The 56406-nt window shown below is 63.0% G+C and carries 53 protein-coding genes (2 of these 53 running past the window's edge); 19 read left to right on the top strand and 34 right to left on the bottom strand.

Annotated elements, in window-relative coordinates; translation table 11 throughout:
- The 8 genes from F8G81_RS20040 to map form a co-directional block, all read right to left on the bottom strand.
- Positions 1 to 138, bottom strand: the beginning of a protein-coding gene (locus F8G81_RS20040) for an ABC transporter substrate-binding protein (RefSeq protein WP_267276384.1). The gene continues 1212 nt to the left of window position 1, outside the view; the window shows 138 of its 1350 coding nt (coding positions 1–138); the start codon lies at positions 136 to 138; the stop codon falls past the left edge of the window.
- A 261-nt stretch (positions 139 to 399) separates the two neighbouring features.
- Positions 400 to 4479, bottom strand: a complete 4080-nt coding sequence (locus F8G81_RS20035) for a beta-L-arabinofuranosidase domain-containing protein (RefSeq protein WP_267276383.1) — start codon at positions 4477 to 4479, stop codon at positions 400 to 402.
- Between the two features lie 298 nt (positions 4480 to 4777).
- Positions 4778 to 5077, bottom strand: a complete 300-nt coding sequence (locus F8G81_RS20030; RefSeq protein WP_267276382.1) for a winged helix-turn-helix domain-containing protein — start codon at positions 5075 to 5077, stop codon at positions 4778 to 4780.
- 185 nt (positions 5078 to 5262) lie between these two features.
- Entirely contained in the window at positions 5263 to 6732 is a 1470-nt protein-coding gene (locus F8G81_RS20025; protein ID WP_267276381.1) for an aspartate ammonia-lyase, read from the bottom strand.
- A gap of 195 nt (positions 6733 to 6927) precedes the next feature.
- Complete coding sequence (locus F8G81_RS20020; RefSeq protein WP_267276380.1) at positions 6928 to 7659, bottom strand: FadR/GntR family transcriptional regulator; 732 nt, start codon at positions 7657 to 7659, stop codon at positions 6928 to 6930.
- Between the two features lie 66 nt (positions 7660 to 7725).
- Positions 7726 to 8247, bottom strand: a complete 522-nt coding sequence (locus F8G81_RS20015) for a MarR family winged helix-turn-helix transcriptional regulator (RefSeq protein ID WP_267276379.1) — start codon at positions 8245 to 8247, stop codon at positions 7726 to 7728.
- Positions 8248 to 8407: 160 nt separating this feature from the next.
- The gene (locus tag F8G81_RS20010) at positions 8408 to 9262 is read right to left on the bottom strand and encodes an alpha/beta hydrolase (protein WP_267276378.1); all 855 of its coding nucleotides are present in this window, start codon (positions 9260 to 9262) and stop codon (positions 8408 to 8410) included.
- A gap of 89 nt (positions 9263 to 9351) precedes the next feature.
- On the bottom strand, positions 9352 to 10122 hold the full coding sequence (gene map, locus F8G81_RS20005; RefSeq protein WP_267276377.1) for a type I methionyl aminopeptidase: 771 nt from the start codon (positions 10120 to 10122) through the stop codon (positions 9352 to 9354).
- 52 nt (positions 10123 to 10174) lie between these two features.
- On the opposite strand from map, the gene F8G81_RS20000 reads away from it, so the two are divergent.
- Positions 10175 to 10447 carry a helix-turn-helix domain-containing protein gene (locus F8G81_RS20000; RefSeq protein ID WP_267276376.1) on the top strand — a complete coding sequence of 91 codons (273 nt, stop codon included), beginning with the start codon at positions 10175 to 10177 and terminating at the stop codon, positions 10445 to 10447.
- Between the two features lie 138 nt (positions 10448 to 10585).
- Complete coding sequence (locus F8G81_RS19995) at positions 10586 to 11179, top strand: DUF1992 domain-containing protein (RefSeq protein WP_267279309.1); 594 nt, start codon at positions 10586 to 10588, stop codon at positions 11177 to 11179.
- Here the strand turns inward: F8G81_RS19995 and F8G81_RS19990 are convergent.
- Entirely contained in the window at positions 11176 to 11712 is a 537-nt protein-coding gene (locus F8G81_RS19990) for a GNAT family N-acetyltransferase (protein ID WP_267276375.1), read from the bottom strand. The two genes, F8G81_RS19995 and F8G81_RS19990, sit on opposite strands and share 4 nt — an antisense overlap.
- Before the next feature lie 75 nt (positions 11713 to 11787).
- Between F8G81_RS19990 and F8G81_RS19985 the strand changes: the two genes are divergently transcribed.
- On the top strand, positions 11788 to 13182 hold the full coding sequence (locus F8G81_RS19985; RefSeq protein ID WP_267276374.1) for an alpha-amylase family protein: 1395 nt from the start codon (positions 11788 to 11790) through the stop codon (positions 13180 to 13182).
- Between the two features lie 22 nt (positions 13183 to 13204).
- Here the strand turns inward: F8G81_RS19985 and F8G81_RS19980 are convergent, their stop codons facing one another.
- A complete protein-coding gene (locus tag F8G81_RS19980) occupies positions 13205 to 15388 on the bottom strand; it encodes a transglycosylase domain-containing protein (RefSeq protein WP_267276373.1) in 2184 nt (727 codons plus the stop codon).
- 211 nt (positions 15389 to 15599) lie between these two features.
- Here F8G81_RS19980 and F8G81_RS19975 point away from each other — a divergent pair, with 211 nt between their 5' ends.
- Positions 15600 to 16232 (top strand): PadR family transcriptional regulator, encoded by a 633-nt coding sequence (locus F8G81_RS19975; protein WP_267276372.1) that lies wholly within the window; start codon positions 15600 to 15602, stop codon positions 16230 to 16232.
- Positions 16233 to 16258: 26 nt separating this feature from the next.
- Here the strand turns inward: F8G81_RS19975 and F8G81_RS19970 are convergent, their stop codons facing one another.
- Entirely contained in the window at positions 16259 to 17566 is a 1308-nt protein-coding gene (locus F8G81_RS19970) for an ammonium transporter (RefSeq protein ID WP_267279308.1), read from the bottom strand.
- A gap of 350 nt (positions 17567 to 17916) precedes the next feature.
- Between F8G81_RS19970 and F8G81_RS19965 the strand changes: the two genes are divergently transcribed.
- Positions 17917 to 18747, top strand: a complete 831-nt coding sequence (locus F8G81_RS19965) for an alpha/beta fold hydrolase (RefSeq protein WP_267276371.1) — start codon at positions 17917 to 17919, stop codon at positions 18745 to 18747.
- 146 nt (positions 18748 to 18893) lie between these two features.
- Here F8G81_RS19965 and F8G81_RS19960 read toward each other — a convergent pair whose 3' ends face one another.
- The 3 genes from F8G81_RS19960 to F8G81_RS19950 form a co-directional block, all read right to left on the bottom strand.
- Entirely contained in the window at positions 18894 to 20255 is a 1362-nt protein-coding gene (locus tag F8G81_RS19960) for an aspartate aminotransferase family protein (RefSeq protein WP_267276370.1), read from the bottom strand.
- Positions 20256 to 20303: 48 nt separating this feature from the next.
- The gene (locus F8G81_RS19955) at positions 20304 to 21380 is read right to left on the bottom strand and encodes a phosphotransferase (protein ID WP_267276369.1); all 1077 of its coding nucleotides are present in this window, start codon (positions 21378 to 21380) and stop codon (positions 20304 to 20306) included.
- Between the two features lie 278 nt (positions 21381 to 21658).
- Positions 21659 to 21961, bottom strand: a complete 303-nt coding sequence (locus tag F8G81_RS19950; protein ID WP_267276368.1) for a hypothetical protein — start codon at positions 21959 to 21961, stop codon at positions 21659 to 21661.
- Between the two features lie 229 nt (positions 21962 to 22190).
- Between F8G81_RS19950 and F8G81_RS19945 the strand changes: the two genes are divergently transcribed.
- The 6 genes from F8G81_RS19945 (at position 22191) to F8G81_RS19920 (ending at position 28983) form a co-directional block, all read left to right on the top strand.
- Positions 22191 to 22757 carry a hypothetical protein gene (locus F8G81_RS19945; RefSeq protein ID WP_267276367.1) on the top strand — a complete coding sequence of 189 codons (567 nt, stop codon included), beginning with the start codon at positions 22191 to 22193 and terminating at the stop codon, positions 22755 to 22757.
- Positions 22758 to 22837: 80 nt separating this feature from the next.
- A complete protein-coding gene (locus tag F8G81_RS19940) occupies positions 22838 to 24157 on the top strand; it encodes a ParM/StbA family protein (protein ID WP_267276366.1) in 1320 nt (439 codons plus the stop codon).
- Positions 24158 to 24451: 294 nt separating this feature from the next.
- Positions 24452 to 25123 carry a haloacid dehalogenase type II gene (locus F8G81_RS19935; RefSeq protein WP_267276365.1) on the top strand — a complete coding sequence of 224 codons (672 nt, stop codon included), beginning with the start codon at positions 24452 to 24454 and terminating at the stop codon, positions 25121 to 25123.
- Between the two features lie 27 nt (positions 25124 to 25150).
- Complete coding sequence (locus tag F8G81_RS19930) at positions 25151 to 26428, top strand: NAD(P)/FAD-dependent oxidoreductase (protein ID WP_267276364.1); 1278 nt, start codon at positions 25151 to 25153, stop codon at positions 26426 to 26428.
- A gap of 18 nt (positions 26429 to 26446) precedes the next feature.
- Positions 26447 to 28000 (top strand): aldehyde dehydrogenase family protein, encoded by a 1554-nt coding sequence (locus F8G81_RS19925; RefSeq protein WP_267276363.1) that lies wholly within the window; start codon positions 26447 to 26449, stop codon positions 27998 to 28000.
- Complete coding sequence (locus F8G81_RS19920) at positions 27997 to 28983, top strand: D-2-hydroxyacid dehydrogenase (RefSeq protein WP_267276362.1); 987 nt, start codon at positions 27997 to 27999, stop codon at positions 28981 to 28983. Before F8G81_RS19925 ends, F8G81_RS19920 begins: the two co-directional genes overlap by 4 nt.
- A gap of 72 nt (positions 28984 to 29055) precedes the next feature.
- Here the strand turns inward: F8G81_RS19920 and F8G81_RS19915 are convergent, their stop codons facing one another.
- From F8G81_RS19915 to F8G81_RS19885, 7 genes are read right to left on the bottom strand one after another with little or no spacing between them, the layout of a single operon-like run.
- Positions 29056 to 29730: a GntR family transcriptional regulator gene (locus F8G81_RS19915; RefSeq protein ID WP_267276361.1), complete on the bottom strand. Its 675-nt coding sequence runs from the start codon at positions 29728 to 29730 to the stop codon at positions 29056 to 29058.
- Between the two features lie 44 nt (positions 29731 to 29774).
- The gene (locus F8G81_RS19910) at positions 29775 to 30479 is read right to left on the bottom strand and encodes a GntR family transcriptional regulator (RefSeq protein WP_267279307.1); all 705 of its coding nucleotides are present in this window, start codon (positions 30477 to 30479) and stop codon (positions 29775 to 29777) included.
- Between the two features lie 19 nt (positions 30480 to 30498).
- Positions 30499 to 31953 (bottom strand): NAD-dependent succinate-semialdehyde dehydrogenase, encoded by a 1455-nt coding sequence (locus F8G81_RS19905; RefSeq protein WP_267276360.1) that lies wholly within the window; start codon positions 31951 to 31953, stop codon positions 30499 to 30501.
- 38 nt (positions 31954 to 31991) lie between these two features.
- Entirely contained in the window at positions 31992 to 33125 is a 1134-nt protein-coding gene (gene solA / locus F8G81_RS19900; protein ID WP_267276359.1) for an N-methyl-L-tryptophan oxidase, read from the bottom strand.
- A gap of 3 nt (positions 33126 to 33128) precedes the next feature.
- Positions 33129 to 33896, bottom strand: a complete 768-nt coding sequence (locus F8G81_RS19895) for an amino acid ABC transporter ATP-binding protein (protein WP_267276358.1) — start codon at positions 33894 to 33896, stop codon at positions 33129 to 33131.
- Entirely contained in the window at positions 33893 to 34831 is a 939-nt protein-coding gene (locus F8G81_RS19890) for an amino acid ABC transporter permease (RefSeq protein ID WP_267276357.1), read from the bottom strand. The genes F8G81_RS19895 and F8G81_RS19890 overlap by 4 nt, the downstream gene beginning before the upstream one ends.
- Before the next feature lie 9 nt (positions 34832 to 34840).
- The gene (locus tag F8G81_RS19885) at positions 34841 to 35770 is read right to left on the bottom strand and encodes an ABC transporter substrate-binding protein (RefSeq protein ID WP_267276356.1); all 930 of its coding nucleotides are present in this window, start codon (positions 35768 to 35770) and stop codon (positions 34841 to 34843) included.
- A gap of 316 nt (positions 35771 to 36086) precedes the next feature.
- Between F8G81_RS19885 and F8G81_RS19880 the strand changes: the two genes are divergently transcribed.
- A complete protein-coding gene (locus F8G81_RS19880) occupies positions 36087 to 36485 on the top strand; it encodes a hypothetical protein (protein ID WP_267276355.1) in 399 nt (132 codons plus the stop codon).
- 199 nt (positions 36486 to 36684) lie between these two features.
- Here F8G81_RS19880 and F8G81_RS19875 read toward each other — a convergent pair whose 3' ends face one another.
- The 5 genes from F8G81_RS19875 to F8G81_RS19855 all read right to left on the bottom strand — a co-directional run bounded on the left by F8G81_RS19875 (position 36685) and on the right by F8G81_RS19855 (position 42171).
- On the bottom strand, positions 36685 to 37032 hold the full coding sequence (locus tag F8G81_RS19875; RefSeq protein WP_267276354.1) for a cupin domain-containing protein: 348 nt from the start codon (positions 37030 to 37032) through the stop codon (positions 36685 to 36687).
- Positions 37033 to 37338: 306 nt separating this feature from the next.
- Entirely contained in the window at positions 37339 to 37719 is a 381-nt protein-coding gene (locus F8G81_RS19870) for a universal stress protein (protein WP_267276353.1), read from the bottom strand.
- 43 nt (positions 37720 to 37762) lie between these two features.
- Positions 37763 to 39790 (bottom strand): tripartite tricarboxylate transporter permease, encoded by a 2028-nt coding sequence (locus F8G81_RS19865; RefSeq protein WP_267276352.1) that lies wholly within the window; start codon positions 39788 to 39790, stop codon positions 37763 to 37765.
- 8 nt (positions 39791 to 39798) lie between these two features.
- Positions 39799 to 41007 (bottom strand): Bug family tripartite tricarboxylate transporter substrate binding protein, encoded by a 1209-nt coding sequence (locus F8G81_RS19860; protein WP_267276351.1) that lies wholly within the window; start codon positions 41005 to 41007, stop codon positions 39799 to 39801.
- An 84-nt stretch (positions 41008 to 41091) separates the two neighbouring features.
- Positions 41092 to 42171, bottom strand: coding sequence for a PrpF domain-containing protein (locus F8G81_RS19855; protein ID WP_267276350.1), 1080 nt, complete (start codon positions 42169 to 42171; stop codon positions 41092 to 41094).
- 278 nt (positions 42172 to 42449) lie between these two features.
- On the opposite strand from F8G81_RS19855, the gene F8G81_RS19850 reads away from it, so the two are divergent.
- The 4 genes from F8G81_RS19850 (at position 42450) to F8G81_RS19835 (ending at position 46389) form a co-directional block, all read left to right on the top strand.
- Positions 42450 to 43364 (top strand): LysR family transcriptional regulator, encoded by a 915-nt coding sequence (locus F8G81_RS19850; protein WP_267276349.1) that lies wholly within the window; start codon positions 42450 to 42452, stop codon positions 43362 to 43364.
- Positions 43365 to 43467: 103 nt separating this feature from the next.
- Positions 43468 to 44673, top strand: coding sequence for an MFS transporter (locus tag F8G81_RS19845; RefSeq protein WP_267276348.1), 1206 nt, complete (start codon positions 43468 to 43470; stop codon positions 44671 to 44673).
- 93 nt (positions 44674 to 44766) lie between these two features.
- On the top strand, positions 44767 to 45738 hold the full coding sequence (locus F8G81_RS19840; RefSeq protein WP_267276347.1) for a lipid kinase: 972 nt from the start codon (positions 44767 to 44769) through the stop codon (positions 45736 to 45738).
- A 12-nt stretch (positions 45739 to 45750) separates the two neighbouring features.
- Complete coding sequence (locus tag F8G81_RS19835; RefSeq protein ID WP_267276346.1) at positions 45751 to 46389, top strand: uridine kinase family protein; 639 nt, start codon at positions 45751 to 45753, stop codon at positions 46387 to 46389.
- Between the two features lie 42 nt (positions 46390 to 46431).
- Here the strand turns inward: F8G81_RS19835 and F8G81_RS19830 are convergent, their stop codons facing one another.
- On the bottom strand, positions 46432 to 47847 hold the full coding sequence (locus tag F8G81_RS19830; protein ID WP_267276345.1) for a ferredoxin reductase: 1416 nt from the start codon (positions 47845 to 47847) through the stop codon (positions 46432 to 46434).
- On the bottom strand, positions 47844 to 49145 hold the full coding sequence (locus F8G81_RS19825) for an aromatic ring-hydroxylating oxygenase subunit alpha (RefSeq protein ID WP_267276344.1): 1302 nt from the start codon (positions 49143 to 49145) through the stop codon (positions 47844 to 47846). The genes F8G81_RS19830 and F8G81_RS19825 overlap by 4 nt, the downstream gene beginning before the upstream one ends.
- A gap of 161 nt (positions 49146 to 49306) precedes the next feature.
- On the opposite strand from F8G81_RS19825, the gene F8G81_RS19820 reads away from it, so the two are divergent.
- Positions 49307 to 50239: a LysR family transcriptional regulator gene (locus F8G81_RS19820; protein ID WP_267276343.1), complete on the top strand. Its 933-nt coding sequence runs from the start codon at positions 49307 to 49309 to the stop codon at positions 50237 to 50239.
- Positions 50240 to 50271: 32 nt separating this feature from the next.
- Here F8G81_RS19820 and F8G81_RS19815 read toward each other — a convergent pair whose 3' ends face one another.
- The 4 genes from F8G81_RS19815 to F8G81_RS19800 form a co-directional block, all read right to left on the bottom strand.
- The gene (locus tag F8G81_RS19815; protein ID WP_267276342.1) at positions 50272 to 50784 is read right to left on the bottom strand and encodes a nucleoside deaminase; all 513 of its coding nucleotides are present in this window, start codon (positions 50782 to 50784) and stop codon (positions 50272 to 50274) included.
- A gap of 51 nt (positions 50785 to 50835) precedes the next feature.
- Positions 50836 to 51153, bottom strand: coding sequence for a DUF202 domain-containing protein (locus F8G81_RS19810; protein WP_416377152.1), 318 nt, complete (start codon positions 51151 to 51153; stop codon positions 50836 to 50838).
- A 31-nt stretch (positions 51154 to 51184) separates the two neighbouring features.
- A complete protein-coding gene (locus F8G81_RS19805; protein WP_267276341.1) occupies positions 51185 to 51589 on the bottom strand; it encodes a YidH family protein in 405 nt (134 codons plus the stop codon).
- Between the two features lie 76 nt (positions 51590 to 51665).
- A complete protein-coding gene (locus tag F8G81_RS19800) occupies positions 51666 to 52253 on the bottom strand; it encodes a PadR family transcriptional regulator (RefSeq protein WP_267276340.1) in 588 nt (195 codons plus the stop codon).
- A 116-nt stretch (positions 52254 to 52369) separates the two neighbouring features.
- Between F8G81_RS19800 and F8G81_RS19795 the strand changes: the two genes are divergently transcribed.
- A complete protein-coding gene (locus tag F8G81_RS19795; protein WP_267276339.1) occupies positions 52370 to 53464 on the top strand; it encodes an aromatic ring-hydroxylating dioxygenase subunit alpha in 1095 nt (364 codons plus the stop codon).
- Positions 53465 to 53496: 32 nt separating this feature from the next.
- A complete protein-coding gene (locus F8G81_RS19790; protein WP_267276338.1) occupies positions 53497 to 54654 on the top strand; it encodes a PDR/VanB family oxidoreductase in 1158 nt (385 codons plus the stop codon).
- 31 nt (positions 54655 to 54685) lie between these two features.
- On the opposite strand, the gene F8G81_RS19785 is transcribed toward F8G81_RS19790, so the two are convergent.
- Together F8G81_RS19785 and lhgO are read right to left on the bottom strand one after the other, a co-directional pair.
- The gene (locus F8G81_RS19785) at positions 54686 to 55501 is read right to left on the bottom strand and encodes a carbonic anhydrase (protein WP_267276337.1); all 816 of its coding nucleotides are present in this window, start codon (positions 55499 to 55501) and stop codon (positions 54686 to 54688) included.
- 145 nt (positions 55502 to 55646) lie between these two features.
- A protein-coding gene (lhgO, locus tag F8G81_RS19780; protein ID WP_267276336.1) for an L-2-hydroxyglutarate oxidase crosses the window boundary here: on the bottom strand, positions 55647 to 56406 show its 3' portion. Its footprint extends 476 nt past the window's final position; only the last 760 of its 1236 coding nucleotides appear in the window; its start codon lies beyond the right edge, outside the window; its stop codon occupies positions 55647 to 55649.

Raw genomic sequence — 56406 nt, 5'->3', positions numbered from 1 at the left:
CTTGTCGTCAGTGCCTGCAATGCCGGCATCTGCGGTGCTTGAGGCCGACGGCGTGGGGGCGGCGCCGCCGCATGCCGCCAGGGTGGCCGCCGTCGTCAGGACCGCCACGCCCGTCAGTAAACGCTTCATAACTTTCATGATGCTCCTTGGAGAAAAGGTTTTCCCTGCCGGCACCGTTGCCGCCGACGTCATTGGGGTAGGTAGGAAAACGTTATCCCCAATAATGGGGGATGCATCACGGCGAGTCAATATGCAGGACGGAATGGTGCAGAACCGCCATGAATATTTCCCGGCTCTTCTTCCGTTTCCCGGCGCAAGCCCTGAACGATGGCATCACCTCCAGCAGGGCAGGAGGAACGACGACGGCGTGACCCGCCGTCGTCGTTCCCGGTTCCATGTTTACCCGCAGGTGAGCCCCGGAAAGTCCACATCGGCGGTATGGGAGACCGGCACACCGTCAAGGGTTGCGGTGGCCGCGACGCGGACAGCGCCGGCAGGGATCGAGGCCGCGTTCGTGGTGAACGTTTGGGCTGCCTTCTTGCCGGGCTTCAATGCCTTGACCGACTTCTGGCCGTAGGGGGAAGTGAGCGTCAGCGACATGGGAACCGCCTCGTCATTCCGAACCTCGACCGAGAGGACTGCCTTGCCCTTCACGCATTGGGTGGTGGCTGTGACGGTCAGGGCCAGTGCGGGTTCGGGCTCTGCGCGGACGATGGCAATCTGGTAACTCACCTTCGTGACGTGATCCTGTGCGTATGACGTCAGCACGATGTTCGTTGGTTCCGTGCCGGCATCCAGGGGTATGCTGCGCGGTTTGGTGTCATCGATCAGGATGTCGCCGATGGTGACCAGTCCGCTCGCTGCTGCAGGATCGGTGTCCAGAGCCACAGTCGTGGCGTCCGTCGGCACCGTCAGCGTGTAGGAATGAACACCGGCCGCCAGCGCCGGGCTCAGCACACCGGTGTCGGAGGTGAGTGCCTTGAGCTCAGCGTTGGTGTCGAAGGTGTTGGTCGTCGTTGTGTAGACGCCGTAGACACCGCCCACGAAACTGATGCCGTTGCCCTGGAAACGGACGGTGACCACGGGGATCTTGGCGCCGTTGGCGTCCAGCACGTAGTTGCCGTTCTGGTCCCGCTTGTAACTGTCCTTGGCCGCGATGCCGTCCAGGACAGCCTGCGGGATCTGGTCGTACTGGATGTACCAGCTGGTGGCGCCGTTGGCGTTGGTGATCACCTCGTGCTTGAGCAGGACGTCGTTGAGGTACACATCGAAGGTCCGGCCGTTATCGCCCCCGAAGTAGCGGACGCCGAGGTAGTTCTTGGCCAGTGCCGGGTCAACGATCATGTCGTACTGGAAGTAGGCGTCGGTGGCCCGCTGCCCGTCCCGGTACGGCTGCCCCAGATGGGTGCCTACGCCGGACTTGTTGTACTTGTAGTTCTTGTCCGCTTCGCTGTTGTTGTTATCGAAGGAAGTCAGCGAATCAATGGTGGTCTCGTCGATCCGGAGTTGCTCCTTCTCCCGCCGGATCAGCGCCTGCGCTTCGGCGGAATCGGGCTGGACGAGGGTCATGTAGATGGCGTAGCGGGCGTTGTACAGGCTGTAATACGGCTCGAAAGCCAGGGCGGCCGACGCCGTATCCACGTTCCTGAGGGAGAACCGCATGGTTTCGACACCGTTTGCGTTCACGCCGTTTTCGCTGCGGACGAGGTTGTTTTCAATGCCGGCCTTCCAGGCCACTGCATCCTGGACGACGACGTTCGAATTAACCGTCTTGTCTGCGGTGCTCATCCGGACGAGGACGCCGGCGGTGTAGGCAGCGTCCACGTTGTTCCGGTTCAGCTCGGTGGCAAGCAGCACCGGACCGTACTTGAAGGCCACCCAGTTGGCGTTCTCGGTTTCGTCGTCCACCGTGACCTTGGCGGGCATCGTGTAGGAAATCGCGTCTCCTGCAGCAATCGGGACCACCACGTAGCCTGCCGATGTGAGCGGCGCGATGTCGGTGACAACTCCGTTGATGCTGAGCGTTGGTGCTCCGTTGACCCAGGACGGGATCCGCAGCCTGATACTGGTTCCGTCAGCCACGGCGCCGCCGTCGAGTCCGGCAACCTGCAGCGTGACGGTCTCCTTGTTGGGCACGTCAGCCCTCTGCGTCAGCTTCAGGTTATGGCCTGCCGAGCGGAGGACGGACGAGCGGAACTGGTTCACATACACCGAGCTTGTGTCTTCAAAATAGATCGAGTCCCCGAGCTTGGTGAAGCTTTCGATGCCGGTTCCGTGATCGCACCAGAACTCGTCCTGCTCGTGCCCGAAGACCTTGGCATAACCGGCGGCCATCGGCTGGAAGTAGGTCACCATGCCGGTCTCCGGGTTCTGGACCGGCAGGACGGAGTTGATGAACGCGGACTCGTAGTAGTCGGCGTACTTCACGTCCTTCGTTACCTGGAACAGCGCACGGGAGAGCTTGAGCATGTTGTACTCGTTGCAGCCCTCCGAGGTTGAGTTTTCCCCGTAACCGGTGGTCTGGCCGTTGGTTGCATACTGGTGGAGCGTGTCCGGGGCATGGAAGTGCTCGGACTGGCTGTTGCCGCCGTTGGCGTAGGTGTGGTGGTCATGCACTATGGGCCAGAAGTTTTCGGCCGCTGTGCGGTACATGTTCAGGTTGGACTTCTCGGCATCCGTCAGTGTGGCGTAGAGCCGTGGATTGTCCGTGAAGACGGTGTAGCGCTTGAGGGCGCCGATGAGCTTAGGAATGGTGGTATTCGCGTGGAGCCCGTTGAGGACGTCCTGGCCGGCGGCAAGCTTCTGGAACAGCGTGATTTCATCGAAGTACTCGGCTGCCCGCTTGTGGGCGGGCTTCTCGGTGACGCTGTAGAGCTCGTACAGGGCCTCGTTCATGCCGCCGTACTCGGTGTTCAGCAGTGCGGCGGGGTTGGCCTGGCGTCCGGCCCAGTTGGTGATCCAGGTGCCGAACCCGTCAGCGACGGACAAGGCTGTAGCGGACACGGTGCCCGGGGCGTTGTCATGGGCCTCGAGCAGGCCGGCCACAACCTTGTGCAGGTTGTAGAACGGAACCAGCAGGCCGTCGGCGCCCGACGGCAGGTATGTCACGGGGAAGGGCGAGACGAAGCCCGCATTGGCTGGATCTTTGGCCGCGTACGCGTCCTGGCACCGCTTCAAACCGTCGACGGCGGACGTCAGCTTCGCGAGCAGCGCAGACTTCGTTGTCGGGTCGGTGGTGGTGGAGTACGCCTGCGAGAGGGCTGAGATGTAGTGGCCGAAGAAGTGGCCCTGGAACCGCGTGCCGGTCTCGCGCTCCCAGCCGCCGTAACCGGCCGCCGTCGTCGGTGTAAGCCCTGCCTGCTTGTAGAAGGAGAAGAGGAACTTCTCCGGGTCCAGGCTGAGCAGGTAGCTGATGGTTTTCTGGTTGCCGTTCACCAGGTAGGGGTCCTCGACGGTGACGTCGCTGAGGCCGGCCTCGAGCAGGTAGACCGAGGATTCGAGGCCCTCCGGGAGTACCTGGACGTTGAATGTTTTGGTCACGGGATTGCTTCCTCCATAGGTGCCTGTTGCCGTGAGAGCCACTGTGACGGGTGAGCTGCTTGGCGGTGTGACGGTTGCTGCGCCCCCGCTGATCGCGATGATCGCAGAATTGGATGACTCCCAGCTGATGCTGGTTCCCCTGGAACCCTCCAGCGGGACGGTGAAGTTGGTGCTTGCGGTGGGCGGGACGGTGACTGCATCGAGGTCTGACTGCGCAACGGAGCTAGCGTCAAAGCCGGGGTTGTGTGCCTTGGTGAGGGCCACAACATCGGTAGTGGAAGCGACGCCGTCGTAGACGGTGTAGTCGTCCAGCAGGCCGTTGAGGTGAGCACCGTTGTAGAGGGGCCCGTTGTAGCCGAGGGTCTTGGTGGTGGTGCTCTCGGAGCCGAGGACGCCGGTGGCGGTCCCTGTAACCGGGAATTTCACGATGGCTGACTGGCGGACGCCGTTGCGGTAGATGGCGACGTTCTTGGTCGCCTTGTCGTAGGTGGCCACGATGTGGGTCCACTGGTCGGTGGGAAAGAAGCTGGCGCGGGGTGCGTCAACGGCCACCTTGTAGGGCTGGCCGGTGGAAGGTCCGATGGAGAGGGCCAGCGGAGTGGTGTTGCTTTCGGAGGTCAGGTACCACCCATCCGAGTTATAGGCCTGCTTGTTCCAGGTGAACACCTGCTCGCCGGCCATTGCCGCATTCGGCTTGAACCAGAACGAAACGCTCAGGTTCGAGGGCTGCAGATGCGCGGCAGTGCCGAGGTTCACGGCATTGGAGCCGTTGAAATTGAAAGCCTGCCCGGCCAGGCCGGTGCTATATGCCGCAGTTCCCTTCTGCATGGAAACCGCATTTGCCTTGGGGCCTACATCCGTAAGGTTCCCTTCGAAGGGCAGCTCAAGGACTTTGCTGTCGTCCAATGATGTTTCCGCCGCGGCGGCGGGCAAAGTCATGGAAATTAATCCTCCCACCAGCATGATCACGCTGGTGATCGAGATTGCACGTTGATTCAGGGGCACTCTGGCCTCTCTCCCTTGAGACGGCCCACCTGCCTATTTCTAGCCGACAGTCGCAGTCTTCTGCGCACCCAGGCGGTGGGATAAGAGATGTTAGCGTTAACAATTCTGCCGCACAAGGATGATCCATCCAGCGCCTGCATTCGGCTGGAAATGGCCAACGACGGCGGGATCCCTGCTGGGGGTCCCGCCGTCGTCGGCTGGTTTTTCTACGGCTGGTTTTCTATGAGCGGTGCTAAACGCGGACGCTGGCCGCGGCGGGGGTGAGGGCGTAGAAGGGCGTAAACCCCTCCCGGGTTCCCGGGGAAATGTTGGAACGGACGATCGCCGCCTTCTCAAGCGCTGCGAGGTGGTACCTCACACAATCGCGGGAGCAGACGATGTCGCTGCTGATATCTGCCACCTTGCTGGCGCCGTTGCTGGCAAGGTAGTCGATGATTTGGGATCTGATCGGACGGCGCCGTTCTTCTTTCCTGCGGGCGTCGTCGTTCCGCGTGCGGTGCGCGGTGGCAGGGTTTTGGAGCTCAACGGTCATTTTCCAAGGCCTTTCATGGGGTTGAAGAGGCAAAGCAGTGGCGAGGGTCGCTGTGCCGGTGGTGCCTGGGGTGGCGGACCGGCACAGCGGGCTCTCTTTCTGTCTCATTCAGAGGGGAATTTGGGCACGTCGGTGTGCCCCTCTTCCCGGGTAGGGCAGGGTCTGCGGGTGGTGCTGGGTGGGGACTACTGCTGGTTGGGTTCTTTGGTGAGGTTTGCCAGGCGTTCGGGGCTGAGGAGTTCTTGGAGCTGCGCGTCGGTGAGCAGTCCGTGTTCGAGGACGAGTTCGGCGACGCCTTTGCCGGTGGCGAGTGCTTCCTGGGCGATGGCGGTGGCCGTGGTGTAGCCCAGGTGCGGGTTTAGTGCGGTGACCAGGCCGATGGATTGTTGGACGGTCAGGCGCAGGTGTTCGGTGTTGGCGGTGATGCCTCGGATGCAGCGTGCGGTGAGGGTGGTGCAGGCTGCCTGGAGGTGGGAGATGCTCTTGTGGAGGCTGTGGACGATGATGGGTTCGAAGGCGTTGAGTTGGAGTTGTCCGGCTTCGGCGGCCATGGTGATGGTGACGTCGTTGCCGATCACTTCGTAGGCGACCTGGGAGACTACTTCCGGGATGACGGGGTTGATCTTGCCGGGCATGATGGAGGAGCCGGACTGGACGGCGGGGAGGTTGATTTCGCCGAAGCCGGCGCGCGGGCCGGAGGAGAGCAGGCGCAGGTCGTTGCAGGTTTTGGAGAGTTTCACGGCGACGCGTTTGAGGACGCCGGAGAGGTGCACGAACGCGCCGACGTCCTGGGTGGCTTCGATCAGGTCCGGCGCGGTGACCAGGGGCAGGCCGGTGATTTGGGCGAGGTGGCGGCAGGCGGCTTCGGTGTAGCCGGCGGGGGCGTTCAGGCCGGTGCCGATGGCGGTGGCGCCGAGGTTGATTTCGTGGATGAGCAGGTTTGCTTCGGCGAGCCGGAGCCGGTCTTCGCCGATGGTGATGGCGTAGGTGCCGAATTCCTGGCCCAGGGTCATGGGCACGGCGTCCTGGAGTTGGGTGCGGCCCATTTTGACGACGGTGCGGAATTCCAGGGCTTTGGCGGCGAAGGCTTCTTCGAGTTCTTCGAGTGCGGCGAGGAGTTCCTTGACGGCGAAGATGGTGCCCAGTTTCACGGCGGTGGGGTAGACGTCGTTGGTGGACTGGGAGAGGTTGACGTGGTCGTTGGGGTGCAGGCGGGTGTATTCGCCTTTGGCGTGGCCGAGGATTTGCAGGGCCCGGTTGGCGATGACCTCGTTGGCGTTCATGTTTGAGGAGGTCCCGGCGCCGCCTTGGATGACGTCCACGACGAACTGGTCTGCGTAGTGGCCGTTCATCACGTCGGTGCAGGCCTGTTCGATCGCGGCGGCGCGTTCGGGGTCCAGGAGGCCGAGTTCGAGGTTGGTGCGGGCCGCGGCCTGTTTGACCGCGGCCAGGCCGCGGACCAGGTGCATGTTCGAGGACAGCGGCTGGCCGGTGATGGGGAAATTTTCCACCGCGCGCAGGGTATGCACGCCCCAGTAAGCCTCCGCCGGGACGTCCCGGTCACCAAGCAGATCATGCTCAGAACGCGTAGACGCTGCCTGTCCATTGCTGGCGGCGATAGTGGTTGCGGCTGCGGTGGTGCTCGGGGTACTCATGGGGTCCTTACAGGGCTTCGTTGACGGGTTTGGACGGATTAGTGGTTTGGGGAGAAGAAAAATCAGCAGCTGGCAGCGCGCCCGGCACGCGGAGACGTATGGGTTGTGGCGACGGAAACGGTACGGTTCCGTGCGGAGAAGCGCTCAGTGGAGGTGCCTGGGTTCGTGGTGCGGTGCTGGGATCCGGGTTGATGGTCAGCCTGTGCGGCCAGCGGCGGCCTTTCCGCTTCCAGGGACGATGGTGCCCAGGGCGCACTCCACGCCGTGCAGGTGCATGGTCATGGCCTCCGAGGCGTCCTCGGCCGAACCACGCTCGATCGCATCGAAGATGCGGGCGTGCTCGTCGCCGGACTCCTTCCGGCGGTCGGCCACCAGGTTGAGGGTGTTCGATTGGTTGGCCATTGCCTCGCAGATATCGGACAGGAATGATTCGAAGACGCCGTTGCCACTGGAACGGGCAATGGTCACGTGGAATTCGGTGTTGAGTTGAACCCACTGCTGGAGGTTTTCGGCCTCGGACATTTCCCGGAGAATCTCCCGGAGGGCCTCGAGGTCTTCACTTGTCCGGCGCTGGGCTGCGAGGCCTGCGGCCGGAACTTCCACGTGGGGGCGGGCCTCCACCAGGGCGCTGGCCGAGTATTTACCGAGCTTGAGGTCCTGGGCCACCTTGTCTGCGATGACGAAAGTGCCTTTACCGGTATGCGTGGCGGTCAGGCCGAGGGCAGTGCATGACCTGAGGGCTTCGCGGACCATGGTCCGGCTGACTCCGTACTGCTTGGCCAGCGACGCCTCTGAATCCAGGCGTGTGCCAACGGGAATCTTGCCGCCCTCGATGGCGCCGCGAAGGGATGCGAATACAGCTTCAGCGGCACCCACTCGCACCACTCGATCTTGTCCAGCTGTCCAGCTGTCCAACAGGTCATCCATACCCAAAGCATGGCACCAGTCGCAGTATGTGTCAACGGGCTCCCGAAATGTTGCGGAGCGTGGGCTTTAGCCCGCTGCAGCTCCGGACCGCTGGCCCTGGTCGAGGCCGCGGAGGCAGTAGTCGTTGGGGTCGATGGCGCGGGTGACCCGTCGGCCGATGTTGGTCAGCTGCTGGACCTGCGCCTTGGTGAGCGGGTCAAAGACCAGCGTCCGCACTTCCTCCACATGCCCCGGTGCAGTTTTGACCACCTTGTCCCACCCCTCATCGGTGAGGATCGCCAGGGTATAGCGGCCGTCCGTCGGGTCCGGTGTGCGGCGTACCCATCCGCGTTTCTCGAGTCTGCCCACCACCTGCGAGAGGCGGGGGAGCGATCCTTCGGCGATCACGGCCAGTTCGCTCATCCGGGCGGTCCGGTCCTTGCTCTCCGAGAGCCCGGCCATGACCTGGTATTCGAAGTGGCTGATCCCTGCATCGCGCTGGAGTTGGGCGTCGAGCGCGGAAGGCAGCCTCATGATCACGCTGGTCAGTGCGAGCCAGGCGTCCCGCTCTTCGGACGTCAGCCAGCGGGGCTCTTGCGTTGCATCCATCCGCTTATCCTATCGCTTCACGCCTGAAGTCATTTTTGGGATAATTCACTTGCATCTTTAAGTGTATAAGGTATGCATGTCACTTAAGCATTGAAGTCATTCGAAGATTGGAAATACCATGGATATCCTCCATGCCCCACGCAGGTGGCGCGCCATGCGCTCACCGTGCCCGGGACCATGAGGCGATGAGATCAATCGCGATAGTGAAGGCATCGAGACGCGGACGGTTCAGGAACCCATGACGGGACCCGGGCAGGACGTGCTGTTCGACGTCGATTCCTGCCGCCAGGAGTTCTCCCGCGAACTGGTCACCGGATGCGCGCATGGCGTCCCGGTCGGCATTGATCATGAGGGTTGGAGGGAAGCCGTCCAGGACGTGCCCTCCGGGAAACGCGAAAGGGTCAGCCAGCGCGGACGGTGTGCCGGCATAGTTGCGATTAACGGCGTTATGGATCCATCGGGAATGCGTGAGCCGGCGGTGGCCACGTAGCCGTCGTTGGACGTGGTGCGGCCGGGGATGTGACGAGTGGAAGAAGCCGTAGGCAAGAACAATCCCCCTCGGTTTCAGCCCGCCGTTGAGGGCGCGGAGGGCGGCGGCGGAGGCCAGGCAGGCTCCGGCGCTTGCTCCGCCGAGAATCACTCCACCCGGTGACTCACCGCCCACAGTTCGGAGCGCGGCCAGGATGTCTTCTACGGGAAGGGGAAACCGCCCCCGGGGGCGCCTTCCGCCTCTGCCGGCCCAGGCCAGCCCGGGAAATGGCGCCAGGCGGTAGTCCACAGTGGCAACCGGAAGCCCGCGCTGGGCAAGAGCGCGGGCGACGTCATGGGCTTCTGGCTGATCAAGGCCACCGGCAAAAAAGCCTCCGCCATGAGCCCAGACCATCGTCGGGACCGGTGCTGCCGCTGCACTCTCAACTGCTGGCTGATACCAGCGGATGGGGACAGGACCGCACGGCCCTGGGGCTGAAGATTCGACAACCTTGAGTTCACTCACATCAATGAAGGACGCCGCCATGCATTCGACCATAGCGTCAACTGCGCAGCACACAGTTCGCGGGCACTGGTTGGAGGCCGGTACCGATGGCGGGGCAGCTGGAATGCCCTCTAGGCCAGTTGGGTGAGGATGACCGGTCCCGATTCCGTGACGGCGATCGTGTGCTCGGAGTGCGCAGTTCGGCGGCCATTGGAGCTGCACAGGGTCCACCCGTCAGGAGCTGTGACGAGTTTGCTGGTGCCGTCCATAACCCAGGGTTCGATGGCCAAAAGCAATCCGGGGCGAATCACGTATCCGCGTCCGGGTATTCCGGTGTTTGGAATGTGCGGGTCCTGGTGCATGGTGCTCCCCACCCCATGTCCGCCAAATTCCTTGTTGACCTGGAAGCGGGCTGCTTCGAGCACTGACCCGATGGCGAAAGAGATATCGCCAATCCGCGCTCCGGACTGGGCTGCATGAATGCCCGCCACAAGTGCTTTCTCGGTGGTTTCAATCATGTGCCGGTCAACAGGCGCAGGAGAATCGCCCACAACGAAGCTGATCGCGGAATCGGTGACCCAGCCGTCAACACTTGCTGCGAAATCCAAAGTCAGCAAGTCCCCTTCCATTAGAACGTAGTCATGGGGGAGTCCGTGCAGAACAGCATCGTTGACGGATGTGCAGATCACTTTTCCAAACGGGCCGCGCCCAAACGACGGGGCGTAGTCGACATAACAGGAGCGGGCGCCTGCGGCCCGGATCATCGAAGCTGCCCAATCGTTAATTTCCAGGAGGTTCGTGCCCGGCCTGGTTCTGTCCCTCAGGTCCGACAGGGTCCCGGCCACAAATTGGCCGGAGCGGCGGGCCTGATCAATCTCTCGGGGCGTAAGCAGTTCAATCAATGATTCCTCCAAATGCGGACCGTTATTATTATAACGGTACTATGCTTGGAAGATGGTCAGAGTCCCCCTAAGCCCAGACGAGGTGCGTGCTGGGAAGCTGCTCGGCGAAATGCTCCGGAGCGCGCGGGGCCAACGGACGTTGGTACAGGTGGCCCTTGGCGCAGGCATATCCCCTGAAACCTTGCGGAAAATCGAGACAGGTCGAATTGCCACACCGTCCTTCATGACAGTTGCGGCCCTTGCCGAAGAACTTGCCCTCTCCTTGGATGACATCCAGGGAACGCTGCGGCGGTCCTCCGGTGAGACGCTCGATGTAGCTTCCTGACCGGCCTGCCCCTTTTCTTGCCGGGCAGCAGCTGCGGCAGACAAACCGCTGCGTAGACGCCACCGCCGTTGAAAGCCGTTGCCGGCGCCTGAATACTTGAAGGTGAAGGTTCCAACGGGTGCAGGGCGGTGGCAGGCAATGAGCGGCGGGTCGGGGGACTTCAGGAGGCGGATGGAACGCGCTGCGGAAGTTCGTTCTTATCGCGGCGCAGGCATCAGCCCGGAGGAAGAAGCCGAGCTTGAGGCCGTTGACAGCCAGGAGCGGCAGAAGCGCCGGAAAGTGGACGACGCCGCCCGGGTGGAATACCTCATCCGCGATGCCATGGCCCAGGGCAAGTTCGACAACCTCAAGTACGCGGGCAAGCCGATCCCGGGGCTGGGGGAGCCCTACGATCCTGACTGGTGGGTTAAGGGCCTGCTCCAGCGCGAGAACGTCAGCGGCCTGGGGCCAAAAGCCATCCTGCTCCGCACCGAGGATGCCGAACTGGACGCCAGGCTGGACGCCCAATTCACCGAGAAACAGGTCAGGGACATCCTGGACGACTTTAACGCCAGGGTCATTGACGCCCGCCGGCAACTCCAGGGCGGCCCGCCGGTCATCACCAAAACCAGGGATGTGGAGGCCGAAGTGACCCGCTGGAAGGAGCGCCGAACAGCCCGGGCCCCCGAACTTCCTTCGGAACCCGAGCCAAAGCGCTCCTGGTGGCAGCGGCTCTGGCACGGATCCGCCTAGGAAGCCGCTGTAACCACAAAAAGCTCACAGAGGGAGTTGTAGTACCGGGACGTCTGGCCGGTGTGCCGCATTCCGATCCGTTCGCAGACCTTCTGTGAAGCCAGATTGGTGGGCGCAGTGACCGCCACGACCTCCTCCAGGCCGTTGTCAAAGGCGTACTCCAGGACAGCGGCGGCGGCTTCGGAGGCGTAGCCGTGGCCCCAGTGATCGGGGTGGAAGTGCCAGCCGATTTCCGTGTCGCCGGATGGCTGGAGGGGCACCGAACCGCCCGACGCCGGGATGGATTTCAGGAGCAGGGCGCCGGCAAGCTGGCCGGTGGCCTTGAGTTGCACTGCCCAGACCGCGTGTACCGGATGATCCATCTGGCGCCACGCCAGAATGCGCTCCACAGCCTGCGACCGAGCCGTCATGATCTGCGCAGGGTTGCCGATGAACCGCTGTACCTCCCAGCGTGAGTAGAGGTCGAAGGCGAAATCGGCATCGTCCTGCTCCCAGGCACGCAGGATCAGCCGGTCGGTTTCAAGGTTCTGCACTTTCTTATCCTGCCATGCGCCTTGGACGGTCCGGCCAGTTGGATTGAATGGCCAGTGGTGCAGCAGAATGGGGCAATGGCAGAACCGAGTTGGGTCCAGCACGCCGTATGGTGGCACGTCTACCCTCTGGGGTTCTCCGGAGCCGAAAAGGAAGCCCTCCCGATCGGGGCCGCCCCCGAACACGGGCTCAGGCAACTGATCCCGTGGCTCGATTACGTCCTCGAACTGGGAGCTTCCGGTCTCGCCCTTGGGCCCGTCTTCGCCTCGGAAACGCACGGCTACGACACCACGGACTACTTCCGCATCGACCCCCGCCTGGGCGATGACGGCGACTTTGACCATCTCATCCACGAAGCCCACGCGCGCGGCATCAGGGTGCTCCTTGATGGCGTATTCAACCACACCGGCCGCTTATTCCAGCCTTTCCAGGACGCCCTGAAGCACGGGCCGTCCGCCCCGTCCGCAACCTGGTTCAGGATCAATTGGCCGGACAAAGGTGCCCTTGGCCACACCCCGCCTGATACTGAGCCGGACTATGAGGACTTCGAGGGCCATCACCACCTGGTGGCCCTGAACCACGATGAACCGCAGGTGGCCGGGTTTGTCGCAGCGGTCATGAAGCATTGGCTGGACCGCGGCGCCGACGGGTGGCGGCTGGACGCAGCCTACGCGGTGCCTTCCGGCTTCTGGGCCACGGTGTTGGCGGACGTCCGGTCCAGCCATCCGGACGCGTATTTTGTGGGGGAGTACATCCATGGGGATTACGCGGCCGAGGTGGGCAACGGGACCCTGGATTCGGCCACCCAGTACGAGCTGTGGAAGGCGGCGTGGAGTTCCCTGAACGACACAAACTTCTACGAACTCGCCTCCGCGCTGGAGCGCCACAACTCCTTCCTCAACACCTTCGTCCCGCTCACTTTCGTGGGAAACCATGACGTCACACGGATCGCCAGCAAACTCAAGGACCCGGAGCTGCTGCCCCACGCCCTGGTGGTCCTCTTGACCGTGGGCGGCACCCCGTCCATCTATTACGGCGACGAGCAGGCATACCGCGGTGTCAAGGAGGACCGGGAGGGAGGCGATGACGACGTCCGGCCCGCGTTTCCCGCCTCGCCCTCGGAGCTGTCACCCCTGGGGGAGGATGTTTTCCGGCTGCATCAGGAGCTGATCGGAGTACGACGGCGGCACAACTGGCTGCATACGGCCCGCACCAGAGTGCTGGCCCTGGCTAACGGCCATCTTGTGTACGAAGCAACAGCCAGTCAGCGGACCGTGGAAGGCAGAGCCGGCGAAGGCGGGGGATCCGAAGGTGGGAACGTGGTGGTGGCCCTCAACCAAACCGCACAGGAAGCGGCCCTTGAGGTCCCGCCGTCGGCCACTGTCCTGCTGGCAGGAAACGGCCGGCTGGAGGGTAACAGCCGTGTGTCCCTGCCCGCGAAGGGATGGGCGATCCTGTCCGCCGGCGGCTGAGGCGCCCCGTGCCCTCCGCCGTTTAGCGGCCGGGACTCGGGGTAGGACCGGGTGATCCCATCATGGACGGCGGCGGCGGTGCGAACGGGTTGGTGGGGTAAAGCTTGCCCACCTGCTGCATGTAGTTGGCCCATTGCGGGCCGGCGATCATGTAGCCGTCCAGGCGCTGATAGAAGGTGCCGTTGATGGTGACGTTCTGGCCGGGGCGTTTCTGGCCCTCCAGCGCGTCGCCAAAGAAGGATGCCGTGGCCAGGCTCGACGTGTAGCCAACTATCCAGGTGGCCCCGTTGTTGTTTGAGGTGCCGGTCTTGGCCGCGATGGGCATTTGGGTGTGAAGCTTGGGGTTGATGTACACGCCGGAGCCCACCTTCAGCACATCCTGGAGTACCGCGTTCACACCGCGGGCCACGTCCGGCTTCACGGCGTCGCGGCATTCGCTGGTCTGCGCCGGAAGCTTCCCGCCGGTCAAATCAGTCACGTCCGCCACGGCGATGGGGGCGCAGTAGCGGCCGTCATTGGCGAAGGTGGCAAAGGCGTTGGCCAGATGAAGCGGTGCCACCCCGATGGCGCCCAGCAGGTTGCCCAGCTGGTGCATGTTGATCTGGGCGCCGTCGAGGCCGCTGTGCAGGCCCACGGCATCCACCATTTTCTGGATGCCGCAGAAATCCAGTTGGGCGGCGGTAGCGAAGGTGGCGGTGTTGATGGAGTTGTAGAGCCCATAGTTGATGGGCATGCGGCGGTAGTAGCCTTCGTCGGCGTTCTGCAGGTCATCGGCGGCGCCCAGTTCGGGGTTGTTCTGCGCCGTGCTGTAAGCGCCAAGCACCTTCCCGCAGCTGGACCGCCAGGGGAATCCCAACGGATACACCCGCTGGGAAGCGTCCACTTCCGCCGTCATGCTCTTGCCCTCGTTGAGCCATTGCGCGAACGTGAACGGCTTCATGGTGGATCCCGGCTGGAAACCGCCGGCCCCATTGAGGTCGTTGCCCTGCGGGTCCTTGGCGTCCACGTTGAAGTTCAGATGGGTGTCGAACTTTCCCTCCTGCGGCAGGAACACAGTGTTCTGGGCCATGGCCAGGATTTTGCCGGTGCCCGGCTGGATGGTCACCAGCGCTGCCCCCCACCTGTCCGGATTTGCCCCGGCGGTACCGTCAACCTGCGCCTGGGCGGCGGCCTGCAGCCTGCTGTCCAGCGTGGTGACGATGGTGAGCCCGCCGCGGTACAGCTTCCGCTCGCGCTCGCTCAGGCTGTTGCCGTAGGCCGGATTGTTCAGGATCAGATGGGAAATGTAATCGCAGAAATACGGTGCCATGGTGGCGTACGCGCAGCCCTGCTTCGCGGGGTTGAGCTTAAGTTCAATGGGAGTTGCAACTGCCGCGTCGTGCTCCTCCTGGGTGATCTTGTCGAGCGCAAGCATCTCACCGAGCACCTGGTTGCGCCGGGCAAGGGACTTGTCCGGGTTGATGGCCGGGTTATAGAAGCTGGGACTGTTCACCAGGCCGGCCAGCAAGGCGGCCTGCGGCAGCGTGAGGTCCTTGGCGTTGCTGCTGAAAAAGTACTGGGAAGCGGCCTCTATCCCGTAGGCGTCGCGGTTGAAAAACACGATGTTGAGGTAGCCCTCGAGGATTTGCTCCTTGGTGAACTTCTTCTCCAGCGCGATGGCCAGCTTCATCTCGCGCAGTTTGTCGCCGATGCTCTTTTGCCCGCTGAGGATCACCTCGTCGGTCTTCTCCTGGGAAAGGAACGATTCGTTGATGACGTTGGTGACGTACTGCTGGGTGAGCGTGGATGCGCCCTGCCGTCCGCCGTCCTGTGAGACGTTGAAGATTGCAGCCCGCAGAATCCCCTGCGGATCAATGCCGGCGTGGTCATAGAAGCGGCTGTCCTCGATGGCCACAATGGCGTCCACGACATAGGGGGAAATCTGATCCAGCGGGACCCTGACCCGGTTCTCTGCGTAGAAGGTGGCAATCGGCTGCCCGTCCGCGGTCAGGACCTTGGTGGATTGCGACGGCGGTGCGACGGTCAGTTCGTCAGGGAGCTTCTCAAAGAAAGTAATGGAATTTGTGACCCCATAGCCGGCGGCTGCAACGGCCGGAACCACCAGGCTCGCGGCGAGGACACCGCACAAGGCACTCGCAAAGAAGAAGCCGATGACCCTTCCCAGGGTTGCGGCAAACCCCTGCCCGCGTTTCTTCTTTTTCGTCATTTTTCAGCCCTCAAGCTAGCGACGTGGGTTCAGGATACGCCGCCTGACCTGCTTCCTCCAGAGCCAGGACAAGGTGATGCCAACCCGCAACAATCGCTTGAAAAACTCTTGACCACCGATAGTCACCGATATATCGTTAAGTATCGGTGACTGGTTCACCGAATGTATTTCACCGTGTATAAGGAAACTGAGATGGAAGGACGATGCCGGTATGAAAGGCATTCATGACGACAAATTTTCGGACGGCGGTTTAGGCCGCGGACGCTTCGAACGCGGCAGGGGCCGCCGCGGACCGCACGGGCACCGCGGCGCCGGATTTGGGCCCGGATTCGGCCCCGGGTTCGGGCCGGGTTTCGGCCCTGGGTTTGGACCAGGGCGTGGATTTGGTCCCGGTTTTGGCCCCGGCTCCCGGAGGGCCAGCAGGGGGGATGTCCGGTCAGCGATTCTGTCGCTTCTGGCGGAAGCTCCGTCAAACGGTTACGCGTTGATTAAAACCATTGCGGAGAAAACATCCGGAGCCTGGCGGCCGAGCCCTGGGTCCATTTATCCGACGCTCCAGCAGCTGGTTGATGAAGACCTCATCGCGCCGCTGAGCGAGGGACGGCGGACCGAGTTTACCCTGACTGACGCGGGAAGGGCCTATGTGAGTGAGCACGCCGAGGAACTGGATAACGCCTGGAGCGCCGAACCGGAGGCATCTGGCCAGGCTTTTTACCAGAGTGTGGGAAAGCTGATGGGTGTCATCCACCAGTTCCGGCATGCGGCCACGGAAGAACAGCGCAATGCCGCAGTGGAAAAGATCGACGAAACCCGGCGCGCGCTTTACCACATCCTCGCGGACTGAGCTCCTGTCTCTCTCCTGGACTGAGACTAGGCGAAGGTGTTTTGCCGGGCCGGAGCGGCGACGGTGTCCGCCGGCGTCGTGGGGATGTTGGCGGGGCTGAATCCGGTGCCGTGTTCCCCGAAGGCGTAGGCCGTCTCTGCGTGCTCGGCGAGGTCAACTCCTACTGTTTCGGCTTCAGCGCTGACCCGGAAACCGACAGTCTTGTTGATGGCCCGGCCTATCACGGCGGTGACTGCGCCGGACAACAGAACGGTAACCAGCACTGCCACGGACTGCGCCACCAGTTGCTGCAGGCCGCCGCCGTAGAAGAGGCCGCCGCCCTGGCCGTCCACAGGAAGCGCGATGAACCCGAGCGCCAGCATTCCGATCACGCCGGCCCCAAGGTGGACACCCACCACGTCCAGCGAATCGTCCAGGCCGAAGCGGTACTTCAGGTCCACAAAAATGGCGCAGGCAGCCCCGGCCACCAGCCCCAGGCCGACAGCGGCCACTGGGCTGATGTTGGCACAGGAAGGTGTGATCACCACGAGGCCGGCCACCACGCCGGAAGCGGCGCCGAGGGATGTGGGGTGTCCATGGCGGATCTTTTCGGTAATCAGCCAGCTGAGCATGGCAGCGGCTGGGGCAACCAGGGTGTTGACCCAGATGAGACCGGCCTGCTCAGCGGTGGTGGCGGCACCGCCGTTGAAACCGAACCAGCCGAACCAGAGGATGGCTGCGCCGAGCATGATGAACGGGACATTGTGCGGGCGGTGGTTGGGGTCCTTCGCGAAACCCTGGCGCTGGCCCACGATCACCGCCAGGACCAAGGCCGCCGTACCGGAGCTGATCTCCACCACCGCGCCGCCGGCGAAGTCGATGACCTGCCCGAACACTGCGGTGATGGCGCCGCCAGCGCTCATGAGGCCGCCGCCCCAGATCATGTACGCCAAGGGGCAGTAGACCAGGGTGATCCAGAGCGGGACAAACAGGGCCCAGGCGCTGAACCTGGCGCGGTCCGCGATGGCTCCGCTGATGAGGGCCACCGTGACCATGGCGAACGTGGCGCTGTAGCCGGCCTTGATCAGGTCAGGTGAACCCATCAGGCTTTCCAGGCCAAAGCTGGTGAAGGGGTTTCCGAAGATGCCAAGGACCCCTTCGCCCGTGGTCATGGAGTAGCCCCACAACACCCACACGACGCCCACGATGCCGGCGGAGATGAAGCTCATCAGGATCATGTTCAATGCTGCCTTGGCGCGGGTCATGCCGCCGTAAAAAAGGCCGAGCCCCGGCGTCATGAGCAGTACCATCCCGGCCGAAATCATCAGCCAGACGTGTTGAGCAGTGATCTCCACCAGCGGTCCCTTCGCGTTATGCATGAATGCGGGACTGTTCCTTCCGTCCCCTGCTTCCCCGGGTCAATATTTGCGGCCCTGTGTTTCCATTGCTGCCACGCCAGATTGCGGGCACGTTACACACCGGGGCATTTTGTGAAGATCGCATGACCGGAGTGTTTCGGGCAGGTAAACGGGTGCTCTTCTGCTGCGCGCCACAAAGGTGCCAAGCCCTGGCATTTCCCGTCCGGTGCGAGGGATCAGGCGCCGGGAAGGTGAGACGGCGCCGTCGGCACTCGATGCGTCCCATATTTCCCGGAGATGAACGCGGGCTCACCGGGCAGGCGGCAGCGGTGACGTAGCGTGAGGGCATGTCTGTGTCCCCGCCGCTGTCTGACCTGATGCTTACCACCGCGCCGGGGGTATTGATCCGTTGCTATGACACGGGCGGAACCGGGCCCGTTATGGTCATACTTCACGGCCTGGCCGGCAGTGCCGCTGAATTCTTTCCGACGGCGGCGGCCCTGCCGGAATTCCGCATCATCTTGATGGATCAGCGCGGCCACGGCGGAAGCACCCGGATCCCGGGCGACGTCTCCCGCGAGGCGTACGTTGCCGACGTCGTCCGCGTTGTTGAGGAAGCAGCGGCGGGTCCGGTCACACTGGTGGGGCAGTCCATGGGCGGGCACACCGCGATGCTGACCGCTGCAGCGCGGCCGGACCTGGTATCCCAGCTGGTGCTGCTGGAAGCCGGCGCCGGGGGAGGCAGGCCGCAAGACCACGAGTCGATGGGTGAGTATTTCCGGTCCTGGCCGGTGCCTTTCCCCAGCCGAAGGGCTGCCCAGGAATTCCTCGGCGACACACCCCTGGCCAAGGCCTGGGTGGCTGACCTTGAGGAACACCCGGACGGTTTCCGGCCCCGGTTCGACGCCGATGTAATGGTCCAGGCGATCAGCGCGGTGACGGTGGCCCGGTGGAAGGAATGGGAGCAGGTGTCAGCGCCCACGCTGGTGGTTTACGGCGGCAAAGGCATGTTCACGGAGGCCGAGAAGGACGAATTCGTGCGGCGTGGCCGTGATGTGACCCGCGTGGACCTCCCCGAAGGCTCCCATGACGCCCATCTGGATGCGTTCGAAGAATGGGTGGCCGCCCTCAAAAAGGTGACCACCCGGCGTCGTAATTTAGAAGCGAACGGCGCTTGACGCGCTTGCTGCCCGTGGTGTAAATGATGTCGTTTAGGATTCTCCTTTTTCTGAACCAGCGTGTGTTGACAGCAGGGGTGCCTTCCATCGGAAGGCACCCCTGCTGTCATCGTCGTCAGAATACGCCCGTGCTCTCGAACCGGTCCTTAGCGCAGTGAATTGAAGGCGCGGCCCATTCCTTCGAGCAGGCGGTCGGCGTCGCTGCTGGAGAAGGGCATTGGGGGGCGGAGCTTGAGGACGTTTCCTTGGGCGCCGCAGGCGGAGATGAGGATCCGGTCTTCCCGAAGGGAGTTCACGATGGCCGCGGCCGCCTGCCCGTCGGGTGTGAGTGAGGCCCGATCGGTGACGAGGTCGACACCGATGAAGAAGCCGCTTCCGCGGACTTCTGCCACCTGGTCCAGGCCCTGGGAGAGGTCTTTGAGCCCGGTGATGATCTTCTCGCCCACCTTGAGGGCGTTTTCGATCAGTGATTCCTCGCGGATCACGTCCAGGACGGCCTGGGCGGCGGCGATGGCTACGGAGTTTCCGCCGAAGGTGTTGAAGTAGCGGATGTTCTTGCCGAATTCCACGAGCAGTTCGGGTTTGAAGATGGCCGCCGCAACGGGGATCCCGTTGCCCATGGGCTTGCCGATGGTCACGATGTCCGGGACGATGCCGTGGCGTTGGAAACCCCACCATTCAGCTCCGGTACGGCCAAAGCCGGGCTGGACTTCATCGGCGATGTACAGGCCGCCGGCGGCGTGTACTTCTTCGATGATGGGGCGCAGGAAGCCTGCCGGGCCGGCGAAGACACCGTCGGAGGAGAAGATGCTGTCGGCGATGAAGGCCGCCAGTCCGATGCCGTGCCGGTGAAGATCGGCGATGGCGGCACGCACCTGGTTCCGCAGGTGATCCTCCAGCGACCCTTTATCCGATGAGAACCGCAGGGCGTCGGGGGCGTCGATGACCCGCACGTTCGCGCCCAGCGGCACACCGATACCCAGGGACGGCGAGAAGGATGATACTTCCGCTGTCAGGCCGTGGTACGCGCCGGAAGTGACGATGATGCCTTGGTTTCCGGTGACGTATTTGGCCACGCGCATGGCGAGGTCATTGGCTTCGGATCCGGTGCAGGTGAACATGACGTTGCCTAGCTCGGCCGGGAAGGTGGAGAGGAGCTGCTCGGAGTAATCGAGGATGGATTCCTGGACGTACCGGGTGTTGGTATTCAGGGTCTGCATCTGCTCGTGGACGGCTGCGATGACCTTTGGGTGGGCGTGGCCCACCGATGGGACGTTGTTGTACACGTCCAGGTACTCGTTTCCCTCCGGGTCAAAGAGCGTCACGCCCTTGCCGCGGACGATTTCGATCGGGGTGTCATAGAAGAGCCGGTAACTCGGTCCCAGGCTCTGGTCCCGCCGTCGGATGCTTTTCTGCATCTGATCCGGGAGCTCACCGAGGCGGTTGGGATCAAAGCCATTGATCATGGCCCGGGAAGGCTTGCGGATGGTTTGGGGAGTGTTGCCCATGATTTTCTCCTTGAAGGCTAGTGAGTCTGGTTCAGCGTTTGATCTGGTTCAGGGTCCGACGTGGTTGAGGGTGGGATGTGCGGTCTGTGGTGCCGGCGTGGCTGCGGTGGCGGCGAGGCGGTCCCAGTCCGGTTTGGAGTGGGAGAGGAGGTAATCGCGTCTTTGCGGCAATTGACTCGCACGCCACTGCGTGATCAGTGCGCGCAGGAGCAGGCGGGCCTGGGCTGAGATGATCAGAGCTTCCAGCTCCGCCTCGGGCAGCGGGCGGATGCTCAGGTAGCCGTCCATGACGTGCAGTGCGTGTTTCCAGGGGCTGGCCGGGTCTGTTCCGAGCAGGTTGGCCATGGTGACGCTGATGTCGAAGATCACCGGGGTGCGCACGACGTCGCCGAAGTCGATGATCCCGGTGACGTATTCCGGCCTGTCCGGGTCGATCAGGACATTGAACGGGCTGAAATCCCCGTGCACAATCTGGGAGGTCAGGGAACCCAGAAGCGGAACCACGTTCTCGTCGAACCGGTCAAAAATGTCTTCGGCCAGGGAGCGTTTGTGCGGCTCATCAACGTAGTCAAGCAGCGGCCGCATCCGGTGAAAGTGTTTCAGGTCCCACAGGAGCAGCCGGTCCGCACGGGCATGATCGAAGTCCTGCAAAGCAAGGCCGACGCGGGCCAGGCTTGAGCCCACCAACTGAAGCTGACCGGCGGAAGCGTCGTGACTGGCCAGCAGATTTCCGGGCATGAAGCGCATCACCCGAAGCACCCGGTCAAAGGGTCCCTCTGGTGCCGGAATGAGGACTTGCGGATCTCCGCCAAGGCTCCTGACCAGGCGCTGGACCGGAAGTTCCGGGGCAGTGGTCTCCAGATGCTCCATGCAGGCTGTTTGAAAGTGGACGATCACCGGGTCCTCATCCGGCGGCGACACCTTCACCAGAAAAGTTTCTTCACCGTCCCAGAGGCGGAAAGTATCGTCCTTCTCCGTCGGAATCCGGACCAGGGTCCCCTTCAGGCCATAGGACTGTTCGAGGAGCTCCAATACAGTCGAATCGGCGAGCTGGGACTGCTCGGCCAAGAGCCCACTCTCGGACGCGACGGCGTCGAAAAACTCGGAGTCGGTACTGACAGCCATGTCCTAGGCTCCTGCCGCTAAAGGGGGAAATTGATAAAGGTACTGAAAATGTTGATCTGCTCTGCTGTTCAACAGTTCTACATCACAGAGTATGCCATGCAATGGCTTTGGATCGCAAGGATTATGGATTACCTGATGTGGCGGCCTCTGGTGGCTGTGAGCATCTGCTTCCACAAGCGGCAGGCCTGGCACGTCGAGATGCTGCGGCTGCGGAGGCGGGCCGTCTCGCGAAAGCAGCGGAGGAGCAGTTCATGACCCCGGCGGGGCCGCTTCCTTAATTAGCCCATTGGCTCAAAATGAATGCCGCGGCGGCCAGAAGGCCGTGCTGCTGGAAGGTTCAGGATTTCAGGGGAGGGTCGCTCCGCCGCGATGTGCTTAGTAAATCCGAGCGAATCAGCAAGGCTTGCCGGGCTCATTCCTTCGTCGTGGGCTCGGATGACAGCTTCGATGAGGAGTTGGTCAACCGCCTCCTTGAGGGCCCTGAGGTCACGAATAGCAGCTTCGGTCTCCGGTAACTGGAGGTTGATCTGGTGCCACCGAAATTCTTGGGCGTGGCGGCTGGCTTTTCGTTCTGCACTCATGCGGACAACATTAGTTCCAGGCGCAGATCCCAACAAAAAAGAAACCACTGCGCGAGGCATAAGGATCAGTTGTAGCAGCGGTAAGTTGCACCATAAATTGCGGGCTAAGGTTGGGTTGTTCCTGACCAGAATTGACCGCGAGACGGGTCATGCGTGGGCGGAGAGCTAGGCGAGAGCCTGAGTCTTATCGTGAACTTTTGTTAATCGGAGAAAGAGAGGGGGAGGGTCTATGGCCAATCTTCAGAGCAAGGCGGCAGCGCCAAAGGCGAGGGCGGCTGCTAAGAAGACGTCAAAAACTTCTGCAGTCACAACTGTGAAACCGCCGCCGCAGCGATTCCGCTTGAGCGTCCCCGCAGCCGATGAGGCTGTGTTGGCGTGGATGGATTTGCAGGATAACCCATCACTATCTATTCGGATGCTGATCCGTGAGAGCATCGAGCGCCTTGGCTATGTCGATGTCATCAACCGACCAGTTTCCCAACTTCCCACGCGGGAACGTCTTGTTGGTCCTGAGGAGGGATCAACACGGACAGAGCGGAATGCAGAAATGGCTGGCGCGCCGGCTGCGTTGGTTCAGCAGAAGGCGGCACGTGCTCCGTCCGCGGATCCGGATCCCAGCCAGCAGACAAGCACCGAACCCGAGATCCAGGACATCGCACTGGCAGTCCCGGCACTGGTTCCGAAGTCTGCACCAAAACAGGACGACATGCAGACTTCCTCCTTGACCACTCCTGAACCGGAGCAGCCATCTGTCGAACAGGTTGAAGTTAACGACATCTTCTCGATGCTGCGCTAACTCCCGTAACAACTCCCAGCACTTCTCTTGTATGGCAACCCAGTAACCACATCAAACACTTTCCACGAAGGGATCACTTCATGACCATTTCGATCAATCTCACCGGTGGCATCGACGTTGGCAACGGCTATGTGAAGGGCCTCATCCGCGGCGCCGGTGCATCAGGTACAACCAAGGTGGACGAGATCGACTTGCCAAGCGGCGTGTCAACGATCACGCGCCCGAACGCTTTGCCGACCCCTGACGATGAAGCCGCCGCGAAGCTGGAAGGCAACTTCTACAATGAGCTGGACGTCAGCTTCGTCTCCCCGCTGGTCAGCAATTATCACCGCAGGCTCTTCGGCCTGCGTGCTCTGAGCGCCCAAGGTGCCTTTGATGAGTTCGACGTGGTTGGCCGTCGCAGCAAGGCCCAGCAGGAGCTGAGCAAGGTCCTGGTCATGGGTGCTTTCGCCGCCAAGGCCCTGCGTGACTACGTGCGTCAGCACGGTGGATTGCCGCCGGCTATCGAAACCCTGTATGTGGAGGCCCGGGTAGCACTTGCGCTGCCGATCAACGAGTACATCTCACACCGCACTAGCTATGCAGCTGAGTTCACGAGCGGTACGCATACGGTTACTGTTCATAACTTCGAGACTCCGGTCACCGTGAAGCTTGAATTCGTGGATGTACAGGTGATCCCCGAGGGTGCGTCGGCTCAGTATGCCATCACTGCCAAGGGTGAGCCGTTGATGGACGCTATGCTTGCCGATGTCCGTCGCAGGGGCCTGTCACTGGTGGGCATCACTTCTGCTGACGTGCTCGCCGCCGAGCACACTATCGGCATCGATGTCGGTGAAGGAACAGTCAATTTTCCTGTCTTCACCGCCGGAGAGTTCAACGCCGACGCCTCTACTACGCACAACCGAGGTTATGGTTCGGTTCTTAATGACGCGCTGAAGGCGATGGAGGACCAGGGCTTCTCGCATGGCTTCACTTCCCGCAAGCAGTTGGCCGAGTATTTGCAGGCCGGAGCGTCGCCGTTGAAGCGTAACTTCTATGACAAGGTCGCTCAGTTCGTTGATGAAGAGATGCGGTTCTTTGCCAAGGAAGTTACCGAGCGCTTCGGCCGCGTTCTGGCCATCGTCGGTGCGACCACAGAGGTCGCGTACGTCTTCGGCGGCGGGGCAGGTCCGGTGAAGCCACATCTGTATCCCGCGCTTCTTGCCAAGGCCACCGAGATGAACTCGGTGGACTCGTTCCCGACTCTTTACCTGGACTCCTCCTACTCACGAAACCTCAATCGTGAGGGTCTCTACATTGCCGCCCAGGCCGTGGAAGAACGAGCCGGCGCAGCACCGGCTACCAATGGTAAGCGCAGCGCCCGTTCGGCCAACAAGAAGCTCGTTGAGGCTGCCGTGTAGGTACCACGGGCAGTGAATGGTAAGAAGCTTTGATGATGGGGTCCGGTGATCAACCGGACCCCATCGCCGTTCGCGGGTATGCGTCGCCTCCCAGGGTGACCATTTTTTGCAGGGATTCTAGATGCGCTGCAGCTGAACTGTTCAACTGTTGACAGAAAGATAATACGGGCTCTAAAGTCGACGTATCGAGCTGCCGGAGTTCATCAGTCCCCAGAGGAACCCGTGGAGCTCAGACACCTACAAACGCAGAAGGTCACCCATGGCCTCTCGAAACTTTCAATGAACGGACGAATCATGGCAGACTCCAACCGGCCGAAGTACATTTCTTTTGATATCTACGGCACACTGATCAACTGGGATACCGATTCCACTACCCGCCGGCTGCTCGCCGGCCGTCTGCCCGAAGAGCAGTGGCCTGCGTTCAAGAAGGTTTTCCGCGGGTACCGGTTCGACGAGGTCCTTGGCGATTACAAGCCCTACGAGGAGATCCTCCAGAATTCCTTCGACCGCGTATGCAAGTTCTTTGGCATTGGGCCCACCCCTGGTGCGGGCGCGGAGTTCGCTGACGCTGTACGCGGCTTTGGTGCCCACGATGACGTGCCGGCTCCGCTGAAGCTCATGGGCGACAACTACAAGCTGGTGGCTCTGTCCAACGCAGACGACAGCTTCCTGGAGATCAGCATTCCCAAGCTCGGTGCTGACTTCCACGCCGTGTTGACAGCTGAGCAGGCCCAGGCTTACAAGCCGCGCTACCAGGCCTTCGAGTACATGCTCGATACCTTGAACGCCAAGCCCGAGGACTTCCTGCACATCGCCTCGCACACTCGCTACGACATGCACCCGATGCATGACATGGGCTTCCGGAACCTCTGGGTGCTGGACCGTGGCTACGACCCCATCACCGGTGGCTACGACTACAACGCCGTTAAGTCCCTGGACGAGATCAACAAGCACCTCGGTCTGTAAACCGGCTCCCAGGCGAAAGGTCAACCCGTGAAACTCAACCCCTATTGGCTGGACACTGCAGAACCGTCCGGGGACTACCGGCGAACCCCGGTACCCGAGAACGTCGACGTCGCCATTATCGGCGCCGGCTTCACCGGACTCTCCGCTGCCCTGGAATTTGCCCAGCAGGGCGCCAGCGTTGCAGTTTTCGAACGCCACACCGTGGGGTGGGGCGCATCGGGCCGCAACGGGGGAATGGCGACGACCGGGTTGGCCATCGGTTTCGGCACGGCGGTGAAGCGCTACGGTGCCACGCGTGCCGTGGAGATGTTCCGTGAATACAACGACGCCATCGACAGCATCGAGAAGCTGGTGCATGACAATGGCATTGAGTGCGACTACAAGCGGGACGGGAAGCTCTCGCTGGCCTTCCACAAGTCCCACTACGAAGGCTTCCTGAGGTCGCAGGAGAAGATGGCCGCCCTGGCCGACCACCATGTCACCGTTATCCCCAAGTCTGAGATCCACAGCGAAATCGGTACGGACTTCTACCAGGGGGCCATGCTTGACCCGCTGGGAGCAGGGCTGCATGTGGGCAAGTTTGTGCATGGGTTGGGCGGGGCGGCTGTCGTCGCCGGGGCTGATATCTGCGAGGAAGCCGGTGTCACGGAGCTGAAGAAGGTTTCCGGCACTGTGCACGACGTGCACACCACCCGGGGCATCACGCGGGCCAAGCAGGTCTTGGTGGCCACCAGCGGTTACACCGGCAACGTCACCCCGTGGCTGCAGCGTCGGGTGATCCCGGTGGGCAGCTTCATCATCTGCACCGAGCCGTTGCCCGAAGACGTGGTCAACCGGATCCTGCCGAACAGGCGCATGGCGTCGGACAGCAAGATGCTCTGTTACTACTTCCGAATTACACCCGATAACAGGCTGCTGTTCGGCGGCCGGGCCCGTTTCGCGCTGTCCAGCCCGGACTCGGACGTCAAGAGCGCCGAGATCCTCCGCAAGGCCATGCTCGAGCTCTTCCCTTACCTCTCCAACGCCAAGGTGGACTACATCTGGGGCGGCCTGGTGGACCTCTCCATGGACCAGATGGTTCATGCCGGTGTCCACGACGGGCTTTACTACTCCTTGGCCTACAGCGGACACGGCGTGCAGATGGCTGCCCACATGGGTAAGCGGATGGCTCACTACATGGCTGGCGACAAGAGCGCCAACGTGTGGGAAGACCTGAAGAATCCGCCCGTGCCGGGCCACTTCGGCCCGCCGTGGTTCCTGCCCTTCATCGGCGGGGCCGCCAAGATCATCGACCGCTTCAGCTAGGCCCACGAAGGAAATCCCATGCTTCCATCCATTAACGCTCTTGACGCGCGCCCGGAAACAACTGGATCCACCGGAACGACCGACGCGCGGGCGGACGTGGCGCGCCTCCCTGGCGGTGCCTTCTTAGAAGGTCGGTGGCAGACTGCCGATCTGACGTTGGAAGTGCGGGATCCTGAAGATGGCTTCCTGTTGGGGCAGGTGTGCAGTTCCACGGCGGCGGATGTCCGGCGGGCGATTGCCCACATCCACCGGCACCTGCACCGCGAGGACTGGCCGCTGCGTGCCCGCCGGCAGGCCCTGGAAAAGGCGGTGCTGCTTTTGGCGGAGCAGGCTGAGCGGTTCGCGAACATTATCGCGTCCGAGAGCAGCAAGACCATTACCGAGGCCGAGCGTGAGGTTCGTCGCTGCGGTGAGACCCTGCGGCTGTCGGCGGCGGCTGCCGGGGAGCTGGCGGGGGAGACCCTGGGGTTTGAGGACAGCATGGCCGGTGCGGGCAAGATTGGCTGGTACAGCCGGAAGCCGGTGGGGATCGTTGCGGCGATCACGCCGTTCAATGACCCGCTGAACCTGGTGGCGCACAAGCTGGGCCCGGCGCTGATCGGCGGCAACGGGGTGCTGCTCAAGCCCTCCACCCGGACGCCGCTGACCGGGCTGGCCTTTGTCCAGCTGCTGCTGGAAGCCGGTGTCCCGGCGGGCCGGATCGCGGCGATCGTGACCGGGCCCGGCGTGTCCGAGGCCGTGGTCACGGACCCCGGTGTTGACCTGATTTCCTTCACCGGCGGCCCCGCCACGGCCGAACGGATCGCCGCGGCGGCCGGGGCGAAGAAAATCCTCTCCGAACTCGGCGGGAACAACGCCACGATCATCTGCGCGGACGCGGACGCGCAGGCCGCTGCGAAGGCCGTCGTGGCCGGCGCGTTCGGGGTGGCCGGGCAGAACTGCCTGTCGGTCCAGCGGGTCTACGTCCACACCTCCCTGTTCGACCAGGTCCTGGGGCTCGTCACCACGGGCACGAGGGTGCTGCGGACCGGGCCGAAACTTAACCGGGCCACCGACGTGGGCCCGCTGATCTCCGAGGCCGAGGCCCGCCGCGTGGAGGAATGGGTGAACGAAGCCACAGCGGCCGGCGCCACCATCCACGCCGGCGGCACCCGCCGCGGCGCCTACTACGAACCCACGGTCCTGACCGATGTGCCCTCGGACGCCCGGGTGATCCGGGACGAGGTCTTCGGACCGGTGGTCAGCATCCTGCCGTTCATCGAGGTCCGCGACGCCGTGTTCGCGGCCAACAACACCGAGTTCGGCCTCCAGGCCGGCGTCTTCACCCAGTCCATCGACCTGGCCCTGGCGATCGCGGAGAAACTGCACGTGGGCGCCGTGGTCATCAACGAGACCAGCGACGTCCGGATCGACTCCATGCCCTTTGGCGGGTTCAAGAAATCCGGCGTCGGCCGCGAAGGCGTCAGCCACGCGGTCCGCGAAATGACCGAACCCAAAAACACCATCATCAACCTCGGCGAGCCACAGGCCCGCTGGCAGGTCCTGGGCGGCCTGACCGAACGGACAGCATGAGGACCGGCGCCCCAGCACCCAAGCGGCCCGTCGTCGCCGCTCTTTACCGGGAGGCGCTCCCGCCCCGGCTGGCAGAGGTCGAGGAGCTCGCGGACGTCCGGCTGACCAAGGCAGAGGGCCTCGCGGAGGCGCTGGACGGAGCCGACGTGCTCTACCAGTGGCATTCGTTCTCGCCGGCACTGCGGGAGAACTGGGGCGCCGCGTCCACCCTGAAATGGATCCACGTCACGGCAGCCGGTGTCAGCCAGCTCCTGTTCGAGGAACTGATCCGCAGCAACGTTGTCTACACCAACTCCCGCGGCGTGCTCAGCACAGCCATCGCCGAGTTCGCGCTCGGCTTTGTCCTGGACATGGCCAAAGACTCCCAGGGCTCTTTCCGGTTGCAGCAGGAACAGCGCTGGCAGCACCGGACCACCCGCAAAATCCAGGGCCAAACCGCCCTGGTGGTCGGCACCGGCTCCATCGGCCGGGAAATAGCCCGGCTCTTCCGCGCCGTCGGCATGGACGTGGACGGCGCCGGAAGAACAGCCCGGCCGGGAGACACGGCCTTTGACCGGATCCACTCCTCCCGCGACCTCGCCACGGTAGTTCACGACTACGATTACGTGGTCCTGGCAGCCCCGCTGACCGCCGACACCCAAAACCTGGTCGGCGCCGAAGTCCTCACAGCCATGAAACCCTCGGCCCGGCTCATCAATGTGGGCCGCGGCCAACTGGTGGATACCGCGGCGCTGACGGAGGCCCTGACGTCGGGGTCCATCGCCGGAGCAGCCCTGGACGTTGTCCACCCGGAACCCCTCCCGGCCGGACACGCCCTCTGGAGCATCGAAAACGTCATCATCACCCCGCACATGTGCGGCGACACCGAGAACTACCTCGATGACCTCGGCAAGCTCTTCGTGGAAAACCTCAAACGCTACCGCAACGGCGAACCACTCGAAAACATCGTGGACAAAGAACTCGGATTCGTCCCCGCCGACTAAGCAGTATGGGCTACGGCTTCTTGATAGATCCCGCGCTGACGGGCCGCGAGTGGAAGATGGCCTGCTGCCCCTTTAGCTTGCTGGGTGCCGTTGGGCGATAATTTCCCGGATCGATTCCCGATATTGGATGATCGTATCGGAGACGACCTTCTCCGCCAGGACAGGGTCACGCGAGTCAAGCGCATCAACTATGTTTTGGTGCTCAGATTCGAGTGTGTCCGGGTCCTCGTACTCGTGATGTTCAATGGAAAGAACAAACATGAAGTACCTCAGTTCGGTCACTAATTGCTGATAGAAGGTCCTCAACTTCTGGCTTCCGAGGAGTCCGACAATCGCGCTGTGAACCGCCAGGTCCTTCTCGACAATCTTGAACGGATCGCCGCTCTTCAAAACGGCCCGGAACTCCTCCATGGCGGCGTGGACTTCGTCCATGGAGGTGCTTTCGGAGATGCTCCGCGCAGCAGTGGTCTCCAGGTGGTACCGGGCGTTGTAGACGTCCATGATTTCGGCGTCGGTGGGGTCCCACACGATAGCGCCCTGATTGGCGCGGTGGCGAATGAGGCCGCCCGCTTGAACTATGCGGACGGCTTCACGAACAGTGTTCCGGGAAAGCCCCAGGTTGTCCGCGAGGAGACTCTCCCTGAGGCGTTCCCCTGGCTTGAGACCCCCGCTAAGGATCATGGCTGTGAGACCATCTGCGACCTGCTGCACCGTAGATGAATGGACTATCTTTATCTGCTCAACCATGCCTTCATGGTACAGGGATCGTCAACTGTAGTGCAGTAGACCATTCAGGGAGTGCTGGCTACGATTTGGCTGTCGCTTCTGGCGAGGTCATGGACGGCTTTTTGCAGGTGGTTTTTGAGGGCTTGCCGGAGTTCTTCCCTGTTGCCGGTTTCGAGCAGGTTGAGGATGTTCTGGTGTTCCTGGATCAGGGTCTGTGCTTCCGGGTAGGAGATCTCCAGGTTAAGAATGCACATTGTTGATTCGGCGGCCAAGGTTTCGTAAATTCGGGTCATTCTGCTGTTGCCGGCGGCTGCCACAATTGTGGTGTGGAATTCCATGTCCAGTTGGGCGATGGATTGCCTATTGGTTGCGTCAACCCGCTTTTGCATGTTCCTGAGGATTGTTTTCAGGGCCCGGCAGGTCTCCTTGAGGTGCTTGGGGCTGCTGTTGAGCAGGGTATCTGCGGCGGTTGTTTCCATGGCCTCACGCACAGCGTAGATTTCCTTGCTGTCCTGGGCAGAAATTTCCAGCACGAACACGCCATGGTTGCGCCGGTTGATGAGAATGCCTTCCTGGCACAGGCGTTGCACCGCTTCCCGGACGGGGCTCCTGGAGGTGTTCAGTTGGACGGCGATGATGGATTCGTTGATCTGGTCTCCGGGGCGGAAAATGCCTTGGATGATGTGTTCGCGCAGCTGATCGGCAATCAGTTGCGCGGTGGACCTTCCTTCCAAGGTGAACAGGCCTTTGCCTGCTGCGGATCCTCTCATCTCCTTCACCGAATGATTCTTAGATGGCTATTGCGGTGTATTTGTACTCGAGGAATTCTTCGATGCCGATTTTGCCGCCTTCGCGTCCCAGTCCGGACTGCTTGATGCCGCCGAAGGGTGCTATCGGGTTGGAGACCAGGCCGGTGTTGATGCCCACCATGCCTACTTCGAGTTCCTGGGAGAACCGCAGGGCTTTGGCCATGTTTTCGGTGAAGACGTAGCCCACCAGGCCCCATTCGGTGTCGTTGGCTGCATGCAGCACTTCATCTTCGCTGTCGAAGGGGGTGATGGCTGCGACCGGGCCGAAGATCTCGTTGTTCATCAGGTCCGCGTCCAGGGTCACGTCGGTCAGGACGGTGGGGGTGTAGAAGTAGCCAGGGCCTTCCGGGCGGTTTCCGCCGGTCAGGACGCGTGCGCCCTTGGCGACGGCGTCGGCGACGAGGCTTTCGACCTTGTCCAGGCCCTTTTGTTCGATCAGGGGACCGACGTCGGTTCCGGCCAGGGCGCCGTTGCCGACCTGGAGTTCGGACATTTTCTTGGCGAACTTTTCGGAGAATTCGGCCAGCACTGAGCGGTGGACGAAGAAGCGGTTGGCGGCGGTGCAGGCTTCGCCCATGTTCCGCATTTTGGCTTTCATGGCCCCGTCGACGGCCTTTTCGATGTCGGCGTCGGCCAGGACGATGAAGGGGGCGTTGCCGCCCAGTTCCATCGAGGAGCGCATGACGTTCTCGGATGCCTGGCGCAGCAGGATTTTGCCGACGCCGGTGGAGCCGGTGAAGCTGATCTTGCGGGCGATGCCGCTGCTGGTCCAGTTCTCCACCACGGGGGCGGCGCTGGCGGTGGTGACGACGTTCAGGACCCCGTCGGGCAGGCCTGCCTGCTGGAAGATGTCCACCAGGGCCAGGGAGGTCAGCGGGGTCAGTTCCGCGGGTTTGAAGACCATGGTGCAGCCGGCGGCGACGGCGGGGGCGATCTTGCGGGCGCCCATGGCCAGCGGGAAGTTCCACGGCGTGACCAGCACGGAAGGGCCGACGGGTTCCTTGGTGATCATGATCCGGGTGTTGCCGTCCACCGAGGTGGTCTGGTCCCCGCCGATGCGGACGGCTTCTTCGGAGAACCAGCGCAGCATCTCGGCGCCGTAGGCTACCTCGCCCTTGGCTTCGGCGAGGGGTTTGCCCATTTCGGCGGTCATGATCGCGGCGAGCCGGTCGGTGTTGGCGATGACCAGCTCGAAGGCCCGGCGCAGGATGTCTGCCCGTTCCCGCGGGGTGGACTTGCCCCAGGCTGCCTGGGCCCGGCCGGCGGCCTGGATGGCCAGGGCTGCATCCTCGGGTCCGCCGTCGGCGACGTGGGCGATGATTTCATTCGTTGCCGGGTTTTCCACGGCGAATGTGGCGCCGTTGGAGGCCTTCCGCCAGGCACCGTCGATGAACAAGTCAGTATGAAGAGTGGTGGGATCAAAGGAAAGACTCATGTCACGCTTTCAGTGTCGTGGGGAAAAGGTTCGCCGGGTTAGCCGGTTTTGAATCGTTGGGGCCGGACGAAGTCCAGGCCGTCAAAGGTGCGTTTACCGAGGGCTTCGTATGCGGCGATCTGGCCGTAGCCGGTGGCATTTTTGAAGCCGCCGCCGGAGAATCCCGTGGCGCAGTAGATCCTGCTTCCTTCGCTGAACCGCCCGACCAATGGGCTGCGGTCGGTGGTAAAGAGGTCAGGAAACGCGTCCGACCGCACGATGTTGGGGTACAGGCCCGGGAAGAACTCGCTCACCGTCTCGGTTGTCTCGGCGACCTCTGCCAGAGTAAGTTCCCGGGGAACTGCGTCGGGGTTCTCGGTCGGGGTCGGGCGGAAGTCCAAGGTTGCCTTGACCGTGGCGCCGTCGACGGCCGGTGCGCCATACATGGAGTGGTCTCCGGAGATCCGGATGAAGACGGGGAACCGCTCCGGCGAAAACTGTGCCGGATCTTTGGCGACGAACCAGGTCAGGAAGACCCTGTTCGGCTGGGTGTGCGCCCGCAGGGACTCCGGCATCAGCCGCTGGGACCAGCCGCCGGAGGAGATGATGACGTTTTCGTAGGTCCAGGACTTCTCGCCGGAGGTGATGTGGACGCCGTCGGTGGTTTCGGTGATGGCGTCGATGGGGGTGTTGGTGTGGATGGTTGCGCCGTTGGTTTGGGCTGCGGTGATGGCGGCCGTGACGGCGCGGTCGGTGCGCAGGGCACCGGCGTGGGGGTCGTAGACGGCGATGTCGTCCGGGCGGAGGTTGTGCTGGGGGTAGCGTTGGGCCATTTGTTCGCGGCTGAGGATTTCGTGCTCGGCCCCGGTTTGTTGGGTGGTTTCCAGGAGGGCTGACAGGTAGGGGCCGTTTTTGGTGCCGATGGAGAGTCCGCCGGTGTGGGTGAGGATGTTTTGGCCGGTTTCGGCTTCGAGTTCGGCCCAGAGCTGGCGGGAGCGTTCCAGGATGGGGTAGAGGTTGGGGTTGCCGCGGTAGATCATGCGGAAGAGCCGGGTGTCCCCGCCCACGGCGCTGCGGCCGTGGGCGGGGGTGTGGGCCTCGAAGCCGGCCACGTTTTCGGACAGACGGCTGGCTTGCCAGAGGGCCATGGAGCCGATGCTGCCCAGGCCGATGATGGCGAGTTTTCCGTCCATGGTTTAGAGGACCTGTTCCAGGAAGGCCTGGGTGCGGGCTTCCTTCGGGTTGGTGAGGACTTCGCGGGCGTCGCCACGTTCGATGACGTAGCCGTCGTCCATGAAGATCAGCGAGTCGGCGACTTCGCGGGCGAAGCCCATTTCGTGGGTGACCACCACCATGGTCATGCCCTTCTTGGCGAGCTGTTTCATGACGGTGAGGACTTCACCGACCTTTTCCGGGTCAAGGGCTGAGGTCGGTTCGTCGAAGAGCATGATCTCCGGGTCCATCGCCAGGGAGCGGGCGATCGCGACGCGTTGTTGCTGGCCGCCGGAGAGTTGGGCGGGGTAGTAGTCTCCGAACCCGGCCAGGCCGACGCTGGCGAGGAGTTCCTGCGCCCGTTTGGCGGCCTGCTTCTTGTCAGCGCCTTTGACCAGGACGGGGCCGGACATGATGTTCTCCAGGGCGGTCATGTTGGGGAAGAGGTTGAAGGACTGGAAGACCATGCCCACCCTGGTGCGTTGTTCGGCCAGTTTTTTGGGTGGCAGTGCGTGGTAGGCGTGCTCGGTTTCGTAGTAGCCGAAGTCTTCGCCGTTGACTTTCAGGATTCCGGAGTCCACTGTTTCCAGGCCGTTGATGCAGCGCAGGATGGTGGATTTGCCGGAGCCGCTGGGGCCGATGATGCAGCAGATCTCGCCGCTGGCGATGTCGAGGTTGATGTCTTTGAGGACTGTTTTGGGTCCGAAGGACTTGCGGATCTTCTGGGCGAGGATGGTGCCGTCGTTGCTCATCGGAGGTTACCTTCTTCCGGTTCTGTCAGCACAACCGCTTTCTTGGCCTTGCGGGGAAGCCTGGAGGTTGAGCGGGAGTATTTTTCCTCGAGCTTGGACTGCGGGTAGCTCAGCAGCAGGGTCATCACCAGGTACCAGAGGCTGGCGACGATCAGCAGCGGGATGGTCTCGTAGGTCCGGGCGTAGATGAGTTGGGCGCTTTGGAGCAGTTCGGCCACACCCAGGACGCTGACGAGGGAGGTTCCCTTGAACATGCCGATGACCTGGTTGCCGGTGGCCGGGATGATCGAGGGCATCGCCTGCGGGATGATGACCTTGCGCATCTTCGTCCCGGCGCTCATCCCGAGGGAGTCTGCGGCTTCGATCTGGCCCTTGCCGACGGAGGAGAACCCGCCGCGGATGATCTCGGCCATGTAGGCGCCCTCGTTCAGGGTCAGCCCGACCAGGGCTGCGGTGATGGGTGCCATCAGGGCGTTGACGTCGATCGCGGTGCCGATGTCGGTGAACGGGATTCCGATGGACAGGTTCGGATACAGTGCGGCGACGTTGAACCAGAAGATCAGCTGCACTAGGACCGGGGTGCCGCGGAAGATGGTGATGTAGACCCCGGCGGTCGCGGCGACGGGTTTGATGCTGGAGGCCCGCATGACGGCCAGGCCCAGGCCCAGCAGGGTGCCCAGGGCCATGCTGGCGAAGGTCAGGAAGAGCGTGAGCATCAGCCCGCGCAGGATGGATTCGTGGGTGAAGTATTGGGCGACGACGCCCCACCTGAAGTTCGGGTTGGTCGAGACCGAGGCCAGGATGCCGATGCCGATCAGGGAGCACAGTACCCAGGCGACGTATTCGAAGGTGCTGCGCCGTTTGAGCCGTGGTTTCAGCGCCGGGTCGGTCCGGTTCTTGCCGGGTCCGCTTCGTTCAAGAGTTGTTTGCTGCATGGATGTCCCTTAGCGGATTGCGGCTTCGGTGATGGCTGATTCGCCCAGGCCCCAGTACTCCAGGGATTCCTTGTATTCGGGGGTTTCCAGCACGGACTGGATGGCTTTTTGCAGGGCCGGGGTCAGCGCTGAGCCTTTTTTGACGCCCATCGCGACGTTGGTGTTGGTGCGGGTATCCATCCTGGGCTCCAGGATGTGGAAGTGGTCCGGCTGCTGTTCGTTGGCCCAGGCCAGGGCGGAAGCGTCGTAGAAGACCCCGTCGATCCGCTTGGAGTCCAGCTGCGTCAGGGCTTCCTGGACGTTGGGCAGGGTGATGGCGTTGATGGCCGGCTGGCCCTTTTCCTCACAGGTCCACTTCGAAACGTTCGGCAGGTGCTTGAGCTGCTGGGTGGAGCCCTTGGTCACGCCAATGTTTTTCCCGCACAGGGTGTCGTTGGTCAGGTTGTTCGGGTTGCCCTTGGCTACCGCGACGGCCGAGCCGCCCTTGAGGTAGTTGATCATGTCCAGGACCTTGAGCCGCTCTTCGGTGGCGGACATCGTGGTGGCGGTGAAGTCGTACCGGCCGCCGTCGATCCCGGGAATGATCGTGTCAAACGCGGTGTTTTCGAACTTCAGCTTCAGGCCCAGCTTCTTCGCCACCAGCCGGGCAAGGTCCGGGTTCAGCCCGATCGGGGTGGAGTTATCCTCGGCCAGGAACGTCATCGGCGGGGAACTCAGATCCATCGCCACCGTGATCTCGCCCTTGGACTTGAACGACTCCGGCAACAACGCCACCGCCGCCGCGTCCGGCTGGACACCCTCAGAAACGTCCCGGGTGTTCTGCGTCTTCGAAAGTTCCGCGGCCGGGGCGTTCGATGATGCCGCGCCGCCACAAGCGGACAAGGCCAATACAACGGCGAGCCCGGCAGCCGCCGTCTGGAATTTATTGATGGTCTTCATGATGCTTCCCTTCAAAGTGATTCAGCGGCACATGCCGGCTGAAGCGGGTGCAGTCTTTCCAAGGCCTTTCCTCACGGCGTCCTGATGCAACAGGTGAGGCCAGCGTTGGTCTTGATGCTTCCTATGAGCTGAGCTGTGACTCAGCTCTCGTTCCGTATAGCAATGAAACCCTGCTTTTCGTCTAATGTCAACAGTTCAACAGTTCAACTGCAACTGTTGAGCAGTTCAGCGATTGTACGTGTCTAGATTGGCAGCCCAACAGAGCCTGAAGCGCTGCGTCGGCTGATGGTTACCTGTCCCCTGTACCATCAAGACCATGCCCACTGTGCTTGAAATGGCAGGTCCCATTCTGGAAATGCTGACCTGGCTGTGCCTGCCCACCGGGCTGATCCTGCTCGTATACACAGGGATCCTGCGGCGTTTTGTGCATCCTTGGTCCGTAGCGGAGGGCGTGGTGTACTCCGACCCGACCGGGACGGGCTTCCGCTGGTTCGACCAAAAGTACCGCGTCCACCATGCGCCCATGTCGCCACATGACATCAAAGACCTGGCTGTGGGGGACACGCTGCCGATCTACTATCACCCCAACCGCCCCACTCAGTGGCAGACCGCAGCTCCTGAGCCAGCAGGGAGGACCGCCGTCGCCCTTGGCCGGATCCTCACCGGAATTGGTACCGTCGCCTTCATTGCGGGTTTTGTGCTTCCGATGTTCTAGGGCTTCACCGGGCGCTGGCCTGTGTCTGGGACCTTCACCTATCAGGGGGTTCTCCAGTCCGGCTGACTATTGCTGCCCCGGCTGACGGGGTATGGCGAGGACCTGGTGGGGTTCAAATCGGCGGCGGCGCCGGAAAAACCAGCGGGCCGCACCCTCCATGAGGGTGCGGCCCGGTAGCCTAGCGCCAGGTCAGTTGTGCTCAGTCGAAGCCGTGGGTGTACACCTTGCGGATGGTCTCGGTGACCTCCCAGCGGCCCGACCAGCCCTTGGGCTGGACCACAACGTCGCCGGCGGAGACCTCGTGGACGTTGCCGGTGGCGCCATCCGTGACGGTCACGCGGCCGCTGACGATGTAGCAAACCTCGGTGTCCTCGCGGGGGGTGATGTTCCAGCCGCCGGGCTGGCACTCCCAGACGCCAGTCTGGAAACCGGAGTCGAACTTCAGGATCGCCGTTTTAGGGTCACCCGAGTCATAGCCGGCACGGTGGCCGTTGGGCTCCAGCTCACCGGTAATTTTGGCTGCAGGGACGTATACGTATGGACGCATGTTTTTCCTTCCGCTGATTGTGAATTGTTGACAATGGTAGTGCATCAAACAGCACGCGTCTACATATCCCTGTTCGTTACGGCCCTTAATATCGCCGTCGTGAAGTGCCTTGACGAACTGAACAAGCACCTCGGTCTCTAACCGGACTTCGACGCAAATAGGAGGAGGCAGGGCGACCAGTGTGGTCACCCTGCCTCCTTTGCATGCTGCGCAGTCCCGCGCCCGTCCGTCGGGCTACCTGTTGCGATGGAGTGCGGGAACGGCAGCACGCTCACCGGACCATGAGTCCGGCAGCAGTGGCACCGGTCAGAGTTTGTCTGACCGGACGGCGAGTACGGGGCAGGTGGCGTCCAGCAGGATGCGCTGAACGGTGCTTCCCAGAATGAGCTTGCCCACCATGGACCGGTGCCTCAGTCCAATAACAATCATTTCGGCGCTCCGGTCCTGTGCGATCTGGATGACCGCGTCCCCCGGATCTGCCAGGATCGAGGATTCGATGGTCAGGGCCAGGCCGGCGTCGGTCAGTTGGCCTTCCAACTCCCGCAGTTCCTGCGCGTCCAGGTCGTGGTGGCCACGGCCGACATTCACGATGAGCAGGTCTGATTTCCGAAGATGGGCTTCCTTAATCCCCTCAGTCAGCGCCTCCCTGCCTTCGGGAGCGGGTGCATAGGCTACGAGTACAGTCATTTTTCGTTCTCCAATGGCCTTCTATTTGGGTGGTGTACCGGTGCTAGACGAGGGTGTTGAGCCAGCCCTGCGGCAGGTCAATCGGCAGGAGCGAGGGCAGTGCCAGGAGCACGACGTACAGGACGCCGGTGTAGATGATCGCGACCTTGAGCCGGGCCCTTGCGACTATCAGGAGGAAGGCCGGGATGAAGATCGTGACTGCAATCAGGTATCCGAAGGCGGCCGTGAGAGCCAGGAAGCCTGTCATCCATAGGAAGGTCTTCAACGCGAACTTTGCGTCAAGGGTCCAACCTGCCTTCGCGGGCTGTGTGTCAAGGATGCCCTCTGCCTCCTGAGCAAGGGTCTCGTCTGCCTTCGGGGTTCTGCCACGAAGCCTTGTCCGGATCTCAATGAAGAGCAGGATGCCGGAGAAGACCAGGCCTCCGGTGCTCACCAGCTGGGGGACCAGTCTGGCTTCCGGTGAGAATGAGGCGGACGAGATTAAGGCGGCGGCGAAGGCGATGAAGAAGATTCCTGATGCTGTGAGGGACCAGGCTGAATTCTTCAGCGGAGCTTCGTCGTCCTCGGGCTGTTCGTCCCGGTGGCCATCGTCAGTGTTGGTGCGTCGGCGGGCGCGGATGAACTTGATGAACGCCCAGATCATCGGCAGGATCAGGATTGCCAGGAAGACCATGACGCCGGGGCGGGCCATCCAGTCGAAGCCTTCGTAGAGGCTGTCGGTGAGGAAGTAGTAGCGTTCCAGCGGAATGGCCAGGACGAAGCCGATGAGGAACGGTGCCCGGGGGAACCCCGTCGATTTCAGCAGCCAACCGAAGGCGCCGAGGATGATCATGATCCAGAGGTCGCCGAGCTGGCCGCCTTCCTGGAATGAGCCCAGGAGCATGATGGCTACGAGGCCTGCTGCCAGGACGGCGAAGGGGACCTTGGTCAGTTTTGCGAGCTGTTTGACGCTGAGGAAGCAGAGCAGCGCGCCAAGGATCGAAGCGATCGCGAAGGACCAGACGATCAGGTACATCAGGTCGAGGTGTTCGGTGATGATGGAAGGTCCTGGCTGGATGCCGTAGGTAAGGAGCATGCCCAGGAGCATCGCTGACGGGACACCGCCGGGGATGCCGAAGAGGAGGGTGGGGATCAGATCGCCGGCTTCCACCGAGTTGTTGGCGCTTTCGGGGCCGACAATGCCGCGGGGGTCTCCCTTGCCGAACTGGCGCTTGTCTTTGGCGGTTGCGACGGCCTGGCCGTAGGCCATCCAGGTTCCGGCGGTGGCGCCGACGCCGGGCAGGACGCCTGCCCAGATACCGATGAGGGCGCCGCGGATGACCTGGGTCCAGTGGGTAAGCCATTCCCGGATGCCCTGGCCCCATCCGCCACCAAGGCTGATGGTTTCCTTCTGTCCGCGGCGCTGGCTGGCACGGGATGCGATTTCGGCCAGGCCGAAGATGCCCAGCGCAACGGCGACGAGAGACAGGCCGTCGCCGAGGAACAGGCTGCCGAAGGTGAAGCGTTCCTCGGCTGTGGTCGGCGAGGTCCCAACCATTCCCAGGATCAGGCCAAGGAGGCCTGCCGAGACTCCCTTGATGATGTTTCCCCGTGACAGGACTGCCGCCAAAGATACGCCAAGGACGGTCAGCATGAAAAGTTCGGGACTGGCGAAGGAAAGGACGAGGGGCCTGGCCAAGGGGATGGCCAGTGTCAGGCCGACGGCGCCGATGATGCCGCCGGCCATGGAGGACAGGAACGCCAGGGTTAGTGCCCGGGCCGCTTGTCCTTTCTTTGCCATGGAGTATCCGTCGAGCATCGTGACGCTGGCTGACGCGGAGCCCGGGGCGCCGAGCAAAACAGCCGAGACGGTGTCCGAAGTATGAACTACTGCGAGGGCGCCAATGAGGAGGGCCAGAGCCTGGGGCGGTTCCATGCCGAACGTGATGGGCAGGAGGATCGCGACGGCGCCCGTGCCGCCGAGTCCGGGGATGAGGCCCATGATCAGGCCGGCGACTGTGCCGATCAGGAGCATGATGAGCAGGGAGGGGTCAGCGAGGGATGCCAGCGCTGCCATTGCTGAATCAAGCATGATGGTCCTTACTCAACGTGAATGTTGTATTTGTCCGCGAGCAGCCCTGTGACATAGGACCGGACGGAGCCGCTGACTTTGTAGGCATCCCGGACGCGGTCGGCTGTGCCGGGGTCCGCAACCAGGGGGTAGCCGCCGAGGACTTTGGCGGCCTTTTCTTGGAATCCTGCATCAGTGCCCAGTTTTTCGCTGGACTGGCGTAGCAGCTCGTAGGCCTTCTCCGGGGTCTCTTGTGGAACCCAGAGTCCTTTTTGGTAGGTGTAGGTCAGTCCAAGCAGGGTCTTGTAGGCCTCGTATTTTTCGCCCGAGGGCTTCTTCCCGTGGAGCGTTTCGTATGCTTCTGCCACAGTCGGCACGTCGGGGAAGTTGGGGTCACGGATGACGTCCCCGGCTTCGTTGAGCTGGCCGAAGGACATCAGGACAACGGCTTTGCCTTCCTTGACGATGCCTGCGACGGCGGAGCCGTAGGCGGAGGTCGTCTGGTAGTCCAGGTCGATCTCCCCGCGCTGAAGCGCCAGGTTCACCGGGCCCCGGCCCTCGAACCCGAAGGTGCTTGTCACGTCGGCTTCAAGCAGGTCGAAGGCTACCAGGGTGGTGATGTCCAGGCCCGTGGCGCTGATCCCGCCGAACTCGAGCGGCTGGTCCCTGTTGATGAGGTCCTGCACACCGGCCACACCGGCTTCGGCCCGGGCGTAGATGACTCCGCCAGTACCGTTCACAACGACAGGCTTGAGGTCTTCGAAGGAGTACTTCACGGCCGAACGTCCCAGCACCCACGGCACGACGGTTGATGCAGTGCCGACCAGGATCTCGGTGCCGTCGGTCTTGGCTGAGCGGGCGAACCGGTTGGTGCCCAGAATGCCTTCGCCGCCGGCCTCGTTCACGGGCGCAAAACCCGGTCGACCGGGAACGTAGTTTGTCAGCTCCGTCCCAATGAACCGAGCCCAGGTATCCGTTCCACCCCCTGACGCCAGGGGGATCAGGAATTCAAGGGTTTCGCCGCTGAAATCGCCGTCTTCGGTGCTTGAGGGTGGGTTCAGCAAGCTTCCGCCCAAGACAGTGGTTGCGGTGCCCAGCAGTGCGAACGCGCCGACAGCCGTGAGGATGGTCCGCCGGGAGTGCTTGGGCGGTTCAGGCTGTTCGCTTTGCTCGGTCTGCACGTCGATGCCTTCCGGGGAGAGTCCGGGCGGCTCCAAGGATGACTTGTTGCTCGTCATTGAGGAATCCTTTGGTTGGGCCTACCTCAATGCAACACCACTCCGGCGTCAAGAAGAGGACAGGCTGTTTTTTTGGGGTTCCGCTTACCAGGACTCTGGAAGCAGCAGTTCGGCGTCCGCGATGAGGCGGGCACTCCGAATGGTTCCGACGACGGGCACGCCGTCGCGAATTTCCGCCCAGGTCTGGACGATGCCGGCGGGGGTCCGCATGATCATGCCGGAGGAAGGATCAGTTGTGAGGAGGTCCCTGACTACGGTGCCTTCATGCTGCGCGGCCATGGTCAGCGCCACGCTTCCTGTGATGGCCAAGGCCGGATGGAGCCTGCCCATGGACAGCATTCTCACGTTGAGGTCAGCTTCATCGTCCTGGCCCGCCCTGCCGACCAGCGCCAGCTTCGGTATCGCCCGCGCCGCTTCGGCCCTTGTGGACGCAAGGCCCATGCGCACGGCGGCGTCTCTACGAACGTCGTCCAAATGCACGAGGAGTGAAGCCTGGCCATCGATCTCCGCGGCGGTCTCTTTGCCGGTGAGGCCGATCGATTCAGCGTCCAGGATGATCAGGGGAGCGCCGGCATCAATAAGGGTGGCCGCAACTTCGCGCCCATCGAATGTCACCTTCTCCACCGGTTCACCGGTGGGGAACAGCTTCCCGGTGGTTCTCCCGGCGGGATCCAGGAATCCCATACCGACCGACAGCCCCGGGAACGGAACGCCGGGAATCACCTGGGTGCCCGGATCCTGAAGCTTCCCGCCCGGCGTCGGAATCTTCTGCAGGATGAGCTGATCGGTATTGGTGTTCAGCGTCCGTACAGTGGTGACCTCCTCGCCGGGAACAACCCAACCGCGCTGGATGGCGTAGGGTGCGACAACGGCCGAGCAGTTGCCGCAGTTACTGCCCCAGTCCACCTTCTGCTCGTCGATGGCCACCTGTGCAAACGTGTAGTCGACGTCGGCCCCGTCGGTGAGTGAGCGGGACAGGATGACCGCCTTGCTTGTCGTGGAGGTTCCGCCTCCCACGCCGTCGATCTGACGGTGGTCGGGGCTGCCAAAGAGACGCAGGAGAACTTCGTCCACGCTTTTCCCGGGGACCTGAAGGTTGTCCCATTCGAACACCCAGCACTTGCTGGTTCCGCCCCGCATCCATGCTGCTGGGATCTTGTACATGATTGCTTTCACACCTTCCTGGGCCCTTCGTTGGGCCTGCAAGCCCTGCTGGCTGGTCTCAGTGTGATCCGTACCGCACATGAATTACAAACGCCAATATCTGCAGGTCCATGCACTAATACTTCAATCACTAATGGCATTTGCCGCCATTTCACGTGGGGTTGTGGGCAACCATGGCAAGGTTGAGGACTGCGGGGTGCGAAATTACGCTTTCAATGAAGCAGGTGTCTAGAATCGTGAGGGGGGAGTAAGTGATGCTTCAAAGGGAATGAGGGGCCATGCTTAACATTCGAAGGCTCGAATTATTGTTGGACGTGGTGGAGCTTGGATCCATTACCGCTGCCGCGGAAAAGCACGTGTATTCCCCGTCGGGCGTATCCCAACAGCTTCGACGGCTCGAAGCTGAAATCGGCCAGCCGCTGCTGCAGAGACAAACCCGCGGGATGGTACCTACGGATGCAGGGCATGTCCTCGCATCGCACACCCGCCGGATCCTGCGGCAGATGGCTGCGGCAGAAGCTGACCTTGCGGAAATCGCAGGACTCAACCGGGGCAGCCTCACCATGGGAACTTTCCCCACTTTGGGCGGTTCATTCCTGCCACTCGTGATCAGCAGGTTCAAGAAGGAGTATCCGGCAATTGAGCTGCACGTCCGCAGCAGCCGCTTCGAGGACCTCGTGGAAATGCTGGAAAACGGCCAGGTGGGAATGTCTCTTTTGTGGGACTACGAATGGAACCGGATCAAGCCGGGGGACTTTGCCCTCACCACTGTCTTCGAAGACGCCACTGCGCTCATTGTTGGCAAGGACCACCGGCTGGCGCGCCGGAAGCAGGTGGACATGGCAGACCTGGCCACAGAAGAATGGATCGTTCGCGGCGACGCACACCCTGTGGTTGAAGTACTGCAGAGAAGCGCACGTGCTGCGGGGTTCACCCCACGAATAGCTTTCCAGGCCAACGACTACCAGGAGGCCCAGGCCATGGTCAGTGTTGGCCTGGGAATAGCGCTTGCTCCGCGAACCGCAGTGGTAAACAAGCATCCAGGTGTCAGCATTGTGTCCCTCGGTTCGAGTGCCCCGTCCCGAAGAGTGCTCCTCGCCCACCGCCACGACAGGGTGCGCGCCGCCGCGGAGATGGCCTTCCAGGCAACGCTGTTGGACGTCGCCAAAGACACCACCGCGGACTTCCGGTGAAGGATTGCCTTCCAGAAGCGCGCTACCTTCACCACACATCCGAATCCTCACCCGAATCGCCGCGTTTGGCATCCGCTGACCTGGCGGAGCCAAAGGGGAAGCGGTGAGCGAGCGGAAGTCCATGCGGTGGCTATGGATGCTGATTGCCTCAGCAGTGCTTTGCCAGATCGCCCTCAACCTGGCAAGGCCCCTGATCTCCTATAAGGTGCTGGCCCTCGGCGGTGACTCGGTGGCAGTGGGCCTTACCTCTGCTTCGTTCGCCCTCCTCCCCGTGGCGATCGCCCTCTGGCTCGGGAGAATGTCAGACCGCCGGACGTCGATGAAGGGCATCACCTTGGCCGGGACGCTCCTGCTGGCGGGCGGCCCGTTCCTGCTGTCCACCGCCCCGTCCCTTCTGCTCGTTGGAATCTCCAGTGCGGTACTGGGCATTGGACACCTGTGCTTCACGATTGCTGGACAGTCCGCCATCGCAAGGTTTGTTCCGCTCAGCCGGATGGACGCAGCCTTCGGCTGGTTCACTGCGTCATTCTCCCTGGGCCAGCTCGTCGGTCCACTTGTTGCAGGCCTGGCCATGGGATCTGCAGGAAACGCGCCGGCCGACGCCCGGCTGATGGATGCCAACGCGGCATTGATACTGGCGGGCGTTATATCGGTGCTGGCCATACCAGTGGCTCTCGGGGCATCGGCGAAAGAACGCGCGGGTGCCCGGGAAACCTCAGAGGCAGCGCCAGCGAAGGCCCCCACATCGAAGTCGGTGGGCCACTTGTTGGGCATCCCCACCGTGAAGACCAACATGCTTGCCAGCCTTGCGTTGCTGGCCACGACTGACATCATCGTTGCGTTCCTGCCTCTGCTGGGAGAGGAAAAGGGGATCGCCCCCATCGGAATCGGCATCCTGCTGGCCATCCGGGCGGCAGCGTCCATCACATCCCGTCTGCTCCTGCCCGTCATGCTGACCCGATGGAGCAGAACCGGACTCATCACCGCCAGCCTTGCAGGGGCAGGGATCAGCTTGTCGCTCCTGCCATGGCTGTTTGGAAATCCTGTCGTGGCGGCTGTCCTCCTGGCAATCGTTGGATTCTTCCTCGGACTCGGTCAGCCGATCACGATGACACTCATCACGCAGGCGGTTCCTCCGGATGCGCGGGGAGCCGCACTGGCGCTGAGGCTGCTCGGCAACCGGCTCGGACAGGTGGCCCTGCCGATCGGGGCAGGACTGCTGGCAGCTCCAGCAGGACCCGGGGGAGCCTTATGGATGTCATCAGCAGTTCTCTGCGCCGCCTCCATCAGATGGCCCAGAAAGCGCTGAGCCCTCATACCGAGGAACAACAGATGCCGCGGGACACGAGGCAATCCTGGCAGCCACCCAGCTCGCAGGCGCTACTCAGGCAATCGACCTAGTATGTCCCTCATGAAGGTTGCGCAAGCGTGCTCTGCCGCCGTGGTGATTAACGCCGGATCCCGCCGGGGGGCCGCAGCGCGTGAATTTGCGGTGGACAGGCTGAAAAAGGCAGGCGTGCCGGTCACTTCCGTGCACCACGTGCTGTCGGGAGCACAGCTGGCCGGCACACTCGATCAAGTGGTGGCGGACGGGCACGACCTGGTGGTTGTTGCCGGCGGCGACGGGACGGTGAGCTGCGCCGCCGGCCGGGTTGCAGGCACCGACGTCATGCTCGGCGTTCTTCCACTGGGCACCGCCAACGACTTCGCCCGCACGCTGGAGATACCGAGCAACCTGGCCGAGGCGTGCGCTACCGTCGCGGACGGGAAGGTGGTGGACATCGACCTCGGCCGGGCCAACGGCGAGCCATTCCTCAACGTCGCGTCCGTAGGCCTCTCCGTGGCTGTTACCGAAGCTCTTAGCCCGCGCCTGAAGCGGTACATCGGGCCGCTGGCATACGGCATTGCCACCCTGAGCGCTTATGCCCGGCACAAGGCTTTCCCGGCCCGTCTCGAGTTCCCCGACGGGGACCACGAGCCGATGGAGTTCGAAAACCTGCTTCAGGTGGCCGTCGGCAACGGCCGGCACTACGGCGGCGGCAACACGGTCTCTCCCACGGCTGGGATCGACGATCACACCCTGGACATCTACGCCATCCTGGCGGGGCCGCTCCGTGAGCACGTGAGCATCGCACGGTTACTCAAGGACGGAAGCTTCATCAAACACGACCGGGTGTACCACCTGACAAGCCGACGTGTCCGGGTGGTCACCGAGCAGCCGCTGCCGGTGAACCTCGACGGCGAGATCGCCACTGCCACGTCCGCCGACTTCACCGTACAGCGCAACGCCGTGCACGTCGTGGTGCCGCAGGGCAGCAGCAGCGCCATGCTGGACGGACGGCATGCACCGCAGCCAGGAGACCCCTCCATCTAAAGCGAGGTAACCATGGACATGAAGCCTGAAGTCGGCGAGCCGGATGCGGGACCCTGGCAAGCCAAATCACTGGAAACCTTGGTGCGGCGGCTATTGCCGGCAGCAGGACAACATCCGAACCGGCCCTGGATTGTAGCGGTTGACGGAAGGAGCGGGGCAGGCAAGACCACCCTGGTCAACCGTCTGCTTGCTCGGGTGCCGGACTCAGATGTGGTCCACACGGACGATGTAGCGTGGCATCTCTCGTTCTTTGACTGGGCCGATGAACTCCGTGACGGTGTCCTCGAACCCCTGCTCCAAGGCGAGGCAGTCCACTACCGTCCGCCCGGTTGGGTGGCCCGAGGTCGCCCAGGTGCCATAGCTTTACCCTCCGGGCGTTCCGTGGTGTGGGTGGAAGGGAGCGGATCATCACGCCGGGCGCTCTCGGACTTACTCGACGCTTCGATCTGGGTGCAGTGCGACAACCTTGAAGCCCGACGTCGCCTGCTGTCACGAGATGGCCAGGAAGAACAAGACCTGCACAGGGAGTGGGAAGCCCAAGAAATTCCCTTCCTGCTCGAAGACCGGCCCTGGGAGCGGGCCACAGTAATCGTGGCCGGAAGGCCGGCCTTGGAGCACGATCCGAAGACCCAGGTTGTCCTCTTGCCGTGAAAACGATCCTGATGCTCTCCGGCCTAGCGCAGCTGGTAGCCGCTAGGCATCGATCACCATATCGGTCCGCGCGGTGGAGCAGCAGGGCAGGAACTTGCCTGCATCGATTTCCCGTGCCCGGATTCCGCCCTGGTGGTTCATCTCGACCTCCCCGGAAAGCTTGACGACCTTGCAGGAGCCGCACATGCCTTCCTTGCAGTTCGCGCCGATCCTGACACCCGCACGCTGGGCCACCCCGAGGATGTGTTCTTCGGGGTCGATGCGCACATTGATGCCGGTGCGCATGAAGGACAGGGTGAGGCTTCCCGTTCCGACCGTGTCGAAGCTCGAGGCATCGGGGGACCCGGCCTCTGGCCCCGCTTCCGGACTGCGGCCGGGGGCTTCGGACGCGGGCGCGTCCGGGTCGACGGTTTCCAGCGCCAGCCCCGTGGCCTTCAGGGTTCCCTCGGCGTCGTAACCGGGCTCGTAGAGCCCGAACGCGGTGGGCTGGCTTTCGTAGTAATCCTCAGCGGAATCGGCGATTTCCTCGGCGATTTCCTCCGCGATGTCCACTGCAAACGCGAGCTCCGCCTGGTATTCAAGGAGCGTCTGGCGGTCTCCCGTGAAGAATTCCATGTAGATGGAGGTGTCGTCGACGCCCACCTTCCTGAGGAGCTCCGTGGCGGTGTTCAGGTACCCCTCGGGGCCGCAGGCATAGACCTGGCGGCCGTTGGCATCGGGGGCCACCTCGTCGAGCATGGCCGCCGTCAGCCTCCCGGTGAGCCCTTCCCACCCCTCGGGGATGCCGCGGTCGCCCAGCGAGTAGAAGACCTTGACGCGCGAGTCCACGGAGGCGATGTAGGCCAATTCCTGGTGGAAGGCAAAGCCTCCGGCCTCCGCTCCGTGGTAGAGAACCACCACATCGGCCTGTCCGGGCAGGGAGTGGATGGTCCGCAGCATCGACATGATGGGCGTGATGCCTGCGCCGGCGGCCAGCAAGAGGTAGCGTGCCCGGCGGTCGGCGTCGGGCAGGTGGAATGCCCCGACCGGTCCGAGCATCTCCAGGACGGTACCGGGCCTGACGTTCTCGTGCACCCACGGTGAGACAAGTCCCGCGGGATCGCTTTTGACTGTGATGTTGAAGGTCCAGGGCTGCGTGGGCGAACTGGACAGCGAGTAGCTGCGGTCCACCGGATCCTGATCCTCGCCGTTCAGGGGAAAGGCGATGTTCACGTACTGGCCCGCACGGAACGCCAGCGGCGCACCGTCGCAGCGGCGGAACACGAAGGTCATCATGCCGCCCGCCTCGGGAACGGTCTCGACACATTCGGCCATGAACTCCTGGGGGTGCCAGGGGCCCAAGGCGCGGGCGGCGCCTGCGGCTCCCTCGGTGCTGCCCATTACCCTGTTCCACGGCATCTCAAGACCGCGAATGCGCTGTGGTTCCTGGATGGCCGTTTCAGTGAGGACTTCAATCATGCCAAGTGCTCCTGCACGCGCTGCACGTACCAGTTGATGAACGCCTCCACCTGGTACTCGCTCTTCATGTAGGGGCCGGGCTCGTAGGCGGGGCTGCCGGCGCCCGTCTGGCACAGCTCCACGAACGCCTTGTCCTGCAGGTTGGTCTGCTTCCAGGTGTAGGTGAGCTTCTCCAGGTCATAGTCGACGCCTTCCTCGGCGTCGTCAGCTACCAGCCAGGTGGTGCGCACCAGTGTCTGGTGTTCGTTAACGGGGAAGACAGCGAACGTGATGACGTGGTCCCCCTGGAAGTGGAACCAGCTGTTGGGCTGCAGGTGCATCGAGCAGCGGCCAAGCCGGAAGTCCCGCAAGTCGCCGAGCAGCTTCTTGGAGAGCCTGCGCCCGTCGGGCGAGAACGATTCGCCCTCACCGTCGAGCGATTCCCGTGAGATGCGGATACCAGCTACGCGTGTGTCGAGCTCCTCCACCACCTCATAGGGAAGGCCATAGCGGCGGCAACGTTCCTCGAGCGAGGACTGTGCTTCCTTGTTGCGGTCCCATACTTCTTCAAGGTGGGCCGGGATCAGGCCCTCCGTCAGGCCCCAGGTGGGAAAGAGGGAGCAGGCGAGCTCCGGGTGGCCGTCACAGTGGTAGCACTCACGGTTGTTCTCCATGACGAGCTTCCAGTTGCCCTCCTCGACGATGTTCTGCTGGTAGGCGATTTTAGTCTTCGACAGATCGTGGGGCGCGAGGTAGGGCTCGAAGATCTTGGCGGTTTCATCAAAATCCGCCGGCGGTTCGTTCGCAATGCAGACGAAGATGAGTCCGGCCACCACGCGGCTGTGGGCGCGCTTGAGGCCGAAGCAGCCCTTGTCGAACTTCGTCTCCCCCGGTGCCGAGGCGTGGATCAGATTGCCCTCCGGGGAGTAGGTCCAGGAGTGATAGCCGCATACCAGGTTTCCCGTTGACCCCGCGGGTTCGGTCAGGACGCGGGCGCCGCGGTGGCGGCACACGTTGTGCAGGACGTTCACGCCGCCGTCGTCGTTGCGCAGCACGATCAGGGAATAGGGCCCGTAGTCGACGGTGATGTAGTCGCCCGGCTCCGGGAGTTCGGCGATGCTGCCGGCAAAGATCCAGTGCTGGCCAAAAATGGCCTGCATGTCGATGTTGAAAATCGTCTGGTCGGTGTAGAAGGGCGCATCGAGGGAATATCCCACGCGCCGGAAATCGAACAACTCTTTGATTTCCGCCAGCTGCTCGGCAGGCAATGATGAGGCGAGTTTTCCGCGTGAATTGAGGGGCAAGACTGGAGCAGACATGTGTTTCCTCCCGGGAGGCGTGGATAAGCGGGCGATGCGTTGCGACCACTGCTTGCGTCAGTGCAAGCGGCGTTGTCGAAAACCTTGTATTCACGAGATTAGAGCCGATCGATCTGCAGCAAAAGCGCAACATTTAGGAGAGAACAGTGCACAATAGGTGCATGATCGATCCACGGCTCATAACACTTCGGGTGTTTGCCCGGTGTGGCACTGTTGGCGCTACCGCGGAGCTCACGGGTTATTCTCCCTCCGCAGTCTCCGCGCAATTGCGGGAGCTCCAGCGCGTGCTTGGAATGCAGCTGCTGACGAAGGACGGCCGGGGTGTGCGGCTGACGGCCACGGGCCGCTTTCTCGTGGAGGGCTCGGATGTCCTGATTGCGGAATGGGAGAGCCTGCGCGCCGCCGCCATGGAGGCCGGCGACCAGGTGCAGTCCCGTTTTGGCCTCGGCGGATTCTCGACGGCGGCCGCCCAGTTGCTCGCGCCGCTGGCCGCTACCCTGCGCTCAACACGCCCCCTGCTGGAGGTGCAGGTGCTCGAGGCCAACCCGGCCCGCTGCTTCGACTTGTTGGTTGCCGAGCGAATCGACCTCGCGGTCATCGTCGCCATGCAGTCCGACACCTATGTTGAGGACGATCCGCGCTTCGAGCAGACCGTTCTGCTCGACGATCCCCTGGACGTGATCCTTCCCGCCGACCATCCGTTGGCATCGCGGGAAACGGTGACCCTCGAAGAGCTGGCGTCCGAACCCTGGATCACCGAGGCCGCCGGTTCCACCTACCATTCCCTGTTCACCGCGGCGTTCACGGCAGTCGGCGTGACGCCGCGGATTGCCCATGAAGCCATCGAATGGGAAACCCAGATCGCCTTCGTTGGTGCGGGGCTGGGCGTGGGGCTGCTGCCACGACTGGCGCCCCTGCGCGGTGCCGAAAACGTGGTTCGACTGCGTATTACTGGCAAGGGGAGGCCCGCGCGCCGCATTGTCGCTGCGGTGCGCAGCGGCAGCATCGCATCGCCGCTGATCCAGGAGTCGCTCGGCATCCTTCAGGCCAGGGCCAACCGGATCCTCACCGCCCGGCCCGAAGACGATCTCTGAAATCGCATAGCCGCAGCCCCAGGTGGCACACGCTAGTTCTGCTTGGTGATGTCCGCGGTGATGTCCTCCGCGATGTCCTCTGCCCACAAGGCTGGGTTCTTTTCCTGGAACGAACGCATCATGTCCACGCACCGCTGGTCATCCAGGACCACCACCTCAACGCCGCGTGAGCGCAGAAGCTCGAACTCACCGCCAAACGTGCGCGCTTCGCCCACCACCACGCGGGGGATTTTGAACTGGATGATGGTTCCGGTGCACATGGCACACGGGGCCAGTGTGGTGTACAGCGTGGTGTCCCGGTAGCTCTTCTGCCGGCCGGCTGCCCGCAGCGCGGACATTTCCCCGTGCGCTATCGGATCGCCGTTTTGGACCCGTTCGTTGTGTCCGCTCGCGATGACCAGGCCGCCACGTGCGAGCGCTGCCCCGATGGGAATGCCGCCCTCGTTCACGCTCTTTTGGGCGGCTCGATAAGCGGCTTCGAACGCGGGGTGAGGGGCCGGCTGTGGCGTCAGTGGGCTGGTGGACTGCCGTGTGGGGTGGGTCATGCCGTCATTAAACCCGGTTTCGGCACTCTGTGCGTTGGCCCGGTGGCGCCATCACGGACTTCCCAGCAGAACCACGCCGATTCCCAACGCCCCCAGCACAACCCCCGCAAGCGCCGTCCAGACAACGGCGGAGGCGCCGGCGTCGACATTTTCCCGGACGATCCCCGCTGCGCTGGCGCGGTAGCGGCGGCGCTGGGTGAAGTAAATGGCCGCTGCGGCGGTGATGGAAACGGCAAACAGCAACAGGATGGGCAGCCCGTGCTGTGGAAGCCAGCGGAGGAAGATGGCACTGACAGTCACCAGCGCCATCATGGTGCGGCCCCACGCCAGCGTGGTCCGTTCCGGCTGCAGCCCGGCATCACCGTGCAGACCGGGTGCTGGTGTGCGCCGTTCCACAGGGTCAGCGCCAGAGAACGAAAATCAGCACAGCGGCGGCCGCCAGGGCACCGGCCCCGGCCAGCAGTGGCACGATGAGCGGCAGCGGGAGCGGTGTTTTGTTGCGCATGCTGCGCTCCACCCTGATCCAGCGCACGGCTGACCCGGCACTCAGCAGCATCCCCAGCAGCAACAGCAGGACAGCCAGGCCCTTGCGCACTGGCTCCAGGAAAAGGTCGGCGGTGAATGCCTCGATGGCTATGCCGCCGGCAAGGAGCGCCAGCGAGGTGCGGATCCAAGCCAGGAACGTCCGTTCGTTGGCGAGGGTGAAGCGGGGGTCCGGTTCGGTTCCGCCGGGCAGCAGCCGCTCGGCCAGTTTCCCGCGCGACGGCGGCTCGGGACTGGTGGGCGATGTCTGGTCGGTGGGCACGGTGCCAGTTTAGCCGCCGAACGCTGGGGGTCCCCGGCGTTCGGCCCGCCCCGGCCGCAGCAGTGGTAAGCGGCGCTCAGTTGCTGCCCTCGAGGGAATCTATGAGGTCAAGGCCGCGGCGTGCCCAGGCAATTTCCGTTTCCGCCCGGGCGATGAGGCCTTCGTAGGTAAAGATCTTGTACTCGATGGTCCGGCGCCTGTCCGCTTCCGGTGTCTTCGCCAGCCGTTTACTGAGCATCACGTTGGTGCCGTTCCGCAGCTCCTCAATCATGCCTTCCCACTGCCTGCGGCGCAGGGAGTGGTATTCCAGGTGCGCCTTCATGTGGGCGCGGGCGGACGAAGGGTCCGCCCATTCCAGGTAGGCAGCCTTGAGGTGGGCGGGATCGCGCTCGCGGGCATATTCCAGCGGAGTATTCATCCACTGCCGGAAGGCTGCCGTGCCTGCGTCCGCAATGCTGTACCGGGTCTTTGTGCTGTTGGGGCCCCAGGGCACTTCGCTGGCCACCAGCAAGCCTTCCTTCTCCATCCGCCGCAGCTCGGGATAGATCTGGGAATCGGGGGCGTGCCATACGTAGGCAACCGACGATTCAAAGTGCTTCGCGAGGTCATAGCCCGTCATCGGCTCCACGGACAGCAAAGCCAGCAGTGCATAACGAAGACTCATGGCGCCTCCTCCCGAAATATGGTCCTGGCTGTTGCCAATAACTATATCCATAGTTATTGTGTGACGCAGTGCACTACCTATGGAGATAGGCATTTAGCCCGCGGAAGGGAAACGCCATGAACGCAATGCAAGCCAGGAGTTCCACCACCAACAAGGTCCTCGGCTACCCGCTGAATGCCTGGTACGTGGCGGCGTGGGACAAGGAAGTGACCCGCAAGCCGATGGCCCGGAAAGTAGCCGGCCGTCCTTTGGCCCTCTACCGCACCGAGGACGGCAATGCGGTGGCGTTGGCTGACGCTTGCTGGCACCGGCTCGCTCCGCTCTCCATGGGCAAGACCCTGGGCAAGGACCAGATCCAGTGCCCCTACCATGGCATCGTTTACAACTCAGCCGGGCGCTGCGTCTCCATGCCGGCCCAGGAAACCATCAACCCCAGCGCCACCGTCCCTTCTTTTCCGGTGGTGGAGCGGCACCGCTATGTGTGGGTCTGGCTGGGCGACCCCACCCAGGCCAACCCGGCGCTTGTCCCGGACATGCATCAGCTGGATTCGGCCGAATGGGCGGGGGACGGCGAAACCATCCATGCGCCGTGCAATTTCCAGCTGGTGCTGGACAACCTGATGGACCTCACCCACGAGGAATTTATCCACTCCTCCTCGATCGGGCAGGAGGAGCTGAGCGAGTCTGACTTCGTGGTCACGCACGACGGCGACACCGTCACGGTCGCCCGGTGGATGTTTGATATCGATGCCCCGCCATTCTGGCTCAAGAACATGAGGGACAAATTCCCGGGCTTCGCTGGCAAAGTGGACCGCTGGCAGATCATCACCTTCCGCTCGCCGTCGGTCATCAACATAGACGTTGGGGTGGCCAAAGCCGGAACGGGAGCGTTCGACGGCGACCGCAGCCAGGGCGTCAACGGTTTTGTCATGAACGCGATCACCCCTGAGGGTGACAAGTCCTGCCACTACTTCTGGGCCTTTATGCGGAATTACCGGCTGGACAGCCAGCTCATCACCACCCAGCTGCGGGACGGCGTGCATGGCGTTTTTGGCGAAGATGAGGCGATGCTCGCCGCGCAGCAGGAAGCGATCGACGCCAATCCCGACTACGAGTTCTACAACCTCAACATCGATGCCGGCGGCATGTGGGTGAGGCGGCTGATTGAACGCCAGCTCGAGGCCGAAGGCCGCCTGGTTCCCAGTGCCTGACGCAGGCAGCCACTACGAGCGGACGGATAGCCGTGGCAGCATCAAATACTGAAGTGTGGCAGCTGGGAACAGTTGTCGAGGCCCGAAACATCGCGACTGACATCCAGCGGATCGTGCTGGAACCGGACCGGCCACTGAAAGCGGAGCCGGGCTCGCATCTCGATGTCATGGTTCGCATTGACGGGCAGCGGGTGAGGCGGTCCTATTCCATTGTGGAATCCAGCCAGGACGGCAAGCGGCTGGCGATCAGCGTCCTGAAGGCACCGGCGTCGAGGGGCGGCTCCCTCTTTATCCACGGCCTCCAGCGCGGCGACCGGCTGGAAATCACCCAGCCGCTGCAGAACTTTCCACTCCGGGTTGGCGCGGCGCGCTACATCCTGCTGGCCGGAGGAATCGGCATCACTGCCATAGCCGGGATGGCAGTCGTCCTGAAAAACCTGGGGCTTGACTACACCTTGGTGTATGCCGGCCGCCGGCGGGCCGCCATGGCGTATCTGCCTGAGTTGGAGGAGCTACACGGTGCAAACCTTGTGGTCCACAGCGACGCCGAAGGGACACTCCTGGACGTGAACCGCCTGGTGGGCGGCATCGAGGACGACGGTACCGAGCTCTACATGTGCGGCCCCATCCGGCTGATGGATGCAGTCCGCCGGGCGTGGACCCAGCAGGGCCTCAGCCCAGCAAGCCTTCGCTACGAGACTTTCGGAAACAGCGGCTGGTACCGGCCCGAGCAGTTCATCGTCCGGGTTCCCCGTTTGGGGATGGAGGTTCCGGTGGGGCCAGGCGTATCGATGCTGGAGGCCCTTGAGGGGGCCGGCCTGGACATGATGTTCGACTGCCGCAAGGGCGAATGCGGTCTCTGCGAAGTCAGGATCCTCCGGCTGGAGGGTGCCATTGACCACCGCGACGTCTTCTACAGCGCCAGGCAGAAGAACGCCACGGAAAAGATGGCGTGCTGTGTGTCCAGGGCCGTCACTTCGGCCACGGCTGCCACAGCTCTTGAACCCACGGCGCCTGAACCCACAGCGCCTGGGCCCGCGGCGGATGGCACAGGGGCGCACGGCACGGGGGCGTCCGGACCTGCCGTTCCCGGAACCACCGCCCCCGTCGCCGCCATATCCGCTGTGCCCGCAATAGCCGCTGTGCCCGCTGTATCCCGCCCGGCTGTGGTGACCATCGAGGTCCCCTGACGGCACTGGACGCGGCGCGTAGCTGTCGGAATTACTGGTGCACCACACTCACAGCACGGCCGTTGAGGGACTGGAGGGGGCGGTCGTTGCCGTCGTGGACTGCGGTCAGCGCGTCCAGCTGCACCCGCCCCAGCTCGACCGGGGTTTCCAGGACAAGCCACTGGACATTTTCCGAGCAGGGAGGTGTGGTGAGGCTGCCGGTATAGGCGAAGTGGTCCAGCGAGGCCGGGATGAGTGCGCCAAGATCGACGACGCCGGCCGGGGCCTTGGAGCCTGCGGCGGGAGCGGCGGCGGCAGCGTCCACAAAAGCCGCCCAGGCGGCATTGTTCGGGCCCTCGACGGCGAGCACACCCAGCACGGCCAGCCGGCCGTCGTCGGACTGGTGGACAAAGTGGAATTCGGCCTCGAACCGTTTCCCGTCCAGGGTGTGCTCGGACGGTGCGTGGTAGTGGAACTGCTTGAACGTCCAGGGCAGCCCGTTGAGCAGCATCACCTGGGGAGCAGTCGAGTGGAGCTCGGACGTGTGCCCGTTATTGACCACTTCAGCATCCGATGGCTGGTACTGCAGCTGGATGACACTGCCTTGGTCTCCGGTGCCGCTGGCCATTCCATTGAGGGCTGCGCCCGTCAGGTCAATGGGGGACTGCGCCGTGCCCGCCTGGCAGGATGTGTAGGAGGGGCTGAGGGTTCCCCACTCCTGCGGCCCCATGGCTCCCGTATACTCCCACTCCGGGGCCGCGGCAGCGGTGGAGGCAGGCGAGGAAGCGGCCGACGCCGGCTGCGCTTCACTGCCTGTCCTGGCGCATCCCGTGGCGAGGGCCAGGAAGCCCATCCCCGCTCCCAGCATGAGCGTTTTCCTGGAGAATTCCGGCGTTCTTAACATAGTTGTCCTTTGTGCTTCCGTGACCAAGGACCGCCGTGCTCGGCGTTCCCAGCCATTGGAATATCAGCCAAGGCTGGGAGCTTCCCCCTAAATGACTGAGAGCTTCCCGCTACATGACACCGTCTGGCGGCCTGGGTCGCGTTGACGCCTTGGACGGTGCTGAGGCCTTGGACGCCAGGTGCGCGCCGATGGGCAGTGCCGCGGTGGCGGCGGGGGAGGGCGCGTTCAGGACGTGGATCATGCGGGGTGTTTCCGCCAACAGGAAGTCGTGGATGAGGGTGCCGTCGCGGCGGACGGCCTGGGCCCGGATCCCGGCCTCGTGCGGAAGCAGGTCCGCCCTGGTCAGGCCCGGCGCATACTTCCGGCACTCCCGAAGGTAGCTGCCCTTGAACAGCGAATTCCGCAGTTCCCTGGCAGCGGTGGCCGGGTTGGCCCGCGCAACCCGCCAAAGCCCCGGAAAGCGGACGTAGCGCGCCATGTCCGGCACGTTGATGGAGAACTTGGGGTAGCCCTCGCGTGACATGCCCAGGACGGCGTTGGGCCCCACCGTGATGGTGCCGTCTATGGTCGGGGTGAGATGGACGCCCAGGAAGGGGAGGGCAGGATCAGGTACGGGGTAAATGAGGTGGCTGACGTAATCGGATTTCTCAGCGGGCAGCTGGAAGTACTCGCCGCGGAAAGGGATGATCTGCACGTCTATGTCCAGGCCCGCCAGCTCCGCCAGCCGGTCCGACTGCAGCCCCCCGCACACCACCAGCCTGCCGCAGCTGTACCGCTCAGTGCCCGTTCCAACGTCCACCCGGTCTGCGGACTCCTTGATGGAGGTCACGCGGTTGCCGGTGAGCACCTGGCCGCCGGCCGCCTCGACA

Source organism: Arthrobacter sp. CDRTa11, assembly GCF_026427775.1.
Lineage (GTDB): Bacteria > Actinomycetota > Actinomycetes > Actinomycetales > Micrococcaceae > Arthrobacter.
This window is presented reverse-complemented; position numbering and strand designations above follow the sequence as displayed.

Excerpts from the sequence above, each read along its gene's own strand:
- F8G81_RS20035 (WP_267276383.1), bottom strand. The coding sequence starts at position 4,479 with ATGACTTTGCCCGCCGCCGCGGCGGAAACATCATTGGACGACAGCAAA.
- F8G81_RS20030 (WP_267276382.1), bottom strand. The coding sequence starts at position 5,077 with ATGACCGTTGAGCTCCAAAACCCTGCCACCGCGCACCGCACGCGGAAC.
- F8G81_RS20025 (WP_267276381.1), bottom strand. The coding sequence starts at position 6,732 with ATGAGTACCCCGAGCACCACCGCAGCCGCAACCACTATCGCCGCCAGC.
- F8G81_RS20020 (WP_267276380.1), bottom strand. The coding sequence starts at position 7,659 with ATGGATGACCTGTTGGACAGCTGGACAGCTGGACAAGATCGAGTGGTG.
- F8G81_RS20015 (WP_267276379.1), bottom strand. The coding sequence starts at position 8,247 with ATGGATGCAACGCAAGAGCCCCGCTGGCTGACGTCCGAAGAGCGGGAC.
- F8G81_RS20010 (WP_267276378.1), bottom strand. The coding sequence starts at position 9,262 with ATGGCGGCGTCCTTCATTGATGTGAGTGAACTCAAGGTTGTCGAATCT.
- F8G81_RS20000 (WP_267276376.1), top strand. The coding sequence starts at position 10,175 with ATGGTCAGAGTCCCCCTAAGCCCAGACGAGGTGCGTGCTGGGAAGCTG.
- F8G81_RS19995 (WP_267279309.1), top strand. The coding sequence starts at position 10,586 with ATGAGCGGCGGGTCGGGGGACTTCAGGAGGCGGATGGAACGCGCTGCG.
- F8G81_RS19985 (WP_267276374.1), top strand. The coding sequence starts at position 11,788 with ATGGCAGAACCGAGTTGGGTCCAGCACGCCGTATGGTGGCACGTCTAC.
- F8G81_RS19980 (WP_267276373.1), bottom strand. The coding sequence starts at position 15,388 with ATGACGAAAAAGAAGAAACGCGGGCAGGGGTTTGCCGCAACCCTGGGA.
- F8G81_RS19975 (WP_267276372.1), top strand. The coding sequence starts at position 15,600 with ATGAAAGGCATTCATGACGACAAATTTTCGGACGGCGGTTTAGGCCGC.
- F8G81_RS19965 (WP_267276371.1), top strand. The coding sequence starts at position 17,917 with ATGTCTGTGTCCCCGCCGCTGTCTGACCTGATGCTTACCACCGCGCCG.
- F8G81_RS19960 (WP_267276370.1), bottom strand. The coding sequence starts at position 20,255 with ATGGGCAACACTCCCCAAACCATCCGCAAGCCTTCCCGGGCCATGATC.
- F8G81_RS19955 (WP_267276369.1), bottom strand. The coding sequence starts at position 21,380 with ATGGCTGTCAGTACCGACTCCGAGTTTTTCGACGCCGTCGCGTCCGAG.
- F8G81_RS19950 (WP_267276368.1), bottom strand. The coding sequence starts at position 21,961 with ATGAGTGCAGAACGAAAAGCCAGCCGCCACGCCCAAGAATTTCGGTGG.
- F8G81_RS19945 (WP_267276367.1), top strand. The coding sequence starts at position 22,191 with ATGGCCAATCTTCAGAGCAAGGCGGCAGCGCCAAAGGCGAGGGCGGCT.
- F8G81_RS19940 (WP_267276366.1), top strand. The coding sequence starts at position 22,838 with ATGACCATTTCGATCAATCTCACCGGTGGCATCGACGTTGGCAACGGC.
- F8G81_RS19935 (WP_267276365.1), top strand. The coding sequence starts at position 24,452 with ATGGCAGACTCCAACCGGCCGAAGTACATTTCTTTTGATATCTACGGC.
- F8G81_RS19925 (WP_267276363.1), top strand. The coding sequence starts at position 26,447 with ATGCTTCCATCCATTAACGCTCTTGACGCGCGCCCGGAAACAACTGGA.
- F8G81_RS19920 (WP_267276362.1), top strand. The coding sequence starts at position 27,997 with ATGAGGACCGGCGCCCCAGCACCCAAGCGGCCCGTCGTCGCCGCTCTT.
- F8G81_RS19915 (WP_267276361.1), bottom strand. The coding sequence starts at position 29,730 with ATGGTTGAGCAGATAAAGATAGTCCATTCATCTACGGTGCAGCAGGTC.
- F8G81_RS19910 (WP_267279307.1), bottom strand. The coding sequence starts at position 30,479 with ATGAGAGGATCCGCAGCAGGCAAAGGCCTGTTCACCTTGGAAGGAAGG.
- F8G81_RS19905 (WP_267276360.1), bottom strand. The coding sequence starts at position 31,953 with ATGAGTCTTTCCTTTGATCCCACCACTCTTCATACTGACTTGTTCATC.
- solA (WP_267276359.1), bottom strand. The coding sequence starts at position 33,125 with ATGGACGGAAAACTCGCCATCATCGGCCTGGGCAGCATCGGCTCCATG.
- F8G81_RS19895 (WP_267276358.1), bottom strand. The coding sequence starts at position 33,896 with ATGAGCAACGACGGCACCATCCTCGCCCAGAAGATCCGCAAGTCCTTC.
- F8G81_RS19890 (WP_267276357.1), bottom strand. The coding sequence starts at position 34,831 with ATGCAGCAAACAACTCTTGAACGAAGCGGACCCGGCAAGAACCGGACC.
- F8G81_RS19885 (WP_267276356.1), bottom strand. The coding sequence starts at position 35,770 with ATGAAGACCATCAATAAATTCCAGACGGCGGCTGCCGGGCTCGCCGTT.
- F8G81_RS19880 (WP_267276355.1), top strand. The coding sequence starts at position 36,087 with ATGCCCACTGTGCTTGAAATGGCAGGTCCCATTCTGGAAATGCTGACC.
- F8G81_RS19875 (WP_267276354.1), bottom strand. The coding sequence starts at position 37,032 with ATGCGTCCATACGTATACGTCCCTGCAGCCAAAATTACCGGTGAGCTG.
- F8G81_RS19870 (WP_267276353.1), bottom strand. The coding sequence starts at position 37,719 with ATGACTGTACTCGTAGCCTATGCACCCGCTCCCGAAGGCAGGGAGGCG.
- F8G81_RS19865 (WP_267276352.1), bottom strand. The coding sequence starts at position 39,790 with ATGCTTGATTCAGCAATGGCAGCGCTGGCATCCCTCGCTGACCCCTCC.
- F8G81_RS19860 (WP_267276351.1), bottom strand. The coding sequence starts at position 41,007 with ATGACGAGCAACAAGTCATCCTTGGAGCCGCCCGGACTCTCCCCGGAA.
- F8G81_RS19855 (WP_267276350.1), bottom strand. The coding sequence starts at position 42,171 with ATGTACAAGATCCCAGCAGCATGGATGCGGGGCGGAACCAGCAAGTGC.
- F8G81_RS19850 (WP_267276349.1), top strand. The coding sequence starts at position 42,450 with ATGCTTAACATTCGAAGGCTCGAATTATTGTTGGACGTGGTGGAGCTT.
- F8G81_RS19840 (WP_267276347.1), top strand. The coding sequence starts at position 44,767 with ATGTCCCTCATGAAGGTTGCGCAAGCGTGCTCTGCCGCCGTGGTGATT.
- F8G81_RS19835 (WP_267276346.1), top strand. The coding sequence starts at position 45,751 with ATGGACATGAAGCCTGAAGTCGGCGAGCCGGATGCGGGACCCTGGCAA.
- F8G81_RS19830 (WP_267276345.1), bottom strand. The coding sequence starts at position 47,847 with ATGATTGAAGTCCTCACTGAAACGGCCATCCAGGAACCACAGCGCATT.
- F8G81_RS19825 (WP_267276344.1), bottom strand. The coding sequence starts at position 49,145 with ATGTCTGCTCCAGTCTTGCCCCTCAATTCACGCGGAAAACTCGCCTCA.
- F8G81_RS19820 (WP_267276343.1), top strand. The coding sequence starts at position 49,307 with ATGATCGATCCACGGCTCATAACACTTCGGGTGTTTGCCCGGTGTGGC.
- F8G81_RS19815 (WP_267276342.1), bottom strand. The coding sequence starts at position 50,784 with ATGACCCACCCCACACGGCAGTCCACCAGCCCACTGACGCCACAGCCG.
- F8G81_RS19800 (WP_267276340.1), bottom strand. The coding sequence starts at position 52,253 with ATGAGTCTTCGTTATGCACTGCTGGCTTTGCTGTCCGTGGAGCCGATG.
- F8G81_RS19795 (WP_267276339.1), top strand. The coding sequence starts at position 52,370 with ATGAACGCAATGCAAGCCAGGAGTTCCACCACCAACAAGGTCCTCGGC.
- F8G81_RS19785 (WP_267276337.1), bottom strand. The coding sequence starts at position 55,501 with ATGCTGGGAGCGGGGATGGGCTTCCTGGCCCTCGCCACGGGATGCGCC.